The following is a 55641-nucleotide window of genomic DNA, read 5'->3' as shown; positions in this document are numbered from 1 at the left end:
CACTACCCACTGGACCCGTCCACCGAGCAGATCGGTGGCTTTTCCTTTGCCTTCGTCGCCCCACTGGGCGCCGATCAGGACGATTGCCGGCATGGCATGTCTCCCGCGTACCTCGCGCTGATGTGCCTGATCACTCTGTCAAGCCGGTGAGCTACCTTATCCGAGAAGGTCCCGGCGTGATTGCGAGGAGCATCGTTGAGCCCCGCCGACACACCCGCCCGCACCGGGGTGCTGCTGTTCGGCGGGCGTCGCGTGCCCCGGTCACTGCGGCGGCTACCCACGGTCCGGGTCACCGGCGACGAGGACGTCGAGGGCGGCATCGAGGGCGGCATCGAGGACCGCATCGATGCCGTCACCGCCGCCGCGCGCCGCGTGATCGTCGTGGGTGCCGCGGCCGACCTGGCGATGGTGCTCACCCGGCTGCTGCGCACCGAGCGGCTCGACGTCGAGGTCGCCCACGCCGACGGCTGGCGGGCGGCCCGGCGGGCGCTGTCGGGCACCGCGCAGCGGGTGCCGCTGATCCGCGACGAGACCGGCCGGGTCCTCGCCGCCGCCGCCGAGTGGTTGCCGGCCGCCGACGCCGACGCCATCCACGGTGAGGCCATCGTCGACGACACCGTGCTCTTCGACGGCGACGCGACGGCGGTGCGGATCGAGCCGGTGGGCGCGATGCCGGGCCTGCGCGCACGTGCCGGCGGGGGGCGCTGGGTCACCGGGCGGGCCGCCCAGTTGGGCACGACGGGCGCGCGGGTGGTGCGCGACGGGATACCGGGGCCGCGGGTGGTGCGCCGGTCGACGTTCTACCGCCACACCGAGGGCTGGCTGCGGGTGCACTGACGCTGACGGTAGCTTTCGAGAGATGAACATCCGTCCCCTGCGCCAGGCGGTGCGCCCCAGCCCGATCTTTCTGGTGATCGTGGCGGTCACCGCCGCCGGCGCGGTCCTGGCGTGGCTGGCCGCCGGGGAGATCACGCCGCTGGCGTATGCGGGTGTGTTCGTGTTCGTCATCGCGGGCTGGCTGGTGTCGCTGTGTCTGCACGAGTTCGGGCACGCGGTGACCGCCTGGCGTTTCGGCGACCGCGACGTCGAGATCCGCGGCTACCTGACCCTGAACCCGTTCAAGTACTCCCACCCGATGCTGTCGCTGGGCCTGCCGCTGGTGTTCATCGCCCTCGGCGGGATCGGGCTGCCCGGCGGGGCGGTCTACCTGCGGACGTCGTGGATGACGCCGCGGCAGCGCACGCTGGTCAGCCTGGCCGGGCCGTTCGCCAACCTGGTGCTGGCGGTGGTGCTGCTGACGGTCGCGCGGCTGGCCTACGACCCGGCCAACGGGGTGTTCTGGTCGGCGGTGGCCTTCCTGGGACTGCTGCAGGTGATGGCCCTGATCCTCAACCTGCTACCCATTCCCGGACTCGACGGGTACGGCGCCCTGGAGCCGCATCTGGGGGCCGACACCCAGCGCGCGCTGGCCGGGTTCAAGCAGTGGGGATTGCTCTACTGATGGTCCGGACACCCTTCCCTCCCATATAGGGAAGAAAGAGAGTTAGTCCACCCGTCAGCCACTGGTGTGCTGACCGCCTAGGTGCCTGCGACACGCGCTTGGTATCCGACAAGTCAGACCAGCGCGGCCAGTGCAGAGTTCCACCTAGGTAGGGGGACCACTATTTAGTTCAGCAAACTACATTTGCAGGTCCGGGCCTCTACTAGCTCCCGGTCCCCCGCCCCTTGCGGTGCGTTGCCATTAGTAGACACCAACAGTGCCCAGCTACCAAGTGGGTGCAGCTGTGTTTCGGACACCGCTATGGGTATGCATGCATGCTGACCTCGTAACAACTAGCTACTGTGAACTAGGTCACATGGGCAATACTGGTGCTGTAGCAAACCCGAAATGCTGCCTACGCACGTGTGTGTCATGGGTCACATCGGCGGGAAGCTATCCAGTCCACCATGGCTCACCGTGTGGGATGCCCTGACCACGTAGGTACGGATTGCTGCCCCCTCACGTCCACACAGTGCCACCAATACACCCTCACGCGTGTGCTCGTACCCTCGATGGCTTACAGGGCCTCTCAGACCCGATATATCGACAACAGTCACACCAGCACACACCACACCACACCCGACAGGGCACCACACGACAGGCAGCCACAGACCCAATCGCATGGACATAACAGCACGTCAGGGCATGTGCTTAGCCCATCTCCATACCCCTGGGGGATGCCCCCTCGGCCGGCGGCACCGGGACACCTCTTGCAAATCATCGCCTCTCTCTCCGGCAAAAAACAGTCGTAGCTATTCAAATTCAAATTGCTGATACACTGTAAATGCCCAGATAAATGCTCAGAAAGTGCAGGTCGCACCCATGCCACGCTGTCGAAGTACAGTTTGCGGAGAACCATGCCGGCGAAAGGTCTGCTCCCGCGGCTTCTGCAGCACCCACTACCGCCGATGGCGCAACGGAGACGACATGGACGCCCCGATTCGCGGGTATGTCCACTACGAGGAAGGCCCAGGCGGGTCGTGCCGGCGGCGATCTACAGCAAAGGTAAAGCCCCTCCGCGCACGTGTTCGTCCGTTTGCGCGCGAAGAGGCTCTACTTGCTTCACTGGGACTGCGATCAGGGTGACGAAGCGCGGATCGCTTTAGCTATGCGCTCCATCTCGCCGCACAGGACAATCACTGGCTCTGTGCAGTCTGTTGGCTCTCCGTGCGATGTGGGGCCCATTACGACGCACTTCCCCCCGATTACGTCGACAGCCTCCATAGCGGGGTTTAACCGCCACCACAGGTACGTTGCGAGCTCGTTGATGGGCAGCTTCAAGTCTTTCGCGTTTCGATTCATAAAGAGGCTCGCATGAGGAGTAGTGACAACGTCTACGTCCCCCCCGACGATCAGTTGGATCGCATTCAATCCATCTGATTCAACGTCTTCGATCTCACATGACTGCAGATCTGGACATATCACTATGGCCCTCACCGTTAACCGCCTATCTATTTGACGTGGGTACTTACTTCAGTGAGGCGCAATTCAGACCTCTCCCTGGGGGTCAGAGCGCCACCTTCGGATAGAAGGTACCCAGTCGGGTAAGCATATCGACTTCCGGACGCTTCACCAGTCCTCCGGTCGATTCTGATATAGCGCTCAGTCCCACATCGAATGCAGGCTAGGCCCTGGATGAAGTCGCGGCCGTCGCGCTTAACGGTTGTGTAGTTCCATGCGTGACCGAAAACGCGACACATTCTGAAATGAGGGTCTATGTCACCTGCGCGGTTATTGGGCACGCTTACGACTGCCCCTCGGCCGGCGTTTTTCGTGAGCTTCCTGATAAGCCTCTACAAGGGAAGAGGGAAGGAAGCCTCGATCGGAGACCTCGTACCCGTTGTCCCGCCCCCACTGTCGGATTGCTGCACGGGTCTCTTTGTCCCCGAACGATCGGGTAGAAGAGGAGGTCCCTCTACCTGACTGCGTTACAGGAGCTGATGTGGCGCCTCTTGCTCCACGACGGCCCTTAGTCCATCGGAGTCGTTCGTGCGCCGAATCGAGGTAAGGCTGAAGAAGGGACTGAAGCTCTTCAGCGTGCTCCTCTGTGAGGTCCAGGACGTAGATCTGACCGTCCCAGCCGAGCTCTCGTGTGGTGTCTGCTAACTGGCTCTTATCTAAGTCGTCCCACATTCGGACTAAGGTCTCGCGTGCCATAGCGAGGACTGTACCCCATCTGAAGTTGGTCAGGGCATAGCAGATTCACCGACATTTGTGTGAAAGTAATCGCTTCGTCAGTGGAAAGCGTTGGATACAGAACTACCACATTGGTGACTACTGCCTGTGGCGACACACCGCCTCGCAGTAGCTCACAGTTTTGCCTAGCTACTCCTAGCTCGAGTTCCTTGGAGCCCGGGATATCTACGCCGGCCTCCTGCATGGCGAAGTCAAAGAGATCTTCCATCTCATCTGCGCCAGCGGTTGGTGCTGTGAGAAGTGCCAGACTGGCGAGCGCGACGGGGATCCGTTTCATGGCTCGCCAGTCTAGCTGGACTACTCGACTTCTGTACACACAAGCGTTGTGGGAACGTCGTCTCCGTGGAAGTCGGGGGTGTCGACTGGCTTCTCGACAACACAGCTGACGCAGCCGGCTATGCACCCGACAGCTACAACGCCCCACATGCCGTATCGGATTGCCTTGATCACAGGTTGAGTCCGCTGATGATCGTCTTGAATCGCATGTTCATGGCGGCGGCCTCCCGCTCGTCATCGGTCGCCGTACACAGTGGTGTGTGGCTCGCTGCGTACATGGGGGCCGTCTCCTCTGTGCCGTAGCCGATTAGGGTGAGGCAGGCTGGGCAGATGACTGGCATCATGTGGGCATCGTCCTCAGGATCTCGACTCCACGCTGCATGGCATACAGGTCCAGCGCGTCGATCGCGGAGGTGAGGTGACTGATGACAGAGTCCCGGCATGTGAGACTGTGCCAGCTGCTCTCATCTCCTGCGTCTTGCGGTAGTCGCTTGACGTTCTCGATGTGGATCTGACAGTTGGTCTTGACGATTCGGAGGATCTTCTCGATCTCCTTGTCTGGAAGCTTGTAGCTCACGCGGACTCACCTTCCCTTGCTTTCTCTAGTTCGTCGGCGAATGCCTTCGCCTGCTTCAACGTCTGCGACGTGTAGATGACGCGCAGCGGTTCGCCGCCTGATCGGGTGAAGAGTCGCCAGATGACCGACTTGTAGGTTTCGGTCGGCTTCTTGCGGCGGATGACGTAGAGGCGATTGTCGTCTGGCTTCGCGTAGTAGGCGCTGAATCCGGGGTTCTCGTCAGAGACGTTGATCCATTTCACTCGGTGAACTCCTTCACCAGCTTCTGAAGTCGCCGTTTCCTGTAGTACCTGTGCACCATCCGCAGTTGTGCGGATGCGATCGCGAGTCGAACTCTGTCATCGCTGTCTGCTGCGCCGACTCCGATTGTGTCTCTGGCTATGACTCCACACAGCGGGGAATACGTTTGGTCTACCAAACAGACGGTGATCGTTGTGGCATCAGGCACTGTGATTTGCCACGTCGTCCCATTGGGTGCGTCGACTTTCGTCGTCATGCTGCCACGGTCCACTTCTTCGTCTGCGCTTTCTCCAGGTCGGACAGGTAGTTCCCGATGCGGCAGTAGCCGTGACGAAGGTCCTCGATCGTCTTGAACCGGTTCCGTGGCTTCGCCTCGTACAGGAACGCGCCGACGCACTCGGTCTTGAACTTGTTTCGCTTGGCGATTGCGCTGACCGCCTTGTGCACTTCAACGAATGTCGCTCCGCTGGAGATGAAGTCATCGAAGAAGACCCACTGCAGTCCGAGACGGCCCTCGCCGAGTCCGTTCGAGTGTGACTGTGTGCCAGTCTTGCGGATTGCCAGCATGTTCACCTTGAGCGACATTGCCGTCGCCATGAGTGGGAGCGTACCGGACATTCCTCGCCCTACTAGCGTGTCGAATGTCTTGGTGCGCAGAGCGGATCGTGCTCGCAGCCGAACGACTTGCGGCTCCAGGCAGTTCTCGACGTATGAAGCTTTGACATCGACAAAATTTGAAGCTTTGAAATCGAGAAAGTTCTCGCCTATCACTTCGCTTGAGCTCCAATCGGATTCAGGTCGAGGTCGTTCTTCATGGACTGAAGGTATGCGTGCGCTCGGCTGCCGGTCGGGAACCACTCAACGTCCGGGGAGAAACAGGTCCCGAACGGTGGTATCACGATCCAGTGCATCCCCTCTGGGACCACGAGCCGTTCATCCCAGTCGCCTAGGTTGTTCGTCACCTTCGATACCGCCCAGTGTTTGACACTGACGTGGTGTTTCTGGTCTAGGTATCCGCGCACTCATCCTCCGTGGAACAGGTATGTGGCTGTGTTCCTCATACGCTCTCGTGGAGTCACATTACGAGACGACTTGTGGTGTGAAACAGGATCTTTGAAAGCACATCTAACGTGTTTGCTGATATACTGTAGCCAGGGAGGTCTGAAGTATGCCCGCTCCATCCGTTTCGTTCGACACAGAGAAGGTCAAGCCCATCTGGAAGGGCCGCCTGTCGCTCGAGGATGTCAAGGGATGCATCGCAGCTGATGTTGCTGAGCTTCAGCGCCTCTACTCGCTACAGGCCGAGGATGAGCGTAAGTGTGCGACTGACCAGTACCGGACCCCGGACTATCAGCTGCACCGCCTCATCGCGGGCTGGGAACACGCACAGGACACTCACTGGTCCTGGTATCGGGAGATGATGAATGTCGGAGCCGCAGCCACCAAAGGGGCTTAACCCCTGGGGTAAGAAGCTGTGGGATGACGTTACTGAGTCAACCGAGTTTGATGCGGCCGGTTACTTCATCCTAGCTGAGGCATGCAGGACCGCAGACATCATCGAGCGCCTGAGCGGAATGCTGAAGGGCAAGTCCACTGAGTGGATTAAGTTGTCCGACGACATCGCTACCGCACTTCAGGTGAGCACTGGCGGCATGGAAGTCGCCGAGGTGCATCTGGTGGTTAACCCCATCATCAGCGAGATCCGCCAGCAGCGGCTCGCTCTGCGTCAGTTGTTGGCGCAGTTGAAACTCGGCAATACCGAGGCAGGTACGGAAGGCCAGTCCACGCTGGACAAGTTGATCGCTAACTTCGCGCTTCCGGAGTAATCCAAGAAACGGACGGTTCGCCCTATGGGACGAATCGGGAATCAAGTACCCCCGAATTACTGGGTGCCTGAGTATGTCCGCTCTCGCGGCGACCGCGCCATCGCGTTCCTCAACGCCATCGGCTACTACCTAGACGAGTGGCAGCAGCTTGTCCTCCGGGACTTGTTGGGAGAGACGGTAACTGGCAAGTGGGCCTCGATGGAGGCCGTACTCCTGGTCCCACGTCAGAATGGAAAGACGGCGATTACCGAGGCTTTGGCCTTGGTGCATCTGTTCCTGTTCGGATCCAAACTGATCATCCACACGGCTCAGCTGTTCGATACAGCGTTCGAGTCGTACTTGCGCATGTGCGCGATCATTGAGGAATGCCCTGGCCTTGACAAGTATGTCAAGCAGAAGCGTTCCGGCAATGGAAACGTGGGCATTGAGCTTCACAACGGCGCGCGGCTGCTCTACAAGGCCCGAGGAAAGGGCCAGGGCCGCGGATTCTCCGGTGATCTCGTAATCCTCGATGAGGCATACGATTTGGATCCCGAGATGATGGCCGCACTCATCCCTGCGCTGTCTGCGCGGAAGAACCCACAGGTCATTTACACATCCTCAACCGGCGATGAGGACTCCGAGGTGCTGCTGCGCGCCCGGGATCGCGGAATGAATCACGAGGAGCGCATCGCGCTATTCGAGTGGTGCGCCGATCCGAAGTGCAAGCTCGATGACCGCGAGCAGTGGTACAAGGCAAACCCAGCGCTTGGCATTCGCCTCGATGAGGACTACATCGCATCAGTTGAGCGCGGGTCGCTCGATGACAAGAAGTTCGCTCGGGAACGCCTCGGATTGTGGGCTGACGCCTCGATCAAGGCCCCGATTGACGCTGATCTGTGGGAGTCACTGAAGGACCCAGACTCCAAGATCACCTCTCGCATTGTTCTCGCTGTCGATGCTGCCCCAGATCGATCGAAGGCATCTATCGCTCTCGCCGGCTACACAGCTGACGGCCGCAAGCAGGTCGAGGTTGAGTCGTCCGGGCGTGGCATCTCGTGGTGTGTCGAGGCTGTCGATTCGATCTACAAGGCCATCAACAGTGAACAGCCGCTAGCGGTGGTTGTACAGGCTGGCGGACGGGCCGGCGCGTTGATCCCCGAGCTGGAAGCGCTTGGCATTGAGGTGATCCCGTTCGGCACCCGAGAGATCATGGGGGCCACTGGATTCTTCTACGACTCCTGCACAGACGAGACGCTCGTCCATCTAGGGGATGACTCCCTGAAGGTGGGTCTTGCTGGTGCTCGCCAGTACATGATCGGCGGCAAGGTCGGCGAGGATGAGTACAACGGCTGGGGTTGGGCCCGCGCCGACACAACTATCGACATCACTGGCGTCTGTGCCGTGAGTTACGCCCTGTGGGGCTTGAACATGAAGCGGGCTGAGGCTCTCACCGAGAAGAAGCCATATGAGGGTAAGCCTCGAGGAGGACGTGTCTGGTGATCTACAACAATCTTGACCCATTCATCCCTGAGTACTCCCCTGCCCCGATCACTTTCCCGGATGGCGATCTGCGTGGCAAGGAGCTGGAGAAGTTCCTCAATAAGACCGTCTACCCGGAGTTTGAGAACGAGAAGAACCGGCTCCGATTCCTGGAGTTGTGGGCCTCCGGTAAGCAGCCTGAGGTGAAGCCGCTGAAGCGGAACACTGAGCGTGCTGTGTTGCAGAAGATGGCTCGCACGCCGTGGATTCCGTTGATGATCTCCACGTTTGCGCAGCAGATGATCGTGGATGGATATCGCAAGGCCGGCGAGACTGAGAACGCCGAGAAGTCCTGGGAGACCTGGAATCGCAACAAGATGGGGTCTCAGCAGATCGCCATCAACCGTGCTGTGATGACGTTCGGCTACGCCTATGTGCGCGTCACGTCCGGAACTGTCGATTCCGACGAGGGCACGACCAGTGACATGGCGGTGTTGCGCGCCGTCTCCCCCATGGGCGTGTTCGCACTGTACGAGGATCCGTACGGGGACGAGTACCCGGAGTATGCGCTGGAGAAGCTGCCGAATGGGCAGTGGCGCTGGTGGCTACCTGACGGTAACTACATCAAGCTGACCCGCGTTCGCAACAAGTTCTCGGTCGGTGAAGAGGTCGAGACCAAGTACGGTAAGCCACCGTTCGTACGGTATATCAACCAGATCGACCTTGAGGGCCGCTGCTGGTCAGATGTTGAGCCGGTCATTGACTTGGCTGCGCGTATCGACAAGACGGCATTCGATCGTCTGCTGGTGCAGCACTTCAACAGCTTCAAGGTGCGGTGGGCCACTGGCCTCGAGCAGGCTGACACACCCGAGGGTGTTGAGCAGGACAAGATCCGTATCTCCAATGAGGACATCCTCATTGCGTCGGACGTGCAGGCCAGGTTTGGCACGCTCGATGAGACCACCATGGATGGCTTCATTGCGGCCTACAAGGCCGATCTGGAGACGTTCGCTGCCGTGATGCAGCTTCCGCCGAACCTTCTGGGCCAGGTGGTCAACGTTGCCGCTGACGCGTTGGATGGCGCGCGCCGGCAGACCTACCAGCGCCTGTTCGAGAAGCAGACCGTGATGGGTGAGTCGCATGCACAGGTCATGCGCTTGGCGGCATACGTTGAGGGTCGTGGCGAGGATGCCGACGACTTCCATGCACGCGTGCACTGGCAGGACGTTGAGGTGCGATCGCTGGCGCAGTTCGCCGATGCGTGGGGCAAGATCGTGGATCAGCTTGGGGTTCCGAAGTGGGCTGCCTGGGAGAAGATCCCTGGTGTCGAGCAGTCCGAGGTCAAGGGCTGGAAGGACAACTACCTATCTGACGAGCCGGTCTACAAGTACTTGCGCGAAGTGGCGGGTGTCAAGCCAGTTGCTGGTGATTCACTCGGGCGCGGCTCTGATGCCGGCCGACCTGGCTCCAGCCGCAACACTCCTTCGACCAGGAACGACACCGGCCAGCCGAAGACCGCGGCATGACGGCCCCTGTAGAGGAAGACCAGGGACTCTCCGCGCTTGAGGCGTACGTCGCATATCGAACTCTGCTACACCGCGAGGATCAGGATTCGATCGCTGCGGCACTAGCTGTTGCGCTATACCCGGTGTGGGCGATTCAGCGGTTCGAGGAACTCGACCTGAGCACGCCACTGTGGTTGAGCGCGGCAGTCCCATTGGTCAGGACCGCATATCTGCAGAGTCAGCGTGTGGCGTCCGTGTTCATCGAGGACGTGCGATTCGCGAGCGTCGGATCCGCTGACCCGTTGCCCATCATTGTTCCCGACGTGGAGTCACCTGGCCGTGTACCCGCGGTGAGGTTCGCGACTACCCACATCCCCAGCGCGCCATCCGATGGTATGCAGCCGGTGGAGTTGGATCCATTCCCCGAGGCTGACGCCTCTACGTCGCTGGCGATCCAGGGCAATTCGAATATCAAGGCGCAGATGCCGGGCAAGGAATCTGACTTGATGTACTCGGGGTTGGCGAATAGCGCTGGTGCTGGAATCCGTCACGCAATGAACGGCGGGCGCAATGCTATGGGGCGCACCGCTGAACGAGATGAGCGGCTCATTGGTTGGGCCCGGGTGACTGACGGAAACCCATGCTACTTCTGCGCGCTCCTCGCCTCGCGCGGGGCTGTCTATCGGAAGTACTCGTTCAACCAGGGTGGCCGCCGTAAGTGGAATGGGACTCTTACCAAGGCTGACAGGGATTTCAAGGCCAACCCTGAAGCGCGCGAGCTCCCCAAGGGATACACGAATGTCGCGAAGGTTCATGACAACTGTCGTTGCCAACTGCGGCCGGTGTATTCGAATGCACAAACTTGGGACGCTGAGGCTTTGTACTACCGAGATATGTGGGACGACATCAGTCGGAAGCACTACTGGAAGTCGAACGACAAGATCATTCAGGAGTTCCGCAAGGCGTACGAGCCTTACACCGCTGAGCGCGCCAGCGTACAGAGTGCGCGCATTGACCTAGAGCAGCGATTGAATGCGCTTGAGGAGCAGGGGTTTACCCCTTTCAGCCCGCAGGTCGAATGGACTCGCGGGCAGCTAGATGCACTGGCTACCTAGCCAGGGCGGTTGACGAACAGCCGAAATTCGTTCGGAGAAATGAGATTACGTGATGTATGACGATGCCGTTTTGCCGATTCACCCAACTACCGGTATGCGCGCCCTTGGGATGACTTCCCGCGGTCCTGTGTGGCCTGTGATCGGTGGTGCTCCAGATGGTGCAGCCGATGGATCGCCAGATGGCGGGGACGCAGCCAGCACATCGACTTCCTCTGTCGCTGAGCCTGATTCGGCTTCAGAGATCACCCCTCCAGAGGCGGCTGAATGGTGGAAGTTCGCCGATAAGGACGCCGCTGTTGCATGGGGAAACAAGATGGTGACCGAGCGTTTGACGCGTGATCGTAGGACGAAGCTGGATCCGGTTACGCAGGAACGTGATACACTTAAGGCAGAGGTCGAGCGCTTGAAGCCTTTTGAAGAGGCTGCGATGACCGACGCTGAGAAGCGCGATGCTCGTGAGACTGCCAAGGATCAGCAGATCGCTGAACTCCTTGCATTCAAGCAGAATACCGAGCGCGAGACCATGATTCGCAATCTAGCCGACGAGGTTGGCTTGGATGCGAAGTTCCTCAAGTTCGTTGTCACCGATGGTGACGAGGACACTGTCCGCACGAACATGTCTGATCTACTCGACGCTCTGAGTGAGAGCGGTACTCACACCAAGCAGGCACCGAAGCCGAAGGCTCCCAGGGAGTCCGACAAGGACGAGGCCAATTTCCTGCGACCTGGTGGTGGCGGTCCCGATGACGACGACAGTGACGACGCGATTGCAGCGTCGATTCTGGAAGAGATTCGCAAGGACCGCAAGAACGGCGGCTTGACTACGCGCCGTTGATAATCCATCAATTCGATCCTAGAGGATAGCAACAAATGGCAAACGCCTTTGTGAAGCCGAATGCGATCATCAATACGATCCTCGGCATGCTGCAGGAAGACCTTGTGCTCCCATACTACGTATGGAAGGACGGCCTAGGGGACTTCGCCGGCAAGCACAACGATACCATCACCATCCGTATCCCGCAGCCGACCATCGCCCACACGCGTCAGCTTCGTGCCACTGGCGCTGACCGTCTGATGCAGGTCAGCGATCTGACTGAGACCACCATCGATGTCAAGCTGACCGATGTTGTCTACAACCTGATCGCCCTGACCGACGAAGAGCGCGAGCTCGACGTGCGCAGCTTCGGAGTGGATGTTCTTCCACGCCAGGTGCGCTCGGTTTCTGAGCAGCTGGAGTTCGGCGTCGCCGACACCATCAAGAATGCGCCTTATCAGCAGATCCTTTCGGTTGCTGATGACGCGATCTACAACGGCGTGATCCGTGCCCGCCGTCAGCTGAACGATGCCAAGGTTCCCCGCGAGGGTCGCTTCCTGCTGGTTGGTTCGGCTGTGGAAGAGGCTTTGCTTCTCGATGACCGTTTCGTGCGTTACGACTCGGCCGGCGAGCCTGGCGCGTCGCGTCTGCAGACTGCTCGCATCGGTCGCATCGCGAACTACGAGGTTGTTGTGGTCGACACGATTCCTCACGGCGCTGCGTTCCTGTTCCATCCGACTGCCTTCGTGATGGTTACCCGCGCTCCCGGCAAGCCTTTCTCAAATGTGGTGGCCACTTCGGCTGTCGCTTCGGAGAACGGCGTCGCCCTGCGCTGGCTGGGTGACTACGACTCGAGCCTGACCACTGACCGCTCGTTGGTGGATACCTGGTGCGGCTACAAGGCTGTTGTGGATCCCGATCCTGGCTTCGTCCGCGCGACGCGTCTGCAGCTGGCAATCACTTCGGCCGGCACCGACCTGGGTAACACCGGGGCTGTGACCGCGGCTGCTGGCGCCAACAACACGCGCCAGCTGACGCTGATTGATGACCATGACGACGATCGCGCGTGGGAGGCCACTTGGGACTCCTCGGATCCGACCAAGGCGACTGTCGATGCGGGTCTTGTCACTGGTGTTGCCGCTGGCACCACCACCATCACCGCAGTGGTTGGTGGAGTGACCAAGACTTGGGAACTGACCGTAGCGTAACCGGGGGTAGCAGTGGCTGATTCGGCTGATCAGCTTGCCACTGTCGCAGAGCTTGCCACCTGGATGAACGAAGAGTTCGACACTGATGAGGTGTCGCGTGCGGAGATGATTCTCCGTTACGCATCCTGGTGGGCTCGCGACATCGCCGGCAAGATGTGGCCCGATCGGGATGCTGCTGATCTCCCACCGACTGTCAAGGGGATCGTGCTCGCCGCCTCGCGGCGCGAGTTCGAGAATCCTCGGAAGGTGATCTACGACGTAAAGGGCCCCGAGTCCGCGTCGTTGAATCAGCGAGCATATCCCCCGGGCTTCTTTACGGACGTTGAGTACGCCTACTTCCGGCGTTTCCGTCCTGGCGGTGGTCTCTGGACTCAGGGCACCTACCGCGACGATTTTGACATGACACTCGGCTATGTCCGGGCCATGGGCTTGGGCAAGGCGATCCCGTACTTCAATCCTGGCGATCCCGGCTGGGAGGAATCGGAGCACTCGTGAGTCGCCCCGAGGCCGAGGTGTATCGCGCGGTGAAGCGCGACAAGTATGGAGATCCCGTCAACGAGTCTGGTGAAGTCACCAGGGTTGGTCCGAACGGTTTCGGCCACGTGGGAACCGTCAAGGGCGTCATGCTCGGTGGCCTATCTGCGTCTCCTTCGATGCGCAGGGGCGAGTCATCGAACACTGAGGGAATGATCGGGATCCCCAACAAGCGCAATGGGATCAAGGTCAAGTTCGGAGACCAGCTCCTGATCGATGGTTTCTCCTACAAGGTGATCTCACCGCCGAGGTGGGATTACGAGCACTCGATGTCGGGGTCGCGCCCGCAGTATCACTGGGTTCAGGTGGTGGGTGGCGTTGACTAGGGACAACGGCCTGATCCGCAACGCGGAGGGTGGCAGCGCTTACTTCTACGCTGATCCAAACCCTGGCCTGGCGAAGATCCTCACTGGCGATCACGTTTTCACGTTGGTCTCGGATTACGTGACTCGCGTGATGGAGACCTACATCGCGAAGCTCTACGCGCGAAGTCCCGACTCGGACCACGACGCGACAAGCATGGCGAACTCGGTCTACGGCGAAGTGTTCATCGGCGGCTACAGGGATGACCGCTGGGTAGGCCAGATCACCGTCGCCGTTGAGTACGCCGCGGCTGATGAGTTCGGCCGCCACAGCTACAACCCGTACGAGGGAAGTCACGATCTTCGAGACTCCCTGTACGAGCACCTACCAGCAATCTAGGAGATGTCGTGCTCGAACTGCCTGACTGGTTCGAGGGCGGTTACATCGACGTAGAACAGTTGGTGGTCAGCTACTTTGAGTGGCTACTCGGAGACAGGGTCTTTTTGTGCACCTGGATGAAGCCAGGTCACTACGAGCTCAGCCCTGGAGAAGAGTTCGGAGGTACGCAGCCTACTCTGCGGGTTTGGCGACAGCCAGGCAAGGTCGATGATCAGACTCGTATTGATCAGTGCCTTGTTCAGATCGCGGCTATCACTCCGACGAGGCATGAGTCCTGGAAGCTAACGAATTTCGTTCGCAGGATGATGGACGAGAAGGTTCTACTTTCGACTCCGATCCATCTTCCGGATGGTTCGAAGCACAGGTTTGTGTCGTCAGATGAGTGGACCGGACCTCAGGTCGTCCCTGAGCGCTATGTGGACGAGAAGTTCATTCCGGTCACGTTCAAGTTGGGCATCCGTGAGCCCGCTGATCTCCCCAACTATGCGGGGATTCTGAAAACCCTTTCCCACTAAGAGGATTCACCTAAATGGCTGACTTTGAGACCATTCGGGACGCAAAGAACGACCTTGTGCGCGTGCACATGGAGTTCGCGATCCTGTTCGACAACATGGACAACGCGTCCGTGAGCACTCTCGAGGACACTGTCACCGGCGATCTTGACATCCCCGCGACCGCAGAGTCGGCCGGAATCATCGAGAAGCAGGCCGGCGTGTCCCTCACTCACAACATCGAGTCGAGCGACATCGAGGGCTACGGAGATTCCGAGCCTGTGCGTACGGTCATCTCCAAGCGTGTGATCGAGTTCCAGGCGAACTTCCTGGAGACCAACAAGGTTGTGCTGGAGAAGTTCTGGGGCATCGAGTTCGATGACGACAACCTTGATGTGAGCACCGGAGGTGGTGTGACTATCAAGGCTCCTGATCGCCCTGGAAACATCCACTACCGCGCCTACCTGGTTGCGACCGACGATGTGAACGGCGACGAGCTGTACGCCTACTACATCATGCCGCGCGTGAAGCTTGTGAACGTCGACACTCAGCAGTCGCAGGATGACGGTGCCGTGTCGTACAGCATCACCTTCCGTGCGACGAAGGACAAGACCATGGGGTTCTCGGTCCTTCAGGGCTGGTGCGGACCTGGCTGGCTGCGTCTCGTGGCGAAGGCCGGATTCGTGGCTCCGGTGACCTCGATTACCGCTGCAGCTTCGTCTGCGTCGATTGTCGTTGGCGACACCGAGCAGATCACTGTGACTGGCTCGAACACCTTGAACTACACGCCTATCACCAAGTACACCGTCTCCGCTGGCGCTGCTGTGAAGGTTGACCAGTCCGGTCTTGTGACGGCACTCGCGGCTGGTTCTGCGACCGTCACCGCCGCGTTCGACGGCCAGACCGATGACGTGGATTTCACCGTCACTACTTCGTAAGTAGTTGTGGCCCCGGCCCTGTGACGTCTGTTGCGGGGCTGGGGTTTCCACCTGTCCACTTTAGATAGGAGCAGATGAAGTGGCAACCGTTAAGAAGGATTCCGTCTGGGAGAAGCTGCAGACCGAGAACGAGGTTCCGGCTCTGGAGTTCAATGGCATCACCCTGACTGAGCCAACCAAGAGGCAGATCGACGCCTGGCGCAATGCGAAGTCGGTCGAAGAGGGCGAGAAGGCCCTGTTCGGTGATCAGTTCGACGCCATTCATGCGCTGTTCGATGATCTGCCGAACCACATCTGGGAGAACTTCAACGTCCTGTACCTGAAGCACTTCTTCGGTACCTCTGAGGACGATGACCTAAAAGGCTGATGCAGGTCGTTGACCGATACTGGTCAGCGATCTGCTGGGACTTCCAGCATCTTCTGAGTTTCTCTGCTTACGAGTACTTCCAGTGGGTTCCTGCTGGCCCCACGTCCTGGAGGCGCAAGCGCCCCGTCGAGGAGCTACTCGGATTCTTCGGTGTCCTGATGAATATGCCGGGCACCATGACCAACGAAGCCGTCCTCTGCGACCCAGAAACTATTGAATGGATGGGGTCTCGCACGCGGGATGACGATGGTCCGTCAAGGCCGCGAATCTTCGGTCACACCGAGGAGATTTCGCTTCTGAAGACCCTCATCGAGGTGAAGGTCGGTAAGTCCTTGCCGCGTCCTGTCATTCCTGGGCTGGAGTTGCGGAAGCAGCGCTCACGTAAGCGCACGCTCAGCGCGGTCGAACGCGCGCAGGCACGCAATGTCGCAAAGGCAGAGCGTGAGATGCGCCGTCAGAACCGCCGTTTGCAATCTGCTAAGGGGACGTAATGGCTGTGTTGGCTGGTGAAGCCGCCATTCGAATCATCCCTACCCTGAAGCGATTCAAGGTAGAGGCTGATACGAAGCTCGCTGCCATGCGCTTCGATCCTGTCGAGATCGACTTTGAAGCCAACATGGCGGGGGCTTCCGCTGAGGTAGCCGCGTGGCGCCGCCGGCAGGAGCTCGATCCTGTCACCGTTCCCGTTCGTGCTGACTTTCAGCAGTTTCGCCGTGATCTGTCCACGGTTGAGCACATTTTCAAGCGTAATTCGCTTTCTCGGGCTCTTCGCCTCAATGTCAAGGTAATCGGACTTGATGCGCTTCCAGCGCTCGCGTATGCGGCTGGTTCCGCAACGTCTGCGTTGGATGCGTTGGGGAAGAGCGCTTTTGCGCTGCCCGGATTGTTGGGTGGTGCTGCCGCATCGGTGGGTGCCCTTGCGGTTGGTATGCGCGGTCTCGGGGCCGCATTCCAGGCGTACGCGACTGATTCGAAGAATGCAGAGCAGAACGCTCGTGACCAGCAGCGGGCGAATCGCGACCTTGAGCGCTCGTACCGTGATTACCGTTCGGCCGTCCGCGACACGATCCGCGAGATCCAGGATCTTAACCGCGAGAACCGTCGCTCGTCGCTGAATGTCGCTGACGCGGTTCTGGGCGTGCAGGAGGCTGCTCAGCGCCTGCGCGAGGGCGGACAGCGTTCGCTGCTGGAACTTCGCCGTGATCAGTTGAGCTACCTGCAGGCTGTTGACCATCTGCAGGATGTGCAGGTCCGCGCGAAGCGCGTTGCCGAGGATACTTTCGACGCAAACCAGAAGGGCGTGCAGAACGCCGACTCTGTAGTTGATGCGCTCGATCGCATCTCTGACGCCCTCGACACTGTCGAGAAGGGCAACATCTCCGAGCTCGACAAGGCCATGGAGAAGCTTGCTCCGAATGCACAGTCTGCTGTGCGCGCGCTTCTGGACTTCAAGGGCGCATGGAATCGCCTGTCTGGCAACTCTCAGAACAACCTGTTCCAGGATTTGGATCGTACGATCACGAATCTTGGTAACAAGGCGCTGCCCACGCTTGATCGTGGGTTGAGTCGTACTGCTTCCGGCCTGAATGCCAATCTGAAGGCTCTGGCCGCGTCTTTGGGGACTGATCAGAATCAGTCGTTCCTGGACCGCATTTTTGGTGCCAATGGCACTGCTTTGCAGCGTTTCTCCGCTGCCTTCCAGCCGTTGATCGACGGCGTTCTGCGCCTGACTTCCGATTCAGCGCAGTTCCTTCCGCGCATCGCCGACGCATTCACGCGCGTGCTCGACAGGTTCGATGCATTCACTCAGCGAGTTTCCGATGACGGGACGCTGAATGAGTGGATCGACTCTGGTCTTGATTCGCTTACTGCGCTTGGCAACACGCTGTTGAACATCGCTTCGATCATCTCCTCGGTGTCGCGTGCATTCGCGCAGACCACCGGGTTCGAGGGCGGTTTCATCACCACCATCGAGCGCGCTACGTCGAGGCTGGCTGACTTCCTGAAGGAGCCTTCGACCCAGCAGGGGTTGACTAACTACTTCTCACGTGCACGCGATCTTGTCGGTCAGATTCTGTCCGCCGTCAAGGATATGCGTCCGTTCATCGGGGACATGGTTGAGACCGCACGCGAATGGTCCACTGTCCTCTTCTCGGTGCTGGGAACGTTCTCGAAGATCGCCGGATGGGTCGAGAAGAACACTGGCCTGGCGAAGAACCTGCTGATCGCTTATCTGTCGTGGCGTACTGCTCGCCCGATCGTTGAGGGTTTGACCACTGCGTGGCAGAACTACGGCAAGGTGATGGGCGGTCTGGCCCAGTATCACCGCACCTCGAACTTCTTCGGTCCGATGAACCGTGGGCTGAACGAGTTCAAGGCGAATTTGCAGTCGCTGGGCGGGGTTGCAGCTGGTGCCGCTAAGCCGATCAAGTTGTCGGCCGAGGCTGTGAAGAATGTCGACAAGGCTGCCTTCCCAGCGTTGTCGTCAACGAAGGATCTGACGAAGCAGTTCGAGAATGCCGGCGGGGCAGCCGTCGTCGCTGCCGGGAAGATCGGTAGCGCTGGGCGTGGATCGCTTCTCGGCGCCCTGAAGGGGCTCGGGTTGTTCATCGGCCCAGGTCTTGCTTTCTCGGCTGCAATCTCCGCACTGACCTTGGGTATCAGCGCTCTCGGTGATGCTCACCGTAAGGCTGCGCAGGATGCCGATGCCCATAACGAGGCTCTGAAGCAGCTGCAGACGACCGTAGATCAGACTACGGGTTCGGCTGACAAGGCTGCCGCGTTGCAGGCTGCCCAGACGTTCACGTTCCAGGGCCAGGGCCAGGTCAACACGATTGATGCGGCTGCCCGTTCTGGGCTCGCTGGCCCTAACCAGTTCGGTCGGGCCCTCCTGCCGATCAACGACGCCGAGCGTCAGAGCGTTCTTCAGCGCGGCAACGACATGGCAACGAAGGCCGTCCAGAACTCGGATTCTTGGAAGAAGTCGGGTGATATCTGGGAGAAGTACGGCGTCAGTGCTCGTGATCTAGCACTTGCAGCCAGTACGGACCAGAAGGCACTCGACAAGGTTCGCGCTGCGTACTCAGCGATGCTCGTTGACCAAAACATTCCGTCCTGGCTACCTGAAGTAGCTAAGCAGGGGGTTATCGCTGGAAAGCGTGCGACTGGAAACCTCCCGGATGACCTTCAGGGCGTGGTGAAGTCGACCGGCCAGGGCGATCTCTTTGCGTCGCTATCTGCGTTGCGCGACATCCCGAACAGCTTGAGCGCTGGTGCCGCGCAGGCCCAGCAGGTGAACACACTTGCCAACGGCCTCGGGTCGGTGAAGCCAGGTGTTGGCGTGTTCGCCGGCTCTGGTGTTTCTGAGGTTCATATCGATGATGCCGGCAATGCGGTCGTCATCACTGACCGCAAGCCTGCTGTGCCGGCCGAGGATGGGACTGTCGCACCGAACGGTGATGGACGTTTCCGCACGAACCTCACTGTTGACGGTACCGAGAAGTACATTGACAAGTTCGCCGATGGTGGCCTTGTTGGTGGCGTCGGCGGCCCTCGCGATGATGCGAACCTGGCGATGCTGTCGCGCGGTGAGCATGTGACCAATGCAGCCGCGGTGAAGTACTACGGCGTCGACTTCTTTAACCGCCTGAATGGTATGGAGCTTCCGCGCTTCGACTCGGGTGGATGGTTCGGTCCTGTCACTCCGTCGATTTTGGATCGCCCTCAGCCTAAGAACAAGGCGGGTGTTGCCAACAGCTCTACGCGCATGGATGAGCGCGTGACTTTCGGCCGTGCTGCCATTGACTCAATCAAGCAGGGCTGGCACTGGTATGAGGACAACCTTGCCACTAAGGCTGGGCCGGTTGATATCACTCCTAACTGGGAGAAGCCACCGTACGCGAACACGAAGTTGTCGCGTAGCGCTTTGGATGCCCAGCATGGGTATGACCTCGGCCAGAGTGGTGCTCCAGGTTCACGTCCTCGTGGGTTCTTCGACGCATATGCGAAGGACTTCCTTGGGTTGACTCCGGGAGTTTCACCGAAGGCCCCTGAGGCCACTCCTGCGCCTCCAGTTCAGTCCCCTAAGCCAACCACCCCAGCAAACAGTTCTGGAGCTCCTCAGGGGCAGCCAGGGCCTGTTTCGGCACCCCCTGCGTCGACCGTGTCGAGCACGCACCTAACTGGCGGATACCCGGGCGTCAATAACGCCGGCATCACCCCGGTAATCCCCGGCGTGGTCGCAGCTGCCGGCATGCCGCAGATCAACGGGATCCCCGTGGCCGGGTTGATGAACCCACTGGCCAGCGTCGGCGGTCAGATGGCAGGCGTGCCGCTGCAGTCACGCCTGGGCGGTGAGGGCAACCTGCAGGTCAACACGATCGGCGTGAAGCGCGCGGTCGAAGCGATGTTCCCACAGATCGCGAACATCGGCGGCTACCGCGAGGACGCCATCGAGGATCACCCGTCTGGCAAGGCCATCGACATCATGATCCCGAACTACAACACCCCAGAGGGTAAGGCGCTCGGAGATCAGATCAACCAGTGGCTTCAGGCCAACGGTGCTGCCATGGGCGTGGATTCCACCATCTGGCAGGACTTCTGGCAGCCAGTGGGTGGGGACGGCCATGCGTTGGGCCGTTCTGGCGATACGCAGGGTCATCGCGATCACATTCACGTGAAGACCACTGGAGGTGGTTACCCAACCGGGGCCGAGCAGTACATGCTGCCAGGTTTGATGCAGCAGTACCCGGGTGGACTACCTGGCGGCGTCACTGCTGACATGCTGACTGGAGATTCCAGCGGCGGCCTCTTCGGGAATATCGCTGGGCTGCCCGACTTTATGCAGCCTTCGAACATCGCCCAGTTCCTGGTTGGCCAGGCTGGGAATATCGGTTCCAGCCTGCTCGGGATCGGCACGCAGCTGCTCACCGACCTCACTGGGATCAACTTCAATTGGCTTGCTGATCTCACCCGACAGGTGGGCAATGGCGCCGGCCAGGCAGCGTCAGGGTGGCTGAACCTTGGCGGTTCCTCAGGTGGCGGCGGTGGGGATGTCTTCTCGCAGCTGCTCCAGCAGGGCATCGGCGGACTCGGCAATGTCGTTGGTGACGGTGGATCAGGGCAGTACCTGAACCAGTTCCTGTACGGCAACGGGCAGCTGCCTATCGAGGTTGACCCTTCGACTGGTCTTCCTATCCAGCCGATCGCATTCAACGACAACCTTCTTCAGCAGGGCGGTGGTCTCGCTTCACCTGGCAAGAAGGGCGGAAACGCTTATCGCGCCATGATCCGTCAGGCGCTGCAGATGTACGGGCCTCAGCTTGGAATCACCAACGCTGCCGCGTGGGAGAACGCTCTCGTCAAGCAGATCGATACTGAGTCTGGCGGTGATCCGTTCTCGTTCAACGGGAATGACTCCGACGGACAGGGCGGAACCCAGCAGGTCATGGGTCTGTTCAACTTCCTGCCATCGACGTTTGACTCCTACAACGCTGTCGGCGGATCGATCAATGACCCGTGGTCTCAGATCGTCGCGGCGATTGCCTACACGAAGTCGCAGTACGGGCAGGACCCGAACACTGGCGTTCCAAACCAGATCGGCCAGGGGCACGGGTTCAAGAGCGGTGGTCATCCGAATAGTGGTTTGGCGTGGCTGTCGCGTGGTGAGTTCGTCACCAATAGGGATGCCACCCGCTACTACGGCAAGCAGCTGTTCGATGATCTGAACGCTCGCCGGCTACCACGCTTCTCGGGTGGAGGGTTCTTCGGAAAGGTCGGAGACTTCCTCGGCGGCGTCGGGTCCTCGGCTTGGGATGCAGGTAAGGGGATCTACCAGGCTGTCGGCAACCCAGCCATGGCGGTCGGTGGCGCTGCACGCGGTCTAGCACCACTTGTTGGGCTCGGTGGAGGCGGTTCCCCATCTGTTGGGGATGCGTGGAGGCAGTTCGGTAAGAACACCGTCCACTGGGATGAGTGGGGTCGTAACCCTGCTCGCGCGGCCGGTATGTCCGCGTTTGACATCGCGTCGGCGTTCGTTCCTGGTGGCGCGGCACTGAAGGGAACACGTGCAGGCTCGGTGGCGAGCAGTGCTGCACGTCGCGGATTCCTGAAGGGTGCCACCCCTGCGCACGCGCACACCGCCCCGGATGCGATGGATCTCGGCAGGGCGCGGGCGTACGCGAACGATATCTGGCCGTACAGCAAGTCGGACAACCCGTTCACTCCGGCCGAGCTCGACGCCATCTACGGGTACACAAAGGGGTCTGGTGTCAACGGCACGCTCCGAGCGCTTGCCAGCGGCAAGGGTCACCTGGTCGGCAGTGACGCGCTATCAGAGCATCTGCGGCAGGTAGCCGGGATTGACAGCGCGTTCGGGAAGGCAAACCGCGTACCGGACGACTTCGTTGTCAACCGCGAGCTCGACGCAGCCGGCTTCGGGAACATCCACCCCAATGACGACCTGACCAGGTTGCTCGGCCGCACATTCTCCGATCCCGGATACACATCAACCAGTGTCGGCGCTGGTGGGCGTCCTTCGCCGTATGTAATGCAGCTGCTTGTACCGCGCGGCTCCCACGGGTTGTGGCTGTCTGGACGTGCTGGACGCGAGTCTCTCTCGCACTTCGGGCGAGCAGAGAATGAGCTCCTACTTCCACGCGGTGGCAGCTACACGCCTTTCGATGTGCGACCAGAGGGTAGGGGTGCCCGGGTCTTCGCGCAGTGGAATCCGCCACAGCTTGGGCTACCTATTCCAGGTAAGGCCGGCGGTGGACTGATCACCGGGCCTGGCACTGGGCGCTCGGACTCTGTCCCACTGATGGGGTCCAAGGGCGAGTTCATGATGCGCGACTACGCCGTGAAGAAGTACGGCCTGGACTTCATGCATCTGGTGAACGCCGGCCAGTTCGAGGGTGGCGGCTGGTGGATGCCGCAGCCTTACCCGGGGCAGACTCCAGGTCCGCTCCCGCAGACGCCGCAGCCTCCCGCTCCACCTGAGCCAGGCCAGCAGCCAGGCGTTCCGCAGCCCGCTACTCCCGGGCCTCTCACACTTGGGGCTGGTGCTGGCACCACCCCTTCGACCGGAGGTGCACCGGGGCCTGGGGCGACTGCTCCCGCTCCAGACCCTGGTGCTCTCCCTGGCGTGCAGGACGCACTGACGAACGTCGGTGGCCTGGCTGGGCTGCTCTCGGGAACCGGCGGCGTTGGTTCGGCACAGCCTGGCGCTGATGCGTCGCAGTCGGCTGACCCTCGGGCAAGCCTTGGTGCTGCACCTTCATCGCAGGAGCACAACCTCCCTGCGTTGAGTTCAGGCATTCAGGGTGCGTGGAACCATGTCGGGTCTCTCGTGGCTACCGCTGCATCGATGGCCGCGTCTGGAGCCTCGATGGGCGCGACTGCCGGCGCAGGCGGACTCGCTGGTGGCGCTGGTGGGCAGCTCGCCGGGGCTGGCATTCAGGCCGGATTCCAGATCGGCGGCCAGATCGCAACTGGCTTGACGAACGTCTTGTCGTCGCTGCTCGTGGGAACTGCGACGAACGGATCAACTGCAAGTGCATCTGGCACTCCCCTACTGCCGGCCCAGCCAGATACCTCGGGCGTTCCTTCGATGGTTCAGGGCCGTGTTCACAACGGCGACAACGTCTATCAGCTGACGAACCTTGACGAGTTCAAGCGTCAGCAGCGCACAACCGCTGCGCAGGAAGCGATGCCTTACATCGGCAAGTACGGCGTTTAAGGACAAAGAATGACTCTCAAGATCGACTGGATTGATGGCGAGTACCTCCCAGCTGACGCTGTGAACGATATCGCCAAGCAGGTCAACAAGCATGAGGCCAGGTTTGGATATCTCGAATCCGGGTCTGCTGGCGTCACTCCACCGGGGTTCGCCGTTGCGCATGGACGAACTGTCCTGACGGCGCAGGAGCTTGGTGTTGCGCGTGCTGACGCTACCGCCCCAGCTGGTGAGAAGCCTCTGATCCTCGGTGAGGCACACGGTTCTGGCGTACTTGAGCAGGTGTGGTTCGCCGCGAACGGCGGTGACATGACGCGCGATTCGTTCGTTGAGGACGGCGGACGAATCCGCGTCTACCTGGATAACAACACTGTGCCGGCCATCGACTTGTCCATCAACGACTTCTTCATGTACGGGCCGCGCGGTGGTGAGTTCTCCACCCCGAGCGTTGGACGCACGAAGCGTGGATTCGACTCTGGCCAGGCTTCGGCGTACCGAAACTTGTTCGCTCCGTTCAGCCGCTACATGCGCGTTGAGATGATCAACAAGACAAGCTCAGACCTTGGCGCGGTGTACGGGCATGTCAAGTTCCGCTACGACAATGCTCCGCGGGCGTTCCAGACGTACAAGGTTGCCAGCGTCAAGAATGATGCGTTCCCGGCGCGCGGCAAGCTGACTGTCGTTGATATTGATGGGTCGGGCCAGCTTGAGCACCTCTACCTGTCGGTGTCGTCTGCGCAGGATTTTGAGGCGACGTTCCTTGAGGGGAACGTGCAGATCTTCGTTGACGGCGAGCTCATCGCCGCTGTAATGGCTTCAGGCACCGAGGATTTCTTCACTGGCGGTTGGTATGCCATGCCTGAGGGTGGATATCCAGCTGGCCGCGCCCCGGACACTGATATCACCGCGGGCACGCACCAGACGATGTACCGGTTCTTCACGGCTGACCCAATTCGGTTCAACAGTCACGTCAAGGTTGTGATGCCGATCGGTCAGTACAACCAGGGCACCATGACGCCAGCGACGCTGAAGGTGTCCGCGTCGGCCGGCATGTGGTTGGACGACAAGCCTGACCGAGCACCCGTCCCGCAGACCATGCGCAATGTGGTCCTGCTTGAGGACAACCTTGACTATCCGATCGGCACTGTCCCCACCGACTTGTGGACCCAGCCACCCGACAGGACCCAGGCGGTGTGCACGGGGACGACCATCTCGTTCCCAACTGCTGCAACTGAGCCTGGTCAGGATATGCGTATTGCGCGCAAGTATGTCTTCCTTCCCGAGAACTACTGGGTTGAGACGAAGATGCGGATCCGCGGAGAGTTCAACGACCTATCTGCTGGGTTGATGGTTTCCGGGTCGGGAACGGACGGATACTTCGGCGGCGCTACTCATGTCTCACTCGTGAGGGCATCTGTAAACAACTGGCAGGTCAAGGCTTTCGACGGTTTCGACCAGCCGTTCGTGATGAACATCGGTGACGGAACAGACCTCACTGACACGTGGGTGTGGTTGGCGATGCGTGTCGAGGGGTCCAAGCGTACCGCGTTCTTCCGCTTTGACGGGGCTACTGACTGGCATCCCGTTGGCAGCTTCACCACGTCGCATAACGAGCAAATCTTCGGCCTCTACTCGTGGCAGTCCTACGCCGAGTTCGACCAGCTCAACGCGTACGCGGTCGACATTAACTAGTAGAGAGGGGCTGGTGTGGGAAAGGTAAGTGAACTACTCCCCATTCAGCTAGGCGGTGGACCGCTACCTCCCACTGGTTCATTCCCCGCTGGGGCAGGCCAGTTTTCGGAGCGCACCGCCAGGATTGAGATCTTCGGCGTCCATGGAGAGCACTTCGTGATCTCTGGCCATGGAAAGGGCGACCAGGGCGTCGAGCTCATGCCGAACCTGAAGGGTGCAATCGACGCCCCGGTGAAGTCATTGTGGCTACCTGGAGCGTTCGGCCAGACATTCGTTGACTTTCGCTGGGAGCGACGCGATGTCGTCTTCACGGTCAACATCTTCGCCGACGACGACGACCCTGAGACGTGGAGGACCATCGACTCGAAGTGGCGTTTCGCATGGGATTACGTGCAGGAGAGCACGATTCGTTTCACCACGTCGGATGGCTATCGCGACCTCAAGGTTCGCCTCCTGGAGGAACCGCAGGCATACGAGTCAGCTTCATGGGAGGGGAAGGATCCGGCTCTCTACGCCATGTCGACCGTTGTGATGACGGTGGCAGCCGAGTTGCCATTCTTCGTGGGGCCATCCGACTTCTATGAGTGGGAGGGCGACGGAAGCATCGGGAAGACTTCGGTGCGCCTCGATGTCGATTGCGATGTCCCGGTGTGGCCGAAGTGGACTCTTACCGATCAGGCCCGATGGCGACTTCCTGATTTCTCGTTCGGAAACCAGGAGTACGCGCGCGGCGTAATGGATTCCGGCCGCACCGTCGAACTGCCGTTTCTTCCAGTCGACGCAGGCTGCGTCGCTGACTCGGATCCGCGAGTCCAGACCCTGCTCGCAGCCAACAGGATGCACCTCCAGGGCCTCTGGAAGGGACAGGACTTGCTGTACCCGATCCCTGGTGGGACTTACTCAACCATCCCGGTCAAGGTTCGCGACGCGGTCGCCGGCTATGCGATGCGCCTGGAGATTCCCAAGTGGTACACGAGGCCGTGGTCGCGCCCCATTGGCGTTCTCTAACTAGAGGTTTGATCCAAGATGACCCTCACGCTTGAGCGTGCTAAGGCACTAGATTCTATCGAGACCAATGTCGCCTCTTGGCGTCAGGAACTCGCATGGATGCGCGCGGCTAAGCCGACTATCACCTTCTACCGCAACCCTGCTGATGGATCCGAAGGCTTGGAGTACTTCGGCCGCGTCCACTACAACGACACCATTCGAGCATCGTTCCCGTTCAAGAAGAACGTCTCAACCACCGCGGTCATGGAGTTGCGTTTCGACCACTACATCTCGGAGTGGATGCGGGAGATCCCAAACGATCCTAATCAGTGCAAGAACGTAGTAATCCGCGTGGATATGTTCGGCGGGAAGCTGCGCTGGACGGGCCTTCTGCACCATCACGCGAAGAAGCAGCGTGACGGCATCCACTATATGGAACTGACGTTCAACGACGACTTGCAGTTCCTGCAGTTCTTGCTAGGACCCCCGAATCCTGCTCTGCCACTTGGTCTCTTCCAGTGGCCGAGGGTGCTACCTATTTTGGGCCCTGCGAAGTGGGCCTGTTCTACCATGATCTTGCTGAATCTCATTCGCCGCGAGGGCAATTTGTGGACGCTGCCGGATGATCCATTCGATCTGTCCGAGTGGATTGGGTGGGCTCCAGGCCAGTGGGAGAACTGGCAGGTCCACGTTAAGGCTAAGGCCCTCCCACTAGATGACTCGTCGCTGTGGACCGTCCTGGGCACCCGTATGAACCCGATCGACTCGGTTCTCGCTGATGCTTTGGATGATGCGCAGCTGACCCTCAAGTACCGCCGCTGCTTCACCGACGAAGGTGAGACCGAGGATGGGTTGCTGTTCGTTGATCAGCCAAAGAACGGTGCACTCGTCTTCTGGCTTGACGACGATTCCGGCTACTACAACGAGGCTCTCGGCGGAACTTTCCTTGGCGGATCGATTGTCGATGGAATGGCGCGCAGCGTTGTTCAGTATGTCGGCGGGTTCGTTGAGGACACTGCGAGGACGATCGCAGACGATGAGACCTACTACCCTGACGAGTACTACGGATCGGGGTGGTTGGCCACCCTTGCCCAGGCTCCCTGGCTTGTAGTCAGGGACAACTCATGGACTCCGATGGAAACATCGGAGTTGACGTGGAGTCCAGCTACCGCGCCGAATGTTGTGATCGGTGGTGACAACCCGGCAGCTGACGCTATCGCGCGGTTGATCATCTCGACCACCGGAAACATCCTGGGGTACTTCCTACTTGGCGGTTTCTCCTCAGCCGGCGACATCGCGGCGGACGTGATCATGCCGTTCCTGGTGGGGACGATCCTGGCGTGGATTGACTGGAAGAACGTAGGCCGCGCAAAGCAGCTCGGCTGGGTGCATCTCTGGGAGGTCTACCAGCAGGGCGCTGAGAACAATGTGTGGAGCCTGAGTGCCATCGCAGCGCTGCGTGGTGGGTTCCTTGCAACGCGCTCTGAGACTTCGCATCTCATCTCGATGAACGGCAACAGTTGGATCATCCCCGGCTCGCACTTCGAGATCGGTTCCCGCGTTGGTTCGACCTCTCGCGGATACCACAACATCATTTTCGTCAACCAGTGCGAGGAGATCATCCCGTCCTGGGATCACTCCGGGGATACACCGTTGACCGTTCAGGCGAAGTTCGGCCAGAACAAGGCTGCGATGAGCGTTGGTGAGCGGATCGCCCGTCTCGCGAAGAAGATCCGCGACATCGTTCAGAACATCGGCGTCCACCTCATCGCATAACTAGGTGCGCTAATTAGTTTGCTAGAATAGAAAGTAGTGTAGGAGCAGACTTATGGCACCTTTCAATGTGCATCCACCCGACCCTGACCACCCGAAGGGATTGGCGTGGCTTCTGGGCGTTGGGTTCGTGGACCCGCGACCTGGTGTTCACCCCAATCAGCCTGGCGCTGTGATCCAGTCCTGGGAGCCAACTTCTGAGCTCTATTGGGACTTGGGGATTCGATGGCACCCCGAGCTCGCGACGAAGTGGGCTGTCGGGGGTGGGCAGTTCCAGCCGGCCGAGATTGTTGACGAGAAGCCTGCGGACGCTGAACCGCAGACGATGGAGCAGGCGGCCGAAGAGGTTCTCGAGATGCTCGCCGATGAGCACCCGGAGTACGCGGAACTCCTGAAGAAGATCCATTCCGTTGGGTCCGACGAGGAGCGCGCGAAGTTCGCGAAGCAGTACGAGGGCGAGATCAAGAAGCTGATCACGCTGGTGAATTACATCAGCAGTAAGCCAAAACAGGAGTAACCAATGGGTGCTATCCCTTCGGGTAGCGATCCCTCTGGCTACGACATCACCGGCCATGACGGCGCGGTTGTTGGCGCAGGGCTTTCTGTCCTCGCTAATCGGACTCGGGAAAACGTTGAGGCCGCCAAGAAGGCCGAAGTACGCGGACAGATGTCCGGATACTCGGACCAGGTGTTCGAGGGTGTCGATGCCTCCAAGGGGATCATTCATGCGGCCCTCGCGGCTTTCAGTGCCAAGCTCTTCCCGGACGTTGACCAGTCAGGGATCGGACACACGTCCGAACTGCTGAACACGCTGGGCAAGGTGCCGTTCCTCGGTGAGCTGATCGAAGTCATCACTGGCGTTGAGGACGGCGACTACAACGATCTGGGCACGTTCTTCAACGCCCTCATCGCGGCCATTCAGGCGGCTGCACAAGCGTTTGCTCAGATGCTTCAGCAGGTCCCAATCATCGGCGACATCATCGAGGTTCTCAGCGGCGTCGAGGACGGTGACACCACAGACCTTGGAACGTGGGGACTGCAGATCCGCTACGACATTCAGCAGACCATCGACAATATCGTGACCAGCTTCTTCGGCTGGGTTGGCAACCTGTTCGATCACGACCAGGCGCAGCAGGCGATGCAGGATGCGGCGTCGACAATCTCGGCGCTGAGTGCGCAGGTGACTGCGTTGCAAAGCAATCAGAACAACCAGGCTGTCGGCGGCGTGTCCTTCCTGGTGGACTTCACCGCTCTACCTAGCGGTTCTACGTTCGGATCGGACTTCACGCACATCCGCACTGGCGGTGGCGGCCACTTTGAGATCGTCAACGGTGTCGGCGCCGACTGGCATTCAGTCAACGACACGGACGCGACAGATGCCTACGTGTACAACGCTTTGGCGACCGCGACCGACTACCAGAAGATTTGGATGGTGTCTGGCTCAGCGCCGGTCACATTCCTGGGCAACAGTGGACGCAATGAGATCCACGGACGCAAGAACGCTGCCGGTGATACGTACGTGTACGCGTCGATGGAGAAGTACCGCGCAGAGCTCGGCTGCGTAGTTGGCGGCACCCGCATCATCTGGGCAACGAAGACAACAGGCTTCAGCTACAAGGCACAGGGTTTGTACGCGTTGGAGTGTGGAACGATCGGCGGCTTGCGCGTCTTCCGCCTCCTAGAGGGCAGCAAGGTCATCCTCACGCACACCGAGGTTGGCACCACCTCACAGGTCGGCATGTCGTACCGCGGTACTGGTGGGTTGGGATTCGCCTACGCTTCTGCGTCTGGAACCATTCCACCCGGCACGATGTGGGCATTCGCTGGCGGTGACAACCAGCCGGCCGAGGTAACCGGATCCGGTGCTCGCATGTTCCGCGCCGACACCGCAGAGCTGTCCATCTCCAGCGGGACACACCTATTCCCTGACAACTTCTTCGACAACGTCTACGCCAGCACGTCGGACATCCTGTACGACTTCACAACTGGAAAGTTCACCGTATCGGTGAAGGGTTGGTACACCGTCTATGCGCGCGTATCCCTCGCTGGTAACACGCCGAACAACCTGTCGCTGATCCTCTACCACAACGATGCTCCCGAGATGTACATCGGACAGCCGGTCGGCCACTTCTCTGGAACCAGGATCACCGGCGGTGGAGATACCTACTACTCACCGGATTACCCGGAGGGAATCTTCGCCTCCGTGTCGCTATACCTCGACGCGAACGACTGGGTGCAGCTCGGCTACTACTCGCCTTCAGCTGCCTCCAGCTTGATCACTGGCGAGGGCTCTGGCGCGAAGACGTACTGGGGAATCGCCAGGACAGGAGTCACGAATTGATCAGCGATATCGACATCGCGTACGACGCGTACGCAACACAGGTTGACCACAACCTTTACACCACTGGGCCATCCGAAGACCTCCAGACGGCGCTGCAGGCCGGGTCGTCGGACGACGTGATGTCTGCAGTTCGACAGATGGCTCGCGACGCGTGCGCTAAGGCGAAGCTTCTGTGGACAGGTTCGCCTGAGGGGACGATTCTACGCAACCACAGGACTGGGATTTCAGCTACAAGGATCACGAACTCGGCCGGACTTCCGTTGTGGGAGTTCAGCGGTCTGGGGAGCCCAACCTTCAGTACCGAGCCGGTGCTGCTTCCGGAGGACGAGTGGAAGTGCGTCTACGACCCGACCGCCGAGATCTAAGAGGAGAAGCTATGGCGACGAAGAAGAATGATGCTACCGCGCTGGACGCGCTGTTCGATGCGTGGGACAAGACGACCGGAGGCGGACGTGACGAGGCTGCCGCCAGGAAGGTGTGCGACGAGTATGTCGCAGCCCACCCGGACGACTTCAGTGAGTTCGAGGCGTGGAGTCTTGAGGAGTGCGTAGCGGCGGTCGACGTATTCCGCGATGCTGCGGCGACGTTCCGCTCGCGCGGGCTGAATGCCCATGCTGTGACTGCTGATTCAAACAAGCTGAAGCTCGATGTGTGGCTCCTGCATCGGTTTGAGCCTCAGGACATCGGTGGGGCCGCGAAGGTTAAGGTGAGGATTCCGAATGGCTAACGCCGCATACATCACGAACTCCGCAGCACAGCAGATGCTTACCGCGCTCGGTGCTGCTATCGATGCCGGCAGTGCAGCTGTCATCGAGATCTACTCTGGGGCTGCCCCGGCGAACGCCGATGCATCTCAGACCGGAACGCTCCTGGCGAGCCTGACATGCCAGGCCACTGCATTCTCCGGCCTGACCGACACTGGTACTGGTGCCCGCGCCACCTTCGCGTCAATCACTGCCGACGCCTCGGCTGATGCGACTGGAACAGCTGGGTACTTCCGCATCAAGACGCAGACCGGCGGTTCGGCCGTGTTCCAGGGAACTGTCGGCACGTCCAGCGCTGACCTGATCATGAATACCACTTCGATCACTGCCGGTTCGACTGTGTCGATTTCGTCGGCGACCATCGATCTTCCTGAGGGTCCATAAGGGCCTCTCCTAGGGGCCTGAATGCCTATCTCCCATGTTGGTTCCGCCAGCCTCACCGGGGGCGACTACCTAGAGTTCAGCGGCAGCGCGTACAACACTACGTCAGACTTCGCCGCTGGCACGACCATGCCTTACGACCTTCTGGTCGTAACCATCATCGGCTACTCCACCAGTAACACTGGCACGATCGACTACACGGTGCAGTGGAATGGCACCGAGATGACGCCATTCCCGATGGCGTGGGGTGACAACGACACCGGTTTGTCGAGCACTGGACACATTCAGCATTTCGTGTTGGCGAATCCAGTAGGCGGCACCCACCCGGTGTATATCGAGTGGACTCTGGAGAGCACCTCTGCAGTGTTCCGCATCAACGCTGAGGCGACCCTGTATCGCGGCGTTGACAGTGTTGGCGGCCACACGATCGCGGCGGGAACTGAGTCCGGTTCGACGTTCTCGTTGACTATGTCATCGGCGGCTGAGCGGATGATCCATCACGCCGGCCACATGGAGCCGTTGTTCTCGACCGCGGTGTCTGACTACAACCAGACGCTGATCACGTACATGGACGTTGGTCAGTACTGTCAGGGCGTCGTCGGCTATGCACCTGGAGCGTCGTCGGTGACGTTCACCGCGAGCCGCGTCAGTGGTGCAGACTATGCCGGCGCGGCCTTCGAGATGTATCCGCTGACCCCCCAGGGGGCGATGTCGGCATCCCTGCGTCCCGTACTGGCCAGCCTTCCCGCGGCGCAGAGCTACCCAGGAACGCTCGGCGCTGCATTGGGGATCCTCAAGTCGGTCATGACGGGCGGACAGTCGCAGCGAGGCTCTGTGGCCTCCCAGTTGAGCGCAGTGACGGCGTCGCTCACTGGTGAGCACGAACTCGACGCAGCGATCTCCGCTGACCTGCAGGCACCTGCCGCGGGGCTCGTCGGGGAGAACATCCCGGCTGATTCCGCATTGGCAGCTCTTCTAGCTACGCCTACTGCCGGCATGTCGGGTGTCGAGGTGGAGACCGGAAGCATGGGCGCAACGCTCGCTAATCCGCTGATTGTTGGCTACGGGGCGCAGCCATTCTATGGCGGCATCGTGGCGTCTGTCCGTGGTGTCGACTCTATCCTCGCTGGGTCGGCTATCAGCCTGGCGGGTGCGATGGCAGCTGACTTGTCGCACCTGCACATGATGGCTGGCCGGGCATTCCAGGTGTTCGAGTCCGGGACTGTCTTCACGCTTTCGGGTCTGTGCTTCAACCTGTACAACGACATGCCTGAGAAGTTCCAGGGCAGGTTTGCATCCGCGCCGTACAACATGGTGCAGATCAAGTACCCCGCATCGTTGAAGAGCACCTCAATCTCTGACGGTGTCGCAATGCTCGATGCCGCAGTGCGGAGCACGCCTGGGAAGAAGATCGTCCTAGCTCAGTCCCAGGGCGCGCAGGTTGTGTCGCATTGGCTGGCACTGCACTGGGATGACGACACTGCACCGCCTGCGGATGAGCTGATGTTTATCCTCACCGGTAATCCGTTGCGCTCCACTGGCGGTGGCGGTGGCATCGGGACTGTAGAGGTCGGCGAAACCATCGGTGAAGCGACCCTGACGAATACGCGTTGGCACGTCATCGACTTTGCGCGACGGTACGACGGTTGGGCGGACTCCCCTGCCGATCACACGAACGTGTTGGCGATGAAGAACGCTGACAAGGGAAAGTCGGAATATCACACGGCTTACGACGAGCCTGACCTGTTCGACCCTAGCCACATTGCGTGGAACTTCGAGAACACCACATATGTGCTCACTCAGGAGGACTTGCCTTACCTGAAGGGGCAGTGGTGGGTGAGCCCGAACGCGGCCTCACAGATGAAGGAGAAGGTCGAGGAGGCATACCAAGGAACTCCTCGCCGGCCAGCTGATGATGTCCCTGTCGTGGTGACACCAACCGAAAACTGGTTCTGGAAGTGGGTGTTGGAACAGTACGACATCGACACAGGGTGATTATCCGTGACTATTGACATCAATTTGGCCGTCGCTCTTATCGGTGTACTTTCCGCATTCCTCAGTGGTGGAGCGCTGAAGGCTGTGTGGGACACCCTGTTTGGGTGGAAGAAGCGTCATCGGGAGGAGGAGGCGGCCCGCGAGCAGCACGAGCTCGATGAGGTCCAGACACTGCAGAAGTTGTCTGCCGCTTTCCGTGAGGAAGTGCGCAATGAGAATAACGAGTTGCGGGAGCGTATGGACAAGGTGGTCGACGCCGTGACTGGCTTGACGGACACCTTGGATGACTACTTCCCGAAGATCACTGGGCTGACGGATGACGAGCGTCTCGCCCTTCGCCAGCGCATCAACAAGGTTAAGCGCGCTACTTAAGCGTGATAAAATGAAGGTGAGGACTTAATGGGCGTTTGGCGTCCCCAGGTCCGTGTCGAGAGTAACCGCTCGCTTGAGCTGAGCCGCGGGAACCCGCTGCGCTACGTCTACTCTCTTGGTCGCGGTAAGACTTTCCCCTACAGCACAACCGCTTACCTGACTGTGAGCAACTCTTACGGTCAGACACTTGGCGTGTTCAGCGGCGTCGTCAATGGCGGTGAGATCTCGTTCTATGAGCCGGCCGAGGTGACCGACAAGCTCCCCCGCGGTGCGACGTGGACTCTGTCAACTGAGTACGGCGGCGAGGTGACGCTGCGCGTTCAGGGCATTGTGATCCGCAATGAGGCACCGTTCCCGGACGCCCCAGCGAACAGCACCGAGTTCGAGGGCGTGCAGTACCGCTACTCGTTCGCGAACGTTGGTCCAGTTCATGACCCAGCTTGGCGGATCATGGATGGCACACCAACGGTGTACGACAACTCCGGTCGTTCACTTCCGAATGGCGTTGCAGCCGGCGCGTTCTACAAGGACGTGGCGATGCTCTACTTCGCACCACTAAAGTCCGACGCTGTTCGCTTGACGTACAACACGATTCGTGGCGGTGCGAACTCGAACGGCTACGCCTGGGCTGTTGTGTGTTCGAACTACGACATGACCAACTGGGTTGGCTTCTATCACAAGCAGGTGTGGGGATTGGGGTCGTGGGACAACGACCGCATCGGCATCATCACCGGAACTGGTCCGACTGAGTTTTCGATCCGCGCCGAGGTCGAGGGTGACACCTCGAACAACACGAACTACACGGGTGTCTACAACCCTCTTACCGACACCTACAGCCTCTACAAGGGGACAAGTCTAACTCCGATCGTCACGTGGACCGACAACACCGGATTGATCGATCACGGAGAGGGTGAGCAGCATGTCGGGTTCGGCTTCCGCTCAGATCTCGCAGCTGCCGGAATCCAGGTGTCGGACTGGATTATCGGCGACACACCGTAAGGACTGCCATGCCATTGGTTACCCCTGGGCCATACCTGACCCCTGAGCAGTATGTGTCCACCATCATCAAGGTGGGAAACGAGATGGGTGTGAAGCCCATCGGCCAGAAGATGGCGGTCGCGTGCGTCAAGGTTGAGTGCAACTTCGTGATGTATGCGAATGCGAAGGATCCTGACACTCTTGCGTTTCCGTACGACAAGATTGGATCCGATGGGTTGTCCTCTGGACCGTACCAGCAGCAGCCTCCGTGGTGGGGTGGCACTGGTTATGAAGGCGCCTCCAAGAGGATGGATGTCGTTGAGTCGACGCGGATGTTCTTCGATGAACTCCTGAAGCGTCCCTATGACGACGATTCCCGTACTCCTGGCATGTGGGTCTACGACGTTCAGAACTGCGCCGAGGAATTCAAGCACCGCTACGACGAGGCGTGGGGCGAGGCTGTCGCGCTGTACAACAGGGTCGTGTCTGGCGGCACACCTTCTGCGCCGTCAGCGTTCTTCACGGAGCACAACATCATCGACGGAAGCGGATCGCAATCCCGCGGTGGCCTGAAGCCGCGCCTGTTCGTCCTCCACACCGAGGAGGGCAACATGACTGGCCTCGACTTGGACCGCTGGATGGACGGTATGGGCGACCGCTCGTACCACTATCTAGTCGGAAACGATGGTGTTGCCTGGGATCTCGTTGACACCGATCGCGCCGCGTGGTCTGTCGGTGGCGGCAACAACGTCACGATCAACCTGGTGTTCACACCGTCGTATGCGTCGTGGACGCGCCAGCAGTGGATCGACAACATGGGGACCGGCATCAAGATCGCCGCGTTCCTCGCCGCCCAGGACTGCCACAAGTACGGCATCGATCCGATTGTGCGCGTTGGCAAGAGCGCGAGCGGATACCAGAGCCTACGTTCCAGCAGCGGTGTCACCGACCACTACGGAATCAATGTCGGGTTGGGGTTCACCAACCACACCGATGTTGGTGCTGGATTCCCATGGGACCTATTTAACACCTACCTGCAGATGTTCTATGCGGGTGCAACAGAAGAGGACGACATGTTCACTGACGCTGATCGTGAGCTGCTGAAGCGCGTGCATTTCGAGCTGACCGCCAAGTGGGAGTCGCGTTCGATGTACGCGACACCTGGTGAGGGGCCTGTCGACACGCTGGTCGGCATGCTGCTGAACGTTGACGGCATGCGGCACCGCGCGACCGTCAAGGAGGACGCCGAGGACGGGGATGCCGATGCGATCGACCGCATTCGCCGCGCAGCTCACGGCGACGGAAAGTACGGCGACAACCCAACGGTGATGGCTCGCGCACGTCGCGACCTTGACGCCATCCCGGATGAGGTGCTCGAGGCATATGAAGGGGAGGTTGCGTGACTACGTTCATGACTCGCGTCCGCGAGGTTAAGAAGGCCGTTGCGGCGTTCTCTGTGTCGTTCGCCGGCATGGAGGGACTGGGTGCGGCTATCGACGCTTCCAGCGACATGCCGTGGATTCACGCCATCGCTGTCGGTGTCTCAGCCGTGGTTGGTGCTGCGACGTGGTTTGTCCGCAACGAGGCGACCGTGGACCAGGTTCTCAACGCCATCGATAACAACCCGGAGATCGCTACGGAGGCGGCTGTCGCTGCGGCGCGGAACCCAGATGTGGTTGAACGCCTAATCGCGTCCTACAAGGACTGACACCTAACAACGAACGGCCCCTGCGTGTTTCGCGGAGGGGCTTGTTTGTTCTGCACGAAAGAAGGTAACCCATGGCTTGGATTGGGTGGGAGCTCGGCATGCGCGGCGAGCCCGTGCGTGAGGCGAAGCGCAAGCTGAAGGCCAAGTACTCGTACGGGAAGATCCTCGAAGACCCGTACGGCCCTGACGGAGACCTGGCAACGGTCACATTCGTCCAGGTGCTTAAGCAGTTCCAGGTTCGGTACAACATTCAGTACGGGACCGATCTGCGCACCGATGGCGTTCTGGACTGGGCCACACAGGTCGCGTTGGGTCTGATCGAACGCGCGAAGCCGGTTCTGTTCACTGTCCACGGGACGGGACAGCGTGACCCGGTGGGCCCCGGGTATCCCGCCGACATCGCAAGGCAGCTGCTGGACCTATGGGAGTGGCAGCCGATCGGCAACTACCCGGCCGACGCCTTCCCTATGGGCCCTTCGGTGCAGAAGGGCCGGCGCGAGCTTATCAAGCAGATCAAGCTCCGCAAGGGCAAGTTTGCGCTGATCGGGTACAGCCAGGGAGCGATCGTCATCTCGTTGGTGTGGAAGTACGACATCCTCGCCGAGGGTGGCGAGCTGCACGACCGACTCGGCGATGTGATCGCCGCGGTAACGCTCGGTAATCCTATGCGCGAACTTGGCGTCGCGAATGGTAACCTGTATGAGGGTGTTCCGATCCCTGATGGTCAGGGCATTTCGGATGATCTGCTAGTCGATACTCCTGATTGGTGGTTCGACTTCGCTCACGGCGCGAACAGTGGATTCGGCCGCGACATCTACACTGACACACCGGATTCCAATGCCGGTGAGATGATGACGGCCATCTACAAGGTGGTGCAGAATCTCGACGGACTATGGGTCGGCACCGATTCGCTGTTGGAGCAGATCGGTGAGATTCTGCGCCGGCCGGTGGTGGAGATCCCGGCGATGTTCTACGCGATCATCTTGGGCGGTCAGTTCATCACTACTCAGCCGTTCGCCACGGCACCTCACTGTAACTACAACCTCGACCCCGCGGTGCGTTTCTTGCGGTCGGTCGCTGAAGGGATCCGATGACCGTCACTGTGTTCACAACTGGCCCGAACTGCCACAAGTGCAACCTCACGAAGAGCCAGTTGACCCGGGGGGGTGTGATGTTCACGGAGGTGCGGATCGACCAGGATCACGAGGCTGCTGCAGCGTTGAAGGCGCGCGGCTTCGAGGTGGCCCCTGTGGTGCATGTCGCCGAGACCGATGACTGGTGGGGAGACTTCCGTATCGACAAGATTCGTGAGCTCACTCAGGCTGTGCCTGTGGCCGCCTGAGAGCCACGGAGACAGACGAAACCCCCCAACCCGCTGTGATGGGTTGGGGGGTTTGTTTTTGTGCCCTATCTGGAGCCTGCGTCAACTTCCAGGCTACCGACGAGCTGGTCTCCACTGTCACCGTCAATATCGGCGTCGGACAGGGTGTAGAGGTGTCCCTGCGCCTGGCTTGCTGAATCCCCCTCAGCCCAACGCCTCCCACTCATGCATTCACATCCAGCCACTTCAGCTGCTGTCTCGTCAGGGGATTCCTCGTCCCTGTCATTCCGAGAATCACCACGTCCCCTCGGGCATGTAGGCCACCTTCCAGGTTCCTTCGCTCTTCAGGCCCGGAAGAGTATCGCTGAATCCGGAGAAGTCATCGTAGATAACCCGCCAAACTGGCACATGGGACTTCTCCAGGTGCGCGCTGTTGATGCTCGCCATCTTGATTGCGTACACGAACGTCCCAAAGAGACGGTCGTCCGTACGCTTCAAGACAGTGCCCAGCGGGTAGTCATCGAAGTTCTCGATCTCCAGCTTGATGTTCTCCACGACCTTCTCAGCGGCAGCGAGCTCGGAGGTGAGGTCTTTCATGCTCTTCATAGGAGATCCTTCAGAAGTTGCAGCTTGTCGAGCGCCTGGTCTGCGGTGAACCCGCTGTAGAGCCCGTCGATCGATGGGGCCTTGTCGGACTGTGTGAACGTCAGTGTCGGCAAACCAACTGGGATGACATCCTCGTACTGAACCAGAAGTATCGCCGTCTCTGGTTCGACAACGCGGATCGTGTGGTATTCCTCGGCGGACATGTAGTATGTCTGCCCCTTCGGGAACTGCCGAACCTCGTTTCGCTGAAGCGGGACGCGATCCATGTAACGGAAGCCATCGCCACCCAGCAGTGGTGTGTCCCAAGCGAATACGTTGTACATCTGTCCGCACTCGTCACCCTCGGATTCACCATCCCAGCAGGGAGGGATCCGGTACCACTGGTTCTCGATCACACCGGATAGGCATCGCGTGTGGAAGTCGTATCGGTGGTCGTGCGGATTCACTACCTCGCCATACTCCTGATTCTCCATCCCATCAGGGAAGAGGTACACTTTCACGGTGTATCCCGGAGACCGGTAGAGGCACAGGTAGTCCAACCCCTTGGCGTGGAAGTCGCCGTAGGAGTTCGGGAGAACAACCTCCTCCAGATTCTCTTCAGCGAATCTGATGTACTTCAGGATGTCTGGCTGGCTCATCAGAACGGGATCCCGACTCCGACCCCGCCGGTAGCAGGGTCGATATACACACCACCACCAAGGTCGATGCCAACCCCTCCGCGGGGTGTGACCACAAACCCACCCGGGTCGGATGGTTCGTAGGTGCCGACATCATGGTTGGGTGATTCGGCCGGCTGACAGCCGGCCAGTGCGATAGCAGTCGCAACGATGACGACCAGCCACACAATGATCCCCACGTAGACGAGCGCGCCGTTACTGCGCATCACTCCCCCTCGCCGTAGTAGCGCTGGAACTGCTCATCGGTGAGCACCGAGACGCACCCAGTGGGGTACTTCACGATCCAGTCGCCAGGATGGGCCTTCTTCACCGTCAGCTCACCTGGGGTTGAGATCTTGAAGTACTCGATGGTGCGGCCGTTCGCCTGGTAGACCGGGTGTGCGAACGGGACGTGGACCTTGATCTTGTTCCACGGCTTCGCCACCTGCAGCGCGTCAACCTCTGTTGGGTTGTGGGTGTAGGTTTGGAATCCGCTCACAGTGCGCGCAATTCCGACTCGTACTCAGCCTGGGTGATGAACGCTGCGCCCTCTTCGTTGGTGACGACGTACTCACCCTGGCGCGCAACCGCGGTCCACCCTGTTTCGTTGGTGGTGACGACCTCCTGTAGTGAGCCGTCGGATGCGAAGCTGAAGGTAACGTCCACACCCATCCCGAGCTTCTCCGCGGTGAGGGACAGCAGGTATGTGATCGCCCCGGCGTTGCGTCCGGTGATCTTCACAGCCAGCTCTGGGTCGACGTTCGGGACGACCTGATGCAGACCTGGGGTGGGGTTCAGCTTGGAGCTCATAGCATTCCTTTCGATGTCCAGTGACGGTTGTGCATGCCGATGAGGAAGTCATCGAGCTCATCGGTGTTGGGCTTGTCCGGTAGCGTGCTGTACGCGATGGCCTCGCGTAGGTCGTCCGTGAGGGCCGCGAGGATGTCGAGTGCATGCTCCAGTGAGAAGGCACCTTCGCGGACGCGCAGTAGGAGCTCTCGGTGAGTCTTCATCATCGGAAGAACCACCACTCCGATGTCCATCAGTTGTGTTCCCTGGATGGCCAGCCGGATGGCGTGGTACATCATTTTGGTGTCGTAGCCGAACTTCTCGACCAGCTCGCGGCGGTTGGTGTGCTTCTTGCCGCGGAGGCCCTGTGCCCGTTCACGCTGTGCGACAAGGTATCCGAGGAATCGCGCGCCGGCTTGCTTGCTGAGGAACAGGTCGCGATTCGCCCGCAACTCTGCGCCGAGTTCGGTCTCGACGTAGGTCTTCTCCCGCGGCGCGAAGAGAGGCATCAGTACGGTCGGGTTGCCGTCCGCGGCCAGTCGCGCGTACTTCTGCAGGGAGTAGGTGACGTGGTCTGTGTCACCCGGGCCGGATCTCTGTCCCTCGGCGATGCGCAGACCATCGAGGTGCCAGCGGTCCTGGTACTGCTCGAACTTCTGCGTGCCGATGACGCACTCTGGTGGGGTGATGCACACACCCATCTCGTCGTGGTCATCGGTCCCGGAGATGGTGACTCCGTGTAGTCCGGATCCAACTTCGGTGAGGAGGATGATGTTGCTTTTGGCGATTTCGGCATGCCACTGCGTGTTGTGCTTTCCCATCAGGCACGCACCAGCGGGAATGCCTTCGGCGTCACGCACTTAACCGGTGCCGACGCGCTAGCTTCCCACGTCGGTGCGTAACGGACTGCACCGTCTTTGACGGTGTACGTCCCACCGTTGTAGCTGGACTTCCAGCGAATCCCCTCCGGCTGTTCGGCCAGCTCCTCGCTGTTTCTGACGATCTTTGGGGACGACGTGTCAGCGATCTTGGCGAGAGCCGCGAGGAACAGGTTCAACGCATCCTCGGTGTGGAAGGTCACTGGCGTGCCTACCACGCCGTCCCACCTCCGACCGTCTTCCGACTCGGTGAAGGTGATGCGTCCCTCCTCCAGGATCAGCGTCTTGGTAGCGGGCACGGCCGCGACTGCTGGCTTTCTCTCGGTGGTCACAATTTTGCTCACGGGAAGTGAGTTTTGCAGGGATTTTTTTGCGTGAAACAGGTCGCTGTCTCGCGCGCGCGCGTTACGTAGGTTGGTTACGTAAGTAACGGGATATCTTGGGATATAAGTATTTTCGAAGTAGAAACAAGTACTGTTGGGATTGTTGGTATGAGCTACGTTTCGTTTCAGGCGCTCGTACCAGCCGACCCGCTCCCGTAGACGCCTTCGATCCCGAAGGCTAGGGCTTCGCTAGGTGCTCGTTGCCTCGCCAATCCTCTCTGCGCGAGGACGCTACCTTGAGACTCGTGGGGTGTGAAACAGGTACACGTCCACGAACTGGACATTTACGCCCCCGCTGTCATATTCTCACAGGGAACTCTCAGTTTTCCGTCGGTGACGGGTGTCAACAACTACGATGGGCACCCCTTACACTTACCGAGGGGCCTGACGACGCGGCGAACTCCCTTCCCCGCTGAAGGTCAGGTGCGCAGGCGCGCCGCCCCGGGAGTCGTGACCCGGGGCGCTCCCACCTGTTTCACACCACCCGATGTGCCCTCTAAGAATGTGGTACATGGGTTATCCGGCAACACTGAGGCGAGTAGCTAAGCGCCACAACGGTGTTATCACGAGCGACCCGGATGGGCTACTAGCTGCCCTCAACATCGCCAAGAGGTTGATGGTTGAGGAGAAGCTCTCCTTCCTCCAGGCGCTCGACAAGGCACTCCCCCGCGCGGGCGCTGTTGATGAAGAGCGCACCTGGTGGTCTGCCTACAAGGCGGTAGCCCGACATATCCCGAACGGCAGCGACGCGTCGAGCGAGTCCGTCCTCGCGATCCTTGCCGACACCATCCGTGATCAGGGCACCATCAACCGTGCCCAACAGAAGGGTATCCGCGCGTGAACATCACCGGACTGGGCATCATCGCCAGTATTGTCCTCACCATCCTCAAGCTGGCCGGGGTGGACCCTATCGCGGCGTGGTCGTGGTGGCTTGTCGCTGCACCCACGCTTGCCGCGTTCGGGGTATCAGTGGTGATCCTGTTCTTCGTCGGAATGCTCGCCGGCATCCTCTTTGACTGACCTCATCAGTCCGATCTTCTTCATCCCGTGGCAACTATGGGTGCCATTCGGGCTAATTCTCTACGCAGGAGCCCTCTTTGACCGAGACTGAAAGCAAGTACATCCACGGCAGACTCACCGAGGCACTCGTTGCCGCGCAGGCCGAGTTCGGCGTCGTTGCGAAGGATACGGCGAACCCGTTCTTCAAGAGCACCTACGCCGACCTTCCCGCGGTGATGAAGGAAGCTCAGCCGGTCCTGGCCAAGCATGGGCTGGCCGTCACGCAGCTGCCCAGCTACACCGTCATCGAGGGCAAGCCGTACGACACCTTGCGCACCGTTGTGGTATGGGAGGGTGGGGCCTCCGGATGGGACTCCATCACCTCGGAGATGATCCTTCGGCCTGTGAAGAACGACCCGCAGGCGCAGGGCTCGGCGATCACCTACGCGCGCCGCTACGCCTACATGGCTGTCCTCGGCTTGGTCGCCGACAATGACGATGACGGCAACGCGGCCTCTGGGCGTGCGAAGTCCCGCCCGAAGCCTGCACCGAACGCCGATGACGCCCAGACTGCTGCTGTCCGAAAGGCTCTCGCGGTCGTCAAGGACGCGGTGAAGGAAGCGGGTCAGACCTCCAAGGAGGCAACCGCCTACTTCAAGGAGAAGTACGGCGAGAACCTGCTGACCTCAACGAATGTGGAGGCGTTGAGCGCCACCGCCGACCACTACCGCGAGCTGGTAGCGAAGAACGTTCTCGGCGCGGAGGAGAAGTAAAGATGGAAGGCGGCTACGTGCTGTCGAGCTACCTCTTCTCCATCGGCCTCGCCTTGCTCATCGTCGTCCTCTCAATGCCGTGAGCCAGTATTACGTTATGCTCGTTGGCTTTTGGTTGCTGATAGCCGTCCTACTCTTCGCCTCTTAGGAATACAACCATCACCGACTGGAACATCCCTCGGGATCGCTACAAGCGACCGATGCTCTACCCACCGGAGGGTGGCAAGCGCATCGGATATTCGCGACCCTCGACGCTAGCGAAGGACATCGACAAGGCGTCGGACGGGCTGTTCCAGTACTACCAGACGAAGGCCATGATCGGCATGGCGCGCGACAAGTCTGTTGAGGCGCGCGTCAAGGCGTTGGTAGCCAAGGGTGGCGACTGGGACACCGCAAAGGGTGACTTCAAGGATGTCATCGGCACTGCGGAGAAGATCGGCGGGTCGGACACGAAGGCTGACCGCGGCACCGCTATCCACGACTTCTGTGAGGCTGTGGAGACGGACACTCTGGACTGGTCTCTGGTTCCGGAGGAGTTCAAGGGCCCGTTGGATGGCTACCACAAGTACATCGCTTCGAGTTCACGGTTGAGGATCCTCGCTCGCGAGGTATTCCTGCAGGCGAACCGGACGATCCTACTGCCCGATGGCCGGCAGTCGACCCTGCGGGCCGCCGGCTCAGCTGACCGTATCGCCGAGATTGACGGCGAGCGCTACATGGTTGACATCAAGACCGGTAAGGACGACGCATACCGAATGGGTGTGTCGGGCCAGCTCGCCCTCTACGTCGAGGGGCAGCTGTACCGGGATGACATTGTGTGCCAGAGCATCCCATGGGCGGACTGGTATCCCAACGCAGACAGTACAGCCGAGTTTGCCTCGCATGACTGTGACTATGCCACCGCATTGATGTTCCACTGCCCTCAGCAGCCCGACGACTGGGGTGAGTGGGTGTGGACCATCCACATGGTTCCGCTGGGCCGCGGGCGAGACATCGTCAGGTGCGGCCAGTGGGCGCGCAAGCTCCGAATCGTCCCTGAGTTCAAGAGGATCACGCTATGAGCACGCATTCCATCTACTTTGACGCAGAGGTCGATGAGGAGTCCGTGCGCGCGGCCATCATGGAGCTACGGGATATCGCAGATCATCCATCGATCAAGGAGATCGAGTTCATCATCAACAGTGGTGGCGGATCGGTCCCTGACGGTACAGCGCTGTTCTCTGAGTTGCGGGCACTTTCTGAGCACGCCGGCAATGGGCGATTCCACATCGTCACGAAGGTTCGTGGGTGGGCTGGATCGATCGCAACCCTGCTGGTTCAGGCCGGCGATCATCGCGTCCAGGGCGAGCTCGATGTGCAGATGTGGCACGAGCCGTCGATGAGTGCGCGCGACGAATTTCAGTCGGTCCTGAAGGCCAGGTTGGAATCAATGGAGAACTATGAGCGCCGCACCGCTGAACTGATCGCCGAGCGTTGTGGGGTTTCCTACTGGGACATCAGGTCACTCTCGCAGCCCTGGGACCGCGAGATCCTCGGATCTGAAGCATTGAGTCTTCAGCTGGTTGACGAGGTTGCCTGATGACCTGGGATGACGACGCCGAGTACGTCTACACGGAGATGAATCCCTATCTCCTCGACACGCGCCTGGACAAGAACTCCTACCTGGTTGACAAGTGGGACAAGATGATCGCCTGGCACCGAGCACAGGCGCGCTACTTCGAAACCCAGCACGCCCTCAAGGAAGCTGAGGCGACGATGCGCTGGGGTGGAGCTGTCGGTAAGGCGAAGGCTTACGCGCAGACGGAACCGGCCGTAATCGACGCCCGGATCAAGATGGACATTGCGCACGCCCAGCTTGGGTTGTGCGAGCGCCGAATCCATTCATTGGAGAAGGACGCCATCAATCTCGCACTGCGGAACAAGTTGTTGAACATTGGAGCGTTCTCGTGAGTTGGCCTACAGCGTGGCCGAAGCAGGTCAGTGTCAGCAACACCGATACGGAGTTGTACGAGAGTGGTCTTGTGCGCGTGAATGTCTCAGCGATTATGCCGCCGTCCGCGGTGGGTGACTTTCTCGCTGGGATCACCGAGGCAGAGAGGAATAGTCGTGGCTAACAAGCTACCTGAGCCGATGCAGTTGCCGGAAAACAGTCCCATTGGTGGGGTGATGTTGCCGCACGGTCTGGCCGATTGGCCGCGGGTCTTCCTGGATATGCTGAGCAGTCACTCTCGGATCCCCGACCAGTACCGAAATGCGATCGCTGCATGGCTCGACGTGTACAACACTACGCTGGCCAGCTACATCATCTCGAACTACGGCCTGGAGGCCGCCTACCAGGCGAACGCACTGTCGATCGTGATGGAAGAGCATCTGCGCGAGGAGATCCGCGCGGCCCAGCAGGAGTTCGCCGACGACCTGTTCTCCAAGCTCGAGGACGACATGAACGACGATGGCGACCGGTGAACCCACTGTCCCGCTGAGGATTGCGGAGCTGCTCTTCGTGGCGTTCTCGTTGACGATCGCCGAGGTGGAAGAGACCACAGACTACCCCGCCGGCAAGGTCGAAAACGTGCGGGCGCTACTCGACATGTACGACAGGGAACGTCGGGAAGTGCTGCAGAAGAAGGGCCTGAAGAGCGGCCCCAAGTACACAGCGGCAGCTGCGGAAGCTTTGAGGCGATGGCTGAATGCGCGCACCGCCGAGAGCGAGAAACGGGAAGGTGATTTCGATGAGTGGACCCGTGAACTTGGTGAAGAAGGAACTCCTGACGATCACGGGCCCGTACGGCCCTGACGGGTATGTGGACTCTGATGGAGTCGAGCACTACAACGACATCGTCATGTCCGCGTACGGTCCTGTCGACAATCTTGTTGTCGAGGACGGTGTTTGCCTGGCAGCTCCGAACGTGACGTTGCTTCGCCGCGGATTCGGAGTGGAGTGGACCGACCCGCTGGTGGAGGTGTCGACTACCCCATTCGGGGTTCCGTTGCTCACCTTGTACGCCAAGAACGGTTGGGTGTCTTACCGTCTCATCGATACGCGACTCGCGTGGGCATTCGCAGACAAGTACATGCCGAACGATCTGGAGAACTTCCAGCTCGGCGTGAAGGTCGTTGCCCGCTGGGCCCCGGGGCCAGAGCCCACGGGCGGCCGTCTGCGCAGCTGGTCGTCTACCACAACTGACATCACCCAGGAAGTTCCTGAGGATCTTGAGGAGAAGCCATGGTGAAGAAGCTCATTGCCACCGTGCTCGGCGCGGTAGCAGCGTTCTTTGCACACAATTTTCTGCGCCGCTGGGTGCTTGACAGGGATCATGACGGCCTGGTCGAGATCGACCTGAAGCCTGGGGCGTGGTACTGCGACTACATGGGCGACTACATGCGCGAGTTCGGCGAGGAGGTCAACGTCCGGACATCCGTGGCGATGATGCCCGACGGTGAGTATGCCTGGGCCACTGCGACACCCGAATGGGATCAGGAGTGGTTCGAGGCGCACGGTTGGGAGTTCCCGCGGCGCTGGTTCCCCTACTCACACCTGGAGGGTGACCACGATTTCGACATCGAGTACAGGTCGGTGGGTCGATGAGGCCGTCACACTTCCACGCGCCAGCGATGCCGGCGCGACTTCCTGACGGGGCTCCTGTGTACGACAAGAATGGGCAGCTGGTGTTCTCCGGTCGGACGGAGAAGTTTGGAACTGTCCTCAAGCGCATGCGAGCACACCACTGCGAGGAACTGAACAGCAGGCGGCGTGAGAAGGGATGAGCGGGAAGCTCGACGGCTTGTCGCGCAGCGATCAGGTGGCCGTTGTGAACGCTGCGGTCGATACGGCCCTACTACTATGCACCACCGTGTTAAGCGCAGCCATGGCGGACCTTGGTCGCTCACAAACATCACGGCCGTCTGTGGATCAGGTACGACGGGCTGTCATGGGTGGATTGAGTCGCACCCCAGGCTCGCCCGCGAAGAGGGATTCGCGCTGAAGTCGTGGGAGGATCCCGCGACTGTCCCGGTGCTGTTGTACCGGCGTTTTTCTACCTGTTTCACGCCAGATGAGCCCTCCTACACTGACCAACGACTAGCGAACTACGAGCTTGAAGACTGGCACGTCGAAGGGGATGAACATTGAGCCTGCCTGAGGTAACGATCAAGGATGGGACGCTGACCGCTGACCCTGAGTTGCGGTTCACGCAGGGCGGCAAGGCGGTCGCTTCGATGAACATCGCCAACAACTCTCGCCGCAAGAATCAGCAGACCGGCCAGTGGGAGGACGGCGACGCCACGTTCCTGCGGTGCAGCATCTGGGGTGACTACGCTGAGCATGTCGCGGAGACACTCACGAAGGGGTCGAAGGTCATCGGCACCGGAGTCCTGAAGCAGCGCAGCTACGAGAAGGACGGTCAGAACCGCACCGTGCTTGAGGTCGAGCTGTACGAGATCGGCCCGAGCCTGCGCTTCGCAACGGCCCGCATCGACCGTGGCCAGTCTTCCGGGTCCACTCAGGCCGCGGATCCGTGGGGATCGAACGACACCCCTGACTGGTGATCGAGAGGCTGACGCCGGCCCAGGCACGTAGGAAGCATCGCAAGGCTTTCGACGCGTTCTGGGCGGCGTACCCGAAGCATGTCGCGCCGACTGAAGCTGAGCGTGTGTTCTCGCAGCTCGCCGAACAGGGCGCGGACCTGCATCACATCGTCAAGGCGGCCAAGCGTTACTCGACTGAGGTCGGGGAAGATCTCACCTACGTCCCAGCACCACATCGTTGGCTTCAGCAGGGGCGTTACGACGACACCGATCTGTTCGCCGACGAGTCAGAGGCGCAGCTGAAGTGGTTGCGCCAGCAGTGGTCTACCGCGAATGTGAAGGCAGTCGAAGATCGTTTCCAGATCTCGATGCCGAAGGTGTATCCGCCTGATGAGATCTTCGAGAACTTCACGCCCGGTGTGACCGTCGAGGAGGCGCTGTCGATCTGGTTCAAGGAGCAGGCGCGCCTGTGGATCACCGAGGTTGTTAGGAGCAAGTTCCCGGAGTGTCAGACCAGCCAGCCCACGACCCCCGAGCAGAACGCGGTGTCATCGGTGCAATCCTCCACAATTCCGGAGTCTTCGGCGACCTAAAGGGTATCCAGGGGAAGCACTTCTACCTTCCCGCGAATCAGCTGCTCTTCGAGACGATCCAGGTCATGTACCTGGACGGCGAAGATATCGACGCCGCTACCGTTTTCGCGAAGCTGCGGAAGAACAATGAGCTTCGACGGGCTGGTGGCGCACCGTACCTGCATCAGTGCATGGAAGAGGCCCCGGTATCTGCTGGGGTTTCGTACTACGCGGACATCATTAAGGATCAGTGGAAGCTCCGTAAGGCCCAGGATCTTGGACGCCGCATGCTGGCGATCACGTCGGACGCGGATGAGGTCCCCGCCGCGCTGGAAGATATCCGCACGTTCCTCGATGACGTTGATGAAGAGCAGGAAGCGACTTCGATGTCGTTCCATGACCTGTTCGTCAACTGGACTGAACACCAGGATGATGACCGCCCGTCTTTGGAGACGCCATGGCCGCATCTCAACCAGAAGCTGAACGGTGGCCTGCAGCGCCAGCGTCTCTACCTGATTGGTGCTCGCCCGGGTTGCGGAAAGACAATCATGGGCGCCCAGATCGGGTTGTATTGCGCTCTCATGCACCAGAATACGCTTGTCTTCTCCCTTGAGCTGTCCAAGGAAGATCTCATGGGCCGCGTGCTGGCCTGCGGTGCTCATGTCCCCTACCGTGAGCTCACTTCGCGCAAGATGTCCCCGGACACAATGCAGAAGATCTCCCAGTGGGTTGGTGCGTCGGCTGGGATGAGTTTCGAGGTGGACGACACCCCGGATTACACGATCGAGGAGATCGCACAGGCGTGTCGGATTCATAAGCAGCGCAAGGGCCTTGACTGCGTGTTCATCGACTACGCCCAGTACTTGCAGATGTCGAAGGGCGACAACCGCGAGCAGCAGGTCGCGCATATTGCACAGGCGGCCCGCAATATCGCCCGCAAGCTGGACTGTGTGGTGGTGATGGCGGCCCAGCTCAACCGGAATCTGGAGGATCCCCGCGGTAAGCCGCGACTACCGGTGAAGTCAGACTTTCGTGAGTCTGGCGGACTTGAGCAGACGGCCGACGTTGCGTGGGTCCTGTCGCGGCCGGCCGACGAGAACGGCGAGGAGTCGAAGATCCCGATGATGAACCTGACGGTGGTTAAGAACCGTACTGGTACCGAGGGAACGTTGAGGTTGATTGAGCGGTTCGACCAGGCTCGATTCGATCCCGGGTTTTACGCGGTGGGCGCATGAAGATGTGGCGCACGAGGGATGAGTATGTGCAACATGCGTCATGTGACGGTTCTGTTGACCATACGCTCCCGCCCACGCGTGATGACGAAATACGCTGGCCAGATGAGGTGCCGAAGCCGGTAGCTGATCGCGAGGTCATTGACAGGGTCTGCGGCATGTGCCCTGTTCGCCCGGAGTGCATCAAGGCGAACTGTGTCGACAACAAGGAGCATTCGGTGTGGGTGGCTGGTGTCTGGCTGCCTACGCCCGCGGCCAAGGGCCGTCGCGCTGATCGTGAGCGTGAGGTTAGTCAGGTGCGGCAGGATCTCATCGACTCGCTGCCATTCGAGGAGGCTTGCCGGCCGGATCTCATCCTGTGACATAACCGTTATATGACTCGCGCTAACCCCTACGTAAGTTTGTCGTACCCCACTGCTAACGTAACCTCCGTGATGTTGACAGCGTCAGGCCAGAGGCTACGTAGACAGCACGGTACGCCTGTATCGGAAGGTAGCTGGAACTATGGCTCGGAAGCCAAAGTCCGCACGTCAGGCGGGCTCGGCGTTCGAATCCTTGATTGCCAAGGGGCTGCGCGAAGCGCTGGGGGATCCAAACATTCAGCGCGCGCCACGCTGGGGGGCGAAGGATAAGGGCGACATCGTCAACGTCCGAATCGACGGCCACGATTTAGTTATTCAGACTAAGGATGTTGCCCGATTGGACCTGCCGGATGGAACAGGAGACGCGAAGAAGCAGGCCGTGAACGCCGGGGCGCTGGCGGGGATTTTCATCCACAAGCGCAAGGGAACCACAGACCCCATGAAGCAGTGGGTGTCGATGACGGTTGCCGAGTTGGTTGCATTGATTAAGAAGGTGCCGGTCACTCCGGTCACCTAAAGGGAGCAAGGAGATTGTGGTGACTGCCACGCTTGGAATCAACGCACAGGACATGGATTGGCGTTCACGCGGGTTGTGTGAGCCCGAAGACACGCACTTCGATTCCCGGGACGACCTCCTCGAGGAGGGGATTGACCCGACGCTCGCTGATGTCATGGTGTCTCGCTCCGAGGCCGAGGCGAAGCAGATCTGTGAGATCTGTCCGGTGAAGCAGGACTGCGCCGAGTTCGCCCTGTCGAACGATGAGCAGTACGGCGTGTGGGGCGGAATGACCGAGGCGGAACGTCTGGCCCAGCGACCGGTGTGGTTGCAGATCAAGGGTTTTGTGTCGTCCAGCGGGATTGAGGACACTAGCCAGCTCCACCCGAACCCTGCGATCAACAAGAAGTACCAGGACCGTCTGCGTCGTGCCCGCGAGGCCCGCGACCTGCTGATGTCGAAGCCGGGGTTTGAACTCGACCTGGGGAGCTACTTGGGCTCCCACGACCACGGCGAGTGCATGAAGGTTGTCAACCTTGTGCTGCGTAATCCGTCGTTGAAGGCGGATGAGCTTGCCCCACAGATGGACCGCAAGGCGACGTGGTTCAATGTCGTTCTGCGCGAACTGTTTTCAACTCTCGGAGTCTAACTAGTTAGGCCATCTTAGTGTCCTGGTATACTAGAGATGGCCCCCTGTTGAGTTAGCTCCGGGGTGGCACCCCCCTCGATGTTCTTGACGCCGTCCACGCGCCGCCGAGGGGGGTTCTACTTTTTCACCTGTTTCACACTCAAAACCGCTCCGTAGACTCACTTTCCGATGGATGAGTTCTACTGGGGCGGTTACGTGTCTCTCGATGGTCAAGTCAGGTACCTCACTCAGAAGGTGAGCCTTGAGACTGCGCGCGCAGACAAGGCTGAGGCCAAGCTCCGCGACGTAGAGACGATCGTTACCCACTGGTCCAAGCAAAACGAGGAATGCGAACGCGGCGGCATGCCGACGCAGGTCATCTCCATTCCGTGGATCGCCCGACGAATCATGCAGGCGATCAAGTGATTACGGACAAAGTGGCGGACATCATCATGCCTCCGATCGAGAGGTTTCACGGTGTTCAGCTCTGCAAGCCAGTGCTGCAGTGGGCACCCACAGCTGCCGTCTTCTCCACCGCAGTGTTGGTCCTCGACCACGCACTCGACATCGCCTGGGAAGTTGAGAAGAAGGTGAGGGGACTGTGAAGGCTCCGAATGTCGTCCTGATGAATAGCAGTGGGGGCGCTTACCTTCGCCGCTGGCACATCATTCCACGGAACAAGTTCTTCAACATCTACCTTCATCACTTCCTGTCATCCGATGAAGACAGAGCTCTACATGACCACCCGTGGTGGTTCGCGTCACTAGTCCTCAGGGGTGGGTACTGGGAGCACCGTGAGGACGGCTGGATGAGGTGGCGGCGGCCCGGGTCGTTCGCAATCCGCAGAGCTGATACCGCGCACCGCGTTGAGTTGGACACCAAGATAGTGGAGGCCAAGGTTCCGGGCGTCTGGAAGACCTGGGTCGACGGCTTCGTGCGCCGCGACAAGCCGGCCTGGACATTGATTTTCACCGGCCCGAAGATCCGCTCGTGGGGATTCCACTGCCCACAGGGATGGATCCACTGGAAGCGATTCGACAAGCGGAACGGATGTGGTGAGCAGTGACCGAGGATGAAATGGTCAAGGAGTGCGTCTTCTGGCATCTCCAGGAAACTGTCTGCGACGTAGACGATATCGCAGACATACTGGGGACCTACGTACTACCACCAGACCAGGCCAACGAGTACACAGACGAAGAGTGGAGCGAACTGACTGATCGCATCGCTCCGCGTGTCTTCCACATGCTGAAGGAAGCATGGATGCTCATCGGAGGCACGCTGTGAACGCTGTGAACCCCTACTACGACGAACAGCGCTACAACGAGATCAACGACCAGGCCGCACTCGATGAGTTTGACGAGACAAGTGGCTACGCCGGCCACGACGACCACGCTCACGCGCAGATGGTTCCCGAGAATGACGAGGACGCCCCGGAACGTTGGGAGCGCGTACCCAACCGCGAGCAGATCCGCGGAGTGATGCGCGGAGTCCCCCAGATCCGCCGGTCTCGGATTCGTCGCCGCGTCGCACGCCTCCGGAAGAAGCACCAGTGACCACGCTAGTCATTGGATCGACAGCGGCCCGCTCGTGGTTCCCGAACTGGCGCGACCCGAAGGACTTCGATGCCTTCACCAATGAAGACCCGCAAGTCATCACAGCTTTCACTGGTGAGCTTCCCGGCGACCTGTTCTGGGACGACAGGCTGTACAACGTCATGGGTCGCGGGGAGCAGCGTCTCGCCACACCGGATGAGCTGTACACGATCAAACACTCTCACGCCTACTGGGAGCTTAGGAACGGCTCATGGCAGAAGCACATGGCCGACCTCCTCACCCTACAGAAGGGTGGCGCCAAGCTTCTGCCCGACTGGCACGACACCCTGTACGCCATCTGGGAGGACCGCCACGGCAAGAAGCGCGTCGACCTGACCATGGAGGCTGACGAGTTCTTCGCGGACGCTGTGACGCGCATCTACGACCACGACTCGATTCACCGGTCGGTCGCCTACACCCCAGGAAAGCCGATCTACGACGACTGCCTGAAGGACGGGAAGACCGTCCAGATGGATATGGGCAAGGTGTGGGCCCTCCCTCACGACCAGCAGGTGCGCCTGTTCCGTGAGGAGATCTACGTGACGGCCCTTGAGCGGATCATCATCCCGCGCAACTACCAGCACTCCCCTGGCGCCGCATATCAGTGGGCGTTGCGTCGAACTATCACGTCACTGACGAAGGGCGAGAGCGCGAAGTTCATCGTCTCGAACTTCGGCGAGTTCGTGAAACCGGACATGGACTACGTGCGCCACCACCAACTGCACAAGAGTTACCTGGAGGAGCTGTGAACCCCTACCCACTGAGCATCATCGAGAAGTTCGTGACGCTGCGCTGGACTGGCGACCACGGCTGGGATGCTTTCTTTTACCGCCTAGAGGAGGCGGGAGGCCGTGGTGTCTGGATCCCCGGCGTAGGTGACGCAGTCCTGATCGAAGCTGACCAGGACTTCGACCAGTCGTGGTTTGTGTTCAGTATCCGGGACTACTCGGAAGAGCGGTTCTTCAAGGTCACCTCCAAGAGTCACTCGTTCGGCGGGGTCGGACATGGGCACCTCGAAGAGGTCAGGGGAATTGAGATGAGGACGCGCATCTGGGAGGCGATCTGATGAAGTCATACACCGTGGAGTCGCTGAAAGAGGCGGTGTTCGAACAGTTCCCGAAGCCTGACAGTGACCGGGATCGGTGCGCCAGCCACCCGTTCTATGAGGCCCTTCTCGGACAGGAGTCCGTCCGCATCGACGGTATCGGGTGGGCGTTCTTCGAGCAGGAGCAGGAAGAGAACCGCGACTACTGGGACGAGGGTGACACATACCTGGTGTTCCGTGTCGAAGGTTTCGACGGCTCCAGGACGTTCTGGAAGTGGCCTGGCTACTACTCGTCGTACGCGGGTTACAGCCTGTTTTACGGGGGGCCGAAGGAAGTCAAGCCGGCCAAGGTCCAGCGAACTATTTGGGAGGCAGTGTGAGTTACACCATCGCGGAGCTCGATGAGGCCATCGAGAACGACGAAGCCCCATGGGGTGGGTCGTGGCATGAGTTCGAGTACATGTCCACCGGAGTAGGGGTACCTGGGATCGGCACTGCGAAGGTACTCGAATCGAAGGGTGGCGGCGAGGGTTCCGGTGAGGAGCGCTGGTTCGTGTTCTCCGTCGAGAACGCTGACGGCACGCGAATCTTCAAGCGCCACGGCTGGTATGCCTCGTTCGTCGGCTCGTCCTTCGATGGGCCAACCGTGGAAGTCAAGCCGGTACAGAAGACCATCACCGTTTGGGAGAAGCTATGAGTTACACAGTCGAAGATCTGGATGCCTCGATCGCGTCGGGCTCGTGGGACGACAATGACATCCCCGACCGGTACGGCTGCTGTGATGGGTGGGACGACTTCCTTGAGGAGCTGGAATGGGGCAAGAAGTGTGTCGACATCCCAGATATCGGAATTGCTGAGCTCTCGGAGCAGTTCGGCGGCGAGGGCCAGGGGGACCAGTATTGGGCCGTCGTGAAGATTCTCGGCGAGAAGGGCGAGACCCGCTACTTTCGGCGCGACGGCTGGTATGCGTCGTTCGACGGCGGCTACTACGAGGGCCCAACCGACGAGGTGTACCCAGCCACGGAGACCGTCACGGTGTGGAAGACGGTTGCGTGACTGAGGGGCAGCATCCTGTTACGCCACCAACTTCCGTTCCTGGCGAGGTTCGCACCGTCAGCGAGTCGGGCGGCGAGAAGGGTTCGAAGCTGGCACGTTTCGACCTCATCCCGCCCACCGTACTGTGGGAGCTCGCCGAGCACTACGGCAGGGGTGCCGAGAAGTATGAGGATGACAACTGGCGGCGCGGGTACGACTGGAAGTACTCCTATGCAGCCGTGCAGCGTCACCTGAACGCGTTCTGGGCCGGCGAGGACATCGATCCGGAGACCGGTTCGAAGCATGTTGTCTCCGCTGCGTGGCATTGCTTCGCTCTGGCGTGGTTCATGGTCAACAAGCCTGAGTATGACTCGCGGCCATCCGCTCGCTCGAAGGGGAGCCCAGAAGAAGGGCGCTTCCCGGACCTGTTTCACGGACTCATCCGGCCTAACTAGACTGTGTCCCAATACATTAGGAGACCGCATTGAGTGCACGGATCGTCACGCTCGACATTGAGCGCCAGGCCGGGTTGGCTGAAGTGTGGGACTTCTCCCCGAAGTTCATCAGGCCCGAGCAGTTCCGCGAACCACCGAGGACCATCTGCCTGGCGTGGAAGTGGCTGGGAGACGACGCCATTCACTTCGCGTCCGAATGGGATGACACCCATGAGGGAATGATCCGCAAGGCGCACGCCGTCCTCGATGAAGCCGACTATGTGATCGGCTGGAACTCGGCGAAGTTCGACATCAAGCACCTCAGGTCGCACTTCCTCGAATACGGGATCCTCCCACCCGCGAGTCATGTCGACATCGACCTGATGGTGAATCTGAAGCGCGAGTTTCAGTTCCTCTACAACCGGATGGCGTTCATCGCAGACACTCTCGGCTTGGACGGCAAGGACAAGACTCCACCCGGGATGTGGTCTGACCTGCGCTCCGAGAAGCGTGGAGTGGTCACTCGGGCCCGCAAGGCGATGGAGAAGTACAACCGTCGCGACGTGGAGCTCACCGAGGAGCTGTACCACCTCATGCTCCCATGGGTGAAGGGCATCAACCTGAATCTCTTCAAGCCCGAGGGAAGCATGCCGGTGTGCCCGAACTGCGGTAGCGGCAACTACCGCCTGAAGGGCACCCGCCCGACTGCCACACGCCTCTACCAGAGGATCCACTGCAACGACTGCGGCAAGTGGGGTCAGTTCACCAAGTCGGTCCAGTCGTCTGAAGTCGTCTAGGAGGGG

At 60.1% G+C, this 55641-nt stretch carries 73 protein-coding genes and 1 pseudogene (1 of these 74 only partly in view); 60 read left to right on the top strand and 14 right to left on the bottom strand.

Annotated elements, in window-relative coordinates; all coding sequences use genetic code 11:
- A protein-coding gene (locus tag CSR00_RS05055) for an adenylosuccinate synthase (protein ID WP_099021289.1) crosses the window boundary here: on the bottom strand, positions 1-93 show its beginning. 1206 nt of this gene lie to the left of the window's left edge; only the first 93 of its 1299 coding nucleotides appear in the window; the start codon lies at positions 91-93; its stop codon lies off the left edge, out of view.
- A gap of 102 nt (positions 94-195) precedes the next feature.
- Between CSR00_RS05055 and CSR00_RS05050 the strand changes: the two genes are divergently transcribed.
- Complete coding sequence (locus CSR00_RS05050; protein WP_099021288.1) at positions 196-837, top strand: peptidase M50; 642 nt, start codon at positions 196-198, stop codon at positions 835-837.
- Between the two features lie 22 nt (positions 838-859).
- Positions 860-1492: pseudogene (locus CSR00_RS05045) on the top strand (site-2 protease family protein); the annotation flags it as partial.
- A gap of 1125 nt (positions 1493-2617) precedes the next feature.
- Here CSR00_RS05045 and CSR00_RS31900 read toward each other — a convergent pair.
- The 6 genes from CSR00_RS31900 to CSR00_RS05015 form a co-directional block, all read right to left on the bottom strand.
- A complete protein-coding gene (locus CSR00_RS31900; RefSeq protein WP_456093781.1) occupies positions 2618-2965 on the bottom strand; it encodes a DUF3846 domain-containing protein in 348 nt (115 codons plus the stop codon).
- Positions 2966-3271: 306 nt separating this feature from the next.
- On the bottom strand, positions 3272-3697 hold the full coding sequence (locus CSR00_RS31755; RefSeq protein WP_099021286.1) for a histone-like nucleoid-structuring protein Lsr2: 426 nt from the start codon (positions 3695-3697) through the stop codon (positions 3272-3274).
- Positions 3654-3920 carry a DUF732 domain-containing protein gene (locus CSR00_RS31750; RefSeq protein WP_407662397.1) on the bottom strand — a complete coding sequence of 89 codons (267 nt, stop codon included), beginning with the start codon at positions 3918-3920 and terminating at the stop codon, positions 3654-3656. Before CSR00_RS31750 ends, CSR00_RS31755 begins: the two co-directional genes overlap by 44 nt.
- Positions 3921-4352: 432 nt before the next feature.
- Positions 4353-4589: a hypothetical protein gene (locus tag CSR00_RS05025; RefSeq protein WP_099021284.1), complete on the bottom strand. Its 237-nt coding sequence runs from the start codon at positions 4587-4589 to the stop codon at positions 4353-4355.
- The gene (locus CSR00_RS05020) at positions 4586-4831 is read right to left on the bottom strand and encodes a hypothetical protein (protein WP_099021283.1); all 246 of its coding nucleotides are present in this window, start codon (positions 4829-4831) and stop codon (positions 4586-4588) included. The genes CSR00_RS05025 and CSR00_RS05020 overlap by 4 nt, the downstream gene beginning before the upstream one ends.
- Before the next feature lie 250 nt (positions 4832-5081).
- Entirely contained in the window at positions 5082-5426 is a 345-nt protein-coding gene (locus CSR00_RS05015; protein WP_141564286.1) for a hypothetical protein, read from the bottom strand.
- Between the two features lie 571 nt (positions 5427-5997).
- Here CSR00_RS05015 and CSR00_RS30575 point away from each other — a divergent pair.
- The 30 genes from CSR00_RS30575 to CSR00_RS04870 all read left to right on the top strand — a co-directional run bounded on the left by CSR00_RS30575 (position 5998) and on the right by CSR00_RS04870 (position 37855).
- Positions 5998-6285 (top strand): hypothetical protein, encoded by a 288-nt coding sequence (locus CSR00_RS30575; protein ID WP_099021281.1) that lies wholly within the window; start codon positions 5998-6000, stop codon positions 6283-6285.
- Positions 6254-6655 (top strand): hypothetical protein, encoded by a 402-nt coding sequence (locus CSR00_RS05005; protein ID WP_099021280.1) that lies wholly within the window; start codon positions 6254-6256, stop codon positions 6653-6655. The genes CSR00_RS30575 and CSR00_RS05005 overlap by 32 nt, the downstream gene beginning before the upstream one ends.
- 63 nt (positions 6656-6718) lie before the next feature.
- The gene (locus CSR00_RS05000; protein WP_099021279.1) at positions 6719-8137 is read left to right on the top strand and encodes a terminase large subunit domain-containing protein; all 1419 of its coding nucleotides are present in this window, start codon (positions 6719-6721) and stop codon (positions 8135-8137) included.
- Complete coding sequence (locus tag CSR00_RS04995) at positions 8134-9642, top strand: phage portal protein (RefSeq protein ID WP_176561909.1); 1509 nt, start codon at positions 8134-8136, stop codon at positions 9640-9642. The genes CSR00_RS05000 and CSR00_RS04995 overlap by 4 nt, the downstream gene beginning before the upstream one ends.
- The gene (locus tag CSR00_RS04990) at positions 9639-10736 is read left to right on the top strand and encodes a VG15 protein (RefSeq protein ID WP_099021277.1); all 1098 of its coding nucleotides are present in this window, start codon (positions 9639-9641) and stop codon (positions 10734-10736) included. The genes CSR00_RS04995 and CSR00_RS04990 overlap by 4 nt, the downstream gene beginning before the upstream one ends.
- 52 nt (positions 10737-10788) lie before the next feature.
- A complete protein-coding gene (locus CSR00_RS04985; protein ID WP_141564283.1) occupies positions 10789-11571 on the top strand; it encodes a hypothetical protein in 783 nt (260 codons plus the stop codon).
- A 35-nt stretch (positions 11572-11606) separates the two neighbouring features.
- Positions 11607-12758 (top strand): P22 phage gp5 family major capsid protein, encoded by a 1152-nt coding sequence (locus CSR00_RS04980; protein WP_099021275.1) that lies wholly within the window; start codon positions 11607-11609, stop codon positions 12756-12758.
- Positions 12759-12770: 12 nt separating this feature from the next.
- Positions 12771-13253, top strand: a complete 483-nt coding sequence (locus CSR00_RS04975) for a hypothetical protein (protein WP_141564282.1) — start codon at positions 12771-12773, stop codon at positions 13251-13253.
- Positions 13250-13618, top strand: a complete 369-nt coding sequence (locus tag CSR00_RS30030) for a hypothetical protein (RefSeq protein WP_141564281.1) — start codon at positions 13250-13252, stop codon at positions 13616-13618. Before CSR00_RS04975 ends, CSR00_RS30030 begins: the two co-directional genes overlap by 4 nt.
- Positions 13605-13994, top strand: coding sequence for a hypothetical protein (locus CSR00_RS04970; RefSeq protein WP_099021273.1), 390 nt, complete (start codon positions 13605-13607; stop codon positions 13992-13994). The genes CSR00_RS30030 and CSR00_RS04970 overlap by 14 nt, the downstream gene beginning before the upstream one ends.
- 8 nt (positions 13995-14002) lie before the next feature.
- Entirely contained in the window at positions 14003-14509 is a 507-nt protein-coding gene (locus tag CSR00_RS04965; RefSeq protein WP_099021272.1) for a phage tail termination protein, read from the top strand.
- Between the two features lie 14 nt (positions 14510-14523).
- The gene (locus tag CSR00_RS04960) at positions 14524-15423 is read left to right on the top strand and encodes an Ig-like domain-containing protein (RefSeq protein ID WP_099021271.1); all 900 of its coding nucleotides are present in this window, start codon (positions 14524-14526) and stop codon (positions 15421-15423) included.
- A 79-nt stretch (positions 15424-15502) separates the two neighbouring features.
- The gene (locus CSR00_RS04955; protein ID WP_099021270.1) at positions 15503-15790 is read left to right on the top strand and encodes a hypothetical protein; all 288 of its coding nucleotides are present in this window, start codon (positions 15503-15505) and stop codon (positions 15788-15790) included.
- A complete protein-coding gene (locus CSR00_RS04950; protein WP_099021269.1) occupies positions 15790-16281 on the top strand; it encodes a hypothetical protein in 492 nt (163 codons plus the stop codon). Before CSR00_RS04955 ends, CSR00_RS04950 begins: the two co-directional genes overlap by 1 nt.
- Complete coding sequence (locus CSR00_RS04945) at positions 16281-23525, top strand: VldE C-terminal domain-containing protein (RefSeq protein ID WP_099021268.1); 7245 nt, start codon at positions 16281-16283, stop codon at positions 23523-23525. Before CSR00_RS04950 ends, CSR00_RS04945 begins: the two co-directional genes overlap by 1 nt.
- Before the next feature lie 9 nt (positions 23526-23534).
- Positions 23535-25214, top strand: coding sequence for a DUF2961 domain-containing protein (locus CSR00_RS04940; RefSeq protein ID WP_099021267.1), 1680 nt, complete (start codon positions 23535-23537; stop codon positions 25212-25214).
- A 156-nt stretch (positions 25215-25370) separates the two neighbouring features.
- Positions 25371-26222, top strand: a complete 852-nt coding sequence (locus CSR00_RS04935) for a hypothetical protein (RefSeq protein WP_218014421.1) — start codon at positions 25371-25373, stop codon at positions 26220-26222.
- Between the two features lie 18 nt (positions 26223-26240).
- Positions 26241-27977, top strand: a complete 1737-nt coding sequence (locus CSR00_RS04930) for a Gp37-like protein (RefSeq protein ID WP_099021266.1) — start codon at positions 26241-26243, stop codon at positions 27975-27977.
- A gap of 169 nt (positions 27978-28146) precedes the next feature.
- Positions 28147-28491, top strand: coding sequence for a hypothetical protein (locus CSR00_RS04925; RefSeq protein WP_099021265.1), 345 nt, complete (start codon positions 28147-28149; stop codon positions 28489-28491).
- A gap of 3 nt (positions 28492-28494) precedes the next feature.
- A complete protein-coding gene (locus CSR00_RS04920; protein ID WP_141564280.1) occupies positions 28495-30315 on the top strand; it encodes a DUF7257 domain-containing protein in 1821 nt (606 codons plus the stop codon).
- Positions 30312-30680 (top strand): hypothetical protein, encoded by a 369-nt coding sequence (locus CSR00_RS04915; RefSeq protein ID WP_099021263.1) that lies wholly within the window; start codon positions 30312-30314, stop codon positions 30678-30680. Before CSR00_RS04920 ends, CSR00_RS04915 begins: the two co-directional genes overlap by 4 nt.
- Positions 30681-30691: 11 nt before the next feature.
- Positions 30692-31042, top strand: a complete 351-nt coding sequence (locus tag CSR00_RS04910) for a hypothetical protein (RefSeq protein ID WP_099021262.1) — start codon at positions 30692-30694, stop codon at positions 31040-31042.
- Positions 31035-31463 (top strand): hypothetical protein, encoded by a 429-nt coding sequence (locus tag CSR00_RS04905; RefSeq protein ID WP_099021261.1) that lies wholly within the window; start codon positions 31035-31037, stop codon positions 31461-31463. Before CSR00_RS04910 ends, CSR00_RS04905 begins: the two co-directional genes overlap by 8 nt.
- A 21-nt stretch (positions 31464-31484) precedes the next feature.
- Positions 31485-33455: a PE-PPE domain-containing protein gene (locus CSR00_RS04900; RefSeq protein WP_099021260.1), complete on the top strand. Its 1971-nt coding sequence runs from the start codon at positions 31485-31487 to the stop codon at positions 33453-33455.
- Positions 33456-33461: 6 nt separating this feature from the next.
- A complete protein-coding gene (locus tag CSR00_RS04895; RefSeq protein WP_099021259.1) occupies positions 33462-33827 on the top strand; it encodes a hypothetical protein in 366 nt (121 codons plus the stop codon).
- A gap of 27 nt (positions 33828-33854) precedes the next feature.
- Positions 33855-34826 (top strand): LtfC-like domain-containing protein, encoded by a 972-nt coding sequence (locus CSR00_RS04890; RefSeq protein ID WP_141564279.1) that lies wholly within the window; start codon positions 33855-33857, stop codon positions 34824-34826.
- 53 nt (positions 34827-34879) lie between these two features.
- Positions 34880-36208, top strand: a complete 1329-nt coding sequence (locus CSR00_RS04885; protein ID WP_176561908.1) for a peptidoglycan recognition protein family protein — start codon at positions 34880-34882, stop codon at positions 36206-36208.
- The gene (locus tag CSR00_RS04880; protein ID WP_099021256.1) at positions 36205-36513 is read left to right on the top strand and encodes a hypothetical protein; all 309 of its coding nucleotides are present in this window, start codon (positions 36205-36207) and stop codon (positions 36511-36513) included. Before CSR00_RS04885 ends, CSR00_RS04880 begins: the two co-directional genes overlap by 4 nt.
- A gap of 98 nt (positions 36514-36611) precedes the next feature.
- A complete protein-coding gene (locus CSR00_RS04875; RefSeq protein ID WP_176561907.1) occupies positions 36612-37607 on the top strand; it encodes a peptidoglycan-binding domain-containing protein in 996 nt (331 codons plus the stop codon).
- Positions 37604-37855 carry a glutaredoxin family protein gene (locus CSR00_RS04870; protein ID WP_099021254.1) on the top strand — a complete coding sequence of 84 codons (252 nt, stop codon included), beginning with the start codon at positions 37604-37606 and terminating at the stop codon, positions 37853-37855. The genes CSR00_RS04875 and CSR00_RS04870 overlap by 4 nt, the downstream gene beginning before the upstream one ends.
- 273 nt (positions 37856-38128) lie before the next feature.
- Here CSR00_RS04870 and CSR00_RS04865 read toward each other — a convergent pair whose 3' ends face one another.
- From CSR00_RS04865 to CSR00_RS04835, 7 genes are read right to left on the bottom strand one after another with little or no spacing between them, the layout of a single operon-like run.
- A complete protein-coding gene (locus tag CSR00_RS04865) occupies positions 38129-38440 on the bottom strand; it encodes a hypothetical protein (protein WP_099021253.1) in 312 nt (103 codons plus the stop codon).
- Positions 38437-39078: a hypothetical protein gene (locus CSR00_RS04860; protein ID WP_099021252.1), complete on the bottom strand. Its 642-nt coding sequence runs from the start codon at positions 39076-39078 to the stop codon at positions 38437-38439. The genes CSR00_RS04865 and CSR00_RS04860 overlap by 4 nt, the downstream gene beginning before the upstream one ends.
- Positions 39078-39323 carry a hypothetical protein gene (locus tag CSR00_RS04855; protein WP_218014420.1) on the bottom strand — a complete coding sequence of 82 codons (246 nt, stop codon included), beginning with the start codon at positions 39321-39323 and terminating at the stop codon, positions 39078-39080. Before CSR00_RS04855 ends, CSR00_RS04860 begins: the two co-directional genes overlap by 1 nt.
- Positions 39323-39595: a hypothetical protein gene (locus CSR00_RS04850; RefSeq protein WP_099021251.1), complete on the bottom strand. Its 273-nt coding sequence runs from the start codon at positions 39593-39595 to the stop codon at positions 39323-39325. Before CSR00_RS04850 ends, CSR00_RS04855 begins: the two co-directional genes overlap by 1 nt.
- Positions 39592-39906, bottom strand: coding sequence for a hypothetical protein (locus CSR00_RS04845; protein ID WP_099021250.1), 315 nt, complete (start codon positions 39904-39906; stop codon positions 39592-39594). The genes CSR00_RS04850 and CSR00_RS04845 overlap by 4 nt, the downstream gene beginning before the upstream one ends.
- Positions 39903-40706 (bottom strand): nucleotidyltransferase domain-containing protein, encoded by an 804-nt coding sequence (locus tag CSR00_RS04840; protein ID WP_099021249.1) that lies wholly within the window; start codon positions 40704-40706, stop codon positions 39903-39905. The genes CSR00_RS04845 and CSR00_RS04840 overlap by 4 nt, the downstream gene beginning before the upstream one ends.
- Positions 40706-41107 carry a hypothetical protein gene (locus CSR00_RS04835; RefSeq protein WP_141564278.1) on the bottom strand — a complete coding sequence of 134 codons (402 nt, stop codon included), beginning with the start codon at positions 41105-41107 and terminating at the stop codon, positions 40706-40708. Before CSR00_RS04835 ends, CSR00_RS04840 begins: the two co-directional genes overlap by 1 nt.
- Before the next feature lie 550 nt (positions 41108-41657).
- Between CSR00_RS04835 and CSR00_RS04830 the strand changes: the two genes are divergently transcribed.
- The 28 genes from CSR00_RS04830 (at position 41658) to CSR00_RS04690 (ending at position 55635) form a co-directional block, all read left to right on the top strand.
- Entirely contained in the window at positions 41658-41987 is a 330-nt protein-coding gene (locus tag CSR00_RS04830; RefSeq protein ID WP_141564277.1) for a hypothetical protein, read from the top strand.
- Complete coding sequence (locus CSR00_RS04825; RefSeq protein WP_099021246.1) at positions 41984-42166, top strand: hypothetical protein; 183 nt, start codon at positions 41984-41986, stop codon at positions 42164-42166. The genes CSR00_RS04830 and CSR00_RS04825 overlap by 4 nt, the downstream gene beginning before the upstream one ends.
- Before the next feature lie 77 nt (positions 42167-42243).
- Positions 42244-42918, top strand: coding sequence for an ERF family protein (locus tag CSR00_RS04820; RefSeq protein WP_099021245.1), 675 nt, complete (start codon positions 42244-42246; stop codon positions 42916-42918).
- A gap of 200 nt (positions 42919-43118) precedes the next feature.
- Positions 43119-43979, top strand: a complete 861-nt coding sequence (locus tag CSR00_RS04815; RefSeq protein ID WP_099021244.1) for a hypothetical protein — start codon at positions 43119-43121, stop codon at positions 43977-43979.
- Positions 43976-44497, top strand: coding sequence for an ATP-dependent Clp protease proteolytic subunit (locus CSR00_RS04810; RefSeq protein ID WP_099021243.1), 522 nt, complete (start codon positions 43976-43978; stop codon positions 44495-44497). Before CSR00_RS04815 ends, CSR00_RS04810 begins: the two co-directional genes overlap by 4 nt.
- Positions 44497-44868: a hypothetical protein gene (locus tag CSR00_RS04805; protein ID WP_099021242.1), complete on the top strand. Its 372-nt coding sequence runs from the start codon at positions 44497-44499 to the stop codon at positions 44866-44868. Before CSR00_RS04810 ends, CSR00_RS04805 begins: the two co-directional genes overlap by 1 nt.
- A gap of 156 nt (positions 44869-45024) precedes the next feature.
- Complete coding sequence (locus tag CSR00_RS04800) at positions 45025-45381, top strand: hypothetical protein (protein ID WP_141564276.1); 357 nt, start codon at positions 45025-45027, stop codon at positions 45379-45381.
- A complete protein-coding gene (locus CSR00_RS04795) occupies positions 45368-45712 on the top strand; it encodes a hypothetical protein (RefSeq protein ID WP_099021240.1) in 345 nt (114 codons plus the stop codon). The genes CSR00_RS04800 and CSR00_RS04795 overlap by 14 nt, the downstream gene beginning before the upstream one ends.
- Complete coding sequence (locus CSR00_RS04790; RefSeq protein ID WP_141564275.1) at positions 45660-46148, top strand: hypothetical protein; 489 nt, start codon at positions 45660-45662, stop codon at positions 46146-46148. Before CSR00_RS04795 ends, CSR00_RS04790 begins: the two co-directional genes overlap by 53 nt.
- Positions 46142-46504 carry a hypothetical protein gene (locus CSR00_RS04785; RefSeq protein ID WP_099021238.1) on the top strand — a complete coding sequence of 121 codons (363 nt, stop codon included), beginning with the start codon at positions 46142-46144 and terminating at the stop codon, positions 46502-46504. The genes CSR00_RS04790 and CSR00_RS04785 overlap by 7 nt, the downstream gene beginning before the upstream one ends.
- Before the next feature lie 165 nt (positions 46505-46669).
- Positions 46670-47047 carry an HNH endonuclease gene (locus CSR00_RS31745; RefSeq protein ID WP_407662394.1) on the top strand — a complete coding sequence of 126 codons (378 nt, stop codon included), beginning with the start codon at positions 46670-46672 and terminating at the stop codon, positions 47045-47047.
- Positions 47044-47463: a single-stranded DNA-binding protein gene (ssb, locus tag CSR00_RS04775; protein ID WP_099021237.1), complete on the top strand. Its 420-nt coding sequence runs from the start codon at positions 47044-47046 to the stop codon at positions 47461-47463. The genes CSR00_RS31745 and ssb overlap by 4 nt, the downstream gene beginning before the upstream one ends.
- Complete coding sequence (locus CSR00_RS04770) at positions 47460-48035, top strand: LvrA C-terminal domain-related protein (protein WP_218014419.1); 576 nt, start codon at positions 47460-47462, stop codon at positions 48033-48035. Before ssb ends, CSR00_RS04770 begins: the two co-directional genes overlap by 4 nt.
- Positions 47948-49249, top strand: a complete 1302-nt coding sequence (locus CSR00_RS04765) for a replicative DNA helicase (RefSeq protein WP_099021236.1) — start codon at positions 47948-47950, stop codon at positions 49247-49249. Before CSR00_RS04770 ends, CSR00_RS04765 begins: the two co-directional genes overlap by 88 nt.
- Positions 49246-49608: a hypothetical protein gene (locus CSR00_RS04760; RefSeq protein ID WP_099021235.1), complete on the top strand. Its 363-nt coding sequence runs from the start codon at positions 49246-49248 to the stop codon at positions 49606-49608. Before CSR00_RS04765 ends, CSR00_RS04760 begins: the two co-directional genes overlap by 4 nt.
- A 142-nt stretch (positions 49609-49750) precedes the next feature.
- Positions 49751-50125, top strand: coding sequence for a hypothetical protein (locus CSR00_RS04755; protein ID WP_099021234.1), 375 nt, complete (start codon positions 49751-49753; stop codon positions 50123-50125).
- 19 nt (positions 50126-50144) lie between these two features.
- On the top strand, positions 50145-50753 hold the full coding sequence (locus CSR00_RS04750) for a WhiB family transcriptional regulator (RefSeq protein ID WP_141564273.1): 609 nt from the start codon (positions 50145-50147) through the stop codon (positions 50751-50753).
- A gap of 168 nt (positions 50754-50921) precedes the next feature.
- A complete protein-coding gene (locus CSR00_RS04745) occupies positions 50922-51158 on the top strand; it encodes a hypothetical protein (protein WP_099021233.1) in 237 nt (78 codons plus the stop codon).
- A 175-nt stretch (positions 51159-51333) separates the two neighbouring features.
- Entirely contained in the window at positions 51334-51798 is a 465-nt protein-coding gene (locus tag CSR00_RS30020; RefSeq protein ID WP_141564272.1) for a hypothetical protein, read from the top strand.
- Positions 51795-52016, top strand: coding sequence for a hypothetical protein (locus CSR00_RS04730; RefSeq protein WP_099021230.1), 222 nt, complete (start codon positions 51795-51797; stop codon positions 52014-52016). The genes CSR00_RS30020 and CSR00_RS04730 overlap by 4 nt, the downstream gene beginning before the upstream one ends.
- Complete coding sequence (locus CSR00_RS04725) at positions 52013-52285, top strand: hypothetical protein (protein WP_099021229.1); 273 nt, start codon at positions 52013-52015, stop codon at positions 52283-52285. The genes CSR00_RS04730 and CSR00_RS04725 overlap by 4 nt, the downstream gene beginning before the upstream one ends.
- Positions 52282-53073 (top strand): DUF7275 domain-containing protein, encoded by a 792-nt coding sequence (locus CSR00_RS04720; protein WP_099021228.1) that lies wholly within the window; start codon positions 52282-52284, stop codon positions 53071-53073. The genes CSR00_RS04725 and CSR00_RS04720 overlap by 4 nt, the downstream gene beginning before the upstream one ends.
- Positions 53070-53390: a hypothetical protein gene (locus tag CSR00_RS04715; RefSeq protein WP_099021227.1), complete on the top strand. Its 321-nt coding sequence runs from the start codon at positions 53070-53072 to the stop codon at positions 53388-53390. Before CSR00_RS04720 ends, CSR00_RS04715 begins: the two co-directional genes overlap by 4 nt.
- Positions 53390-53749 (top strand): hypothetical protein, encoded by a 360-nt coding sequence (locus tag CSR00_RS04710; RefSeq protein ID WP_099021226.1) that lies wholly within the window; start codon positions 53390-53392, stop codon positions 53747-53749. The genes CSR00_RS04715 and CSR00_RS04710 overlap by 1 nt, the downstream gene beginning before the upstream one ends.
- A complete protein-coding gene (locus tag CSR00_RS04705) occupies positions 53746-54066 on the top strand; it encodes a hypothetical protein (RefSeq protein ID WP_099021225.1) in 321 nt (106 codons plus the stop codon). The genes CSR00_RS04710 and CSR00_RS04705 overlap by 4 nt, the downstream gene beginning before the upstream one ends.
- Positions 54063-54425 (top strand): hypothetical protein, encoded by a 363-nt coding sequence (locus CSR00_RS04700; RefSeq protein ID WP_099021224.1) that lies wholly within the window; start codon positions 54063-54065, stop codon positions 54423-54425. The genes CSR00_RS04705 and CSR00_RS04700 overlap by 4 nt, the downstream gene beginning before the upstream one ends.
- Positions 54422-54859, top strand: a complete 438-nt coding sequence (locus CSR00_RS04695) for a dATP/dGTP diphosphohydrolase domain-containing protein (RefSeq protein WP_099021223.1) — start codon at positions 54422-54424, stop codon at positions 54857-54859. Before CSR00_RS04700 ends, CSR00_RS04695 begins: the two co-directional genes overlap by 4 nt.
- Positions 54860-54888: 29 nt before the next feature.
- A complete protein-coding gene (locus CSR00_RS04690; RefSeq protein ID WP_141564271.1) occupies positions 54889-55635 on the top strand; it encodes a ribonuclease H-like domain-containing protein in 747 nt (248 codons plus the stop codon).
- The last annotated feature ends 6 nt before the right edge of the window (positions 55636-55641 follow it).

This window comes from Mycolicibacterium palauense (assembly GCF_002592005.1).
Taxonomy (GTDB): Bacteria; Actinomycetota; Actinomycetes; order Mycobacteriales; family Mycobacteriaceae; genus Mycobacterium; species Mycobacterium palauense.
Note: the sequence above shows the minus strand (reverse complement) of the source record. Positions and strands in the feature narration are given on the sequence as shown.

What these genes read in the sequence shown, in the direction of transcription:
- CSR00_RS05015 (WP_141564286.1), bottom strand. Translation starts at nt 5,426, where the DNA reads ATGGCGACGGCAATGTCGCTCAAGGTGAACATGCTGGCAATCCGCAAG.
- CSR00_RS04700 (WP_099021224.1), top strand. Translation starts at nt 54,063, where the DNA reads ATGAGTTACACAGTCGAAGATCTGGATGCCTCGATCGCGTCGGGCTCG.
- CSR00_RS04745 (WP_099021233.1), top strand. Translation starts at nt 50,922, where the DNA reads ATGGATGAGTTCTACTGGGGCGGTTACGTGTCTCTCGATGGTCAAGTC.
- CSR00_RS04870 (WP_099021254.1), top strand. Translation starts at nt 37,604, where the DNA reads ATGACCGTCACTGTGTTCACAACTGGCCCGAACTGCCACAAGTGCAAC.
- CSR00_RS04905 (WP_099021261.1), top strand. Translation starts at nt 31,035, where the DNA reads ATGGCTAACGCCGCATACATCACGAACTCCGCAGCACAGCAGATGCTT.
- CSR00_RS04950 (WP_099021269.1), top strand. Translation starts at nt 15,790, where the DNA reads ATGCAGGTCGTTGACCGATACTGGTCAGCGATCTGCTGGGACTTCCAG.
- CSR00_RS31755 (WP_099021286.1), bottom strand. Translation starts at nt 3,697, where the DNA reads ATGGCACGCGAGACCTTAGTCCGAATGTGGGACGACTTAGATAAGAGC.
- CSR00_RS04785 (WP_099021238.1), top strand. Translation starts at nt 46,142, where the DNA reads ATGGTGAAGAAGCTCATTGCCACCGTGCTCGGCGCGGTAGCAGCGTTC.
- CSR00_RS04990 (WP_099021277.1), top strand. Translation starts at nt 9,639, where the DNA reads ATGACGGCCCCTGTAGAGGAAGACCAGGGACTCTCCGCGCTTGAGGCG.
- CSR00_RS04830 (WP_141564277.1), top strand. Translation starts at nt 41,658, where the DNA reads ATGGGTTATCCGGCAACACTGAGGCGAGTAGCTAAGCGCCACAACGGT.
- CSR00_RS04945 (WP_099021268.1), top strand. Translation starts at nt 16,281, where the DNA reads ATGGCTGTGTTGGCTGGTGAAGCCGCCATTCGAATCATCCCTACCCTG.
- CSR00_RS04840 (WP_099021249.1), bottom strand. Translation starts at nt 40,706, where the DNA reads ATGGGAAAGCACAACACGCAGTGGCATGCCGAAATCGCCAAAAGCAAC.
- CSR00_RS04805 (WP_099021242.1), top strand. Translation starts at nt 44,497, where the DNA reads ATGACCTGGGATGACGACGCCGAGTACGTCTACACGGAGATGAATCCC.
- CSR00_RS04710 (WP_099021226.1), top strand. Translation starts at nt 53,390, where the DNA reads ATGAAGTCATACACCGTGGAGTCGCTGAAAGAGGCGGTGTTCGAACAG.
- CSR00_RS04920 (WP_141564280.1), top strand. Translation starts at nt 28,495, where the DNA reads ATGGGTGCTATCCCTTCGGGTAGCGATCCCTCTGGCTACGACATCACC.
- CSR00_RS04860 (WP_099021252.1), bottom strand. Translation starts at nt 39,078, where the DNA reads ATGAGCCAGCCAGACATCCTGAAGTACATCAGATTCGCTGAAGAGAAT.
- CSR00_RS04980 (WP_099021275.1), top strand. Translation starts at nt 11,607, where the DNA reads ATGGCAAACGCCTTTGTGAAGCCGAATGCGATCATCAATACGATCCTC.
- CSR00_RS04960 (WP_099021271.1), top strand. Translation starts at nt 14,524, where the DNA reads ATGGCTGACTTTGAGACCATTCGGGACGCAAAGAACGACCTTGTGCGC.
- CSR00_RS04900 (WP_099021260.1), top strand. Translation starts at nt 31,485, where the DNA reads ATGCCTATCTCCCATGTTGGTTCCGCCAGCCTCACCGGGGGCGACTAC.
- CSR00_RS04760 (WP_099021235.1), top strand. Translation starts at nt 49,246, where the DNA reads ATGAAGATGTGGCGCACGAGGGATGAGTATGTGCAACATGCGTCATGT.
- CSR00_RS04940 (WP_099021267.1), top strand. Translation starts at nt 23,535, where the DNA reads ATGACTCTCAAGATCGACTGGATTGATGGCGAGTACCTCCCAGCTGAC.
- CSR00_RS04845 (WP_099021250.1), bottom strand. Translation starts at nt 39,906, where the DNA reads ATGAGCTCCAAGCTGAACCCCACCCCAGGTCTGCATCAGGTCGTCCCG.
- CSR00_RS04755 (WP_099021234.1), top strand. Translation starts at nt 49,751, where the DNA reads ATGGCTCGGAAGCCAAAGTCCGCACGTCAGGCGGGCTCGGCGTTCGAA.
- CSR00_RS04855 (WP_218014420.1), bottom strand. Translation starts at nt 39,323, where the DNA reads ATGCGCAGTAACGGCGCGCTCGTCTACGTGGGGATCATTGTGTGGCTG.
- CSR00_RS30575 (WP_099021281.1), top strand. Translation starts at nt 5,998, where the DNA reads ATGCCCGCTCCATCCGTTTCGTTCGACACAGAGAAGGTCAAGCCCATC.
- CSR00_RS04815 (WP_099021244.1), top strand. Translation starts at nt 43,119, where the DNA reads ATGCTCTACCCACCGGAGGGTGGCAAGCGCATCGGATATTCGCGACCC.
- CSR00_RS04810 (WP_099021243.1), top strand. Translation starts at nt 43,976, where the DNA reads ATGAGCACGCATTCCATCTACTTTGACGCAGAGGTCGATGAGGAGTCC.
- CSR00_RS31750 (WP_407662397.1), bottom strand. Translation starts at nt 3,920, where the DNA reads ATGCAGGAGGCCGGCGTAGATATCCCGGGCTCCAAGGAACTCGAGCTA.
- CSR00_RS04930 (WP_099021266.1), top strand. Translation starts at nt 26,241, where the DNA reads ATGACCCTCACGCTTGAGCGTGCTAAGGCACTAGATTCTATCGAGACC.
- CSR00_RS04910 (WP_099021262.1), top strand. Translation starts at nt 30,692, where the DNA reads ATGGCGACGAAGAAGAATGATGCTACCGCGCTGGACGCGCTGTTCGAT.
- CSR00_RS04875 (WP_176561907.1), top strand. Translation starts at nt 36,612, where the DNA reads ATGCGCGGCGAGCCCGTGCGTGAGGCGAAGCGCAAGCTGAAGGCCAAG.
- CSR00_RS04865 (WP_099021253.1), bottom strand. Translation starts at nt 38,440, where the DNA reads ATGAAGAGCATGAAAGACCTCACCTCCGAGCTCGCTGCCGCTGAGAAG.
- CSR00_RS04890 (WP_141564279.1), top strand. Translation starts at nt 33,855, where the DNA reads ATGGGCGTTTGGCGTCCCCAGGTCCGTGTCGAGAGTAACCGCTCGCTT.
- CSR00_RS05005 (WP_099021280.1), top strand. Translation starts at nt 6,254, where the DNA reads ATGTCGGAGCCGCAGCCACCAAAGGGGCTTAACCCCTGGGGTAAGAAG.
- CSR00_RS04795 (WP_099021240.1), top strand. Translation starts at nt 45,368, where the DNA reads ATGGCGACCGGTGAACCCACTGTCCCGCTGAGGATTGCGGAGCTGCTC.
- CSR00_RS04985 (WP_141564283.1), top strand. Translation starts at nt 10,789, where the DNA reads ATGTATGACGATGCCGTTTTGCCGATTCACCCAACTACCGGTATGCGC.